The following is a 57671-nucleotide window of genomic DNA, read 5'->3' as shown; positions in this document are numbered from 1 at the left end:
CGCGCATCGCCTTCGTCATGGATAAATGGCTGCGCAAGATCGGCCTTTCGGGCCGCAGCATCGTGCCGCTACTCATCGGTTTCGGCTGCAGCGTGCCGGCCATCATGGCGACGCGCACGTTGCCGTCGGAGCGTGACCGCCGCATGACGATCCTGTTGACGCCTTTTATGAGCTGCTCGGCGAAACTGCCAATTTATGGCATGCTCATTGCAGCCTTCTTCGGCAATTACGGCGCGCTGCCGATGATCATCCTGTATTTTGGCGCGATGTTCGTGGGCATTCTCATCGCGCTTCTCGGCAAGAACAGTATCTTTAAGGGAGAGGCCGTGCCGTTTGTCATGGAGCTGCCGAATTACCGCATGCCGGGCTGGCGCAATGTGGGCCAGTTGCTCTGGGAGAAGTCGAAGGACTTCCTGGAGCGTGCGTTCTCCGTCATCTTCGTTGCGACCATTGTGATCTGGTTCCTCGAGACGTTCAATTTCCGCCTCGACATGGTGACGGACTCTTCGGAGAGCATCCTGGCTTCGGTGGCCGGTTTAATCGCGCCAATCTTTGCGCCGCTGGGCTTCGGTGACTGGCGCATTTCGACGGCGCTGATCTCGGGCTTCATGGCCAAGGAGAGCGTCGTTTCGACGCTGACGGTCCTTTTCGGCACGACATCGCTCAATACGGTGCTGACGCCACTGACGGCCGCGTCGCTCTTGGCGTTCTGCCTGCTCTACACGCCGTGTGTTGCGGCAATCGCCTCGGTCAAGCGGGAGCTTGGCACGGCCTGGGCCGTCTGGGTCGTCGTGTTCCAGTGTATCGTCGCCTGGATTGTTTCGTTTATCGTCCATACAGTTGGTTCGTTGCTTTGATTCCAGGGCAGTAAATATGACACAAAAAACGCGCCTGTGCCGCCTTTGCGGTCACAGGCGCGTTTTGCGCTTGCACGATCAATCTTCTACGTCACGTGTCTCCAGATAGAAGAAGAACGCGGTGACGAAGATGGCCAGAACGAGCCAGACATAAGACGGAATCATAAAACCTCCTGTCGATAAAGGCTGGGGGTAGAACGGTAGCGCCTGTTTAAAGATGTCTCTTTAATCATGCTGTAATTCTAAATTACGGGATGTATCTGAAAAATAGCTGAAAGAATCATGCTCTATAGCCGAGGAAAAATCTTTTTGTTATAATGAAGGGGAAGTATGATTTTTGCTGGAAAGGGTGGTCTTATGTATACGCTTGCAACGGATGAATTTCAGGGCAAGAAGCCGCAGATCCATGAGGAAGCTTTTGTCGCACCGCAGGTCTTCCTGGCCGGCGATGTGCGCGTCGGGCGCTTCTCGAGTCTCTGGCCCGGTGTCGTGGCGCGCGGCGATGTCAATTACATCGAGGTCGGTGAATGCTCGAACGTCCAGGATCTCGTCTGCCTGCATGTGGCTGATGAGAATCCCTGCATCATCGGGGATTATGTGACGATCGGCCACGGCGCCGTGGTGCATGGCTGTGAGATTGCGGATCACGTGCTCATCGGCATGAACGCGACGGTGCTGACGGGCGCGAAGATCGGCCGCGGGTCGATCATTGCGGCGGGGGCGCTGGTCCGCGAGAACCAGGTGATCCCCGAGAATTCGCTGGTCGTCGGCGTGCCGGGCAAGGTCGTGCGCACGCAGGACCGCATCGCGACGATCCATGCGCAGGCCATCAAGTATAAATGTGAGTGGGCCATCGCATACGGCGTGAAGCCCGATATTGAGGGTGAGCGCTATCACGGCGAAAAAATCATCTGACGATGACGGCACTCCAGGCTTCGAGCAGCATCGGCATGCGCCAGCGGGCGTTGGCCGGGCTCGTCGAGGGCATGGCGTGGAAGTCGATGTCCTCGCGCTTCAAGAGGTCTTTGTTGAAGCGCTTGAAGGCCTGGGCGGATTTGCCGCCGTTGAAACAGATGGTGTGAAGATTTGGATACGTTTGGAGCAGGGCAGTGAAATCATTGCCCTGCTCATTTTGTATGGCGGAGTCGAGGCTGCCGGCGCGCTCGCAGGTGCCGATGGAGTCCCAGAGGGCGATGTGGTGGCGCAGGAGCATCCGGAGCCTTTCGGGATAGGCGGCGGGCAGTGTTTCGCCGAGCAGTGTGGCCATCATGGGCCAGAAGCGGTTCTGGGGATGGGCGTAGTATTGCTGTTCCTGCAGCGATTTGACGCCGGGCATGGAGCCGAGGATCAGGGTGTGGCAGGCGTCGTCAATGCTAGGCGGAAAGCCGATACAGAGCATCGGGGTCAGTCCTTTCTTATCGATTGGCGAAGGCGGCCTTGAGGTGCTCGAGGCCGTTTTCGAGGGCCTGCCACGGGCAGGCGATGTTGATGCGCTGGAAGTTGGAGCCAGCGGGGCCGAAGATGTGGCCGCTGTCGAGCCAGAGGTTGGCCTTGTGGACAATGATGTCGTCGAGTTCTTCATCGCTGAGGCCGTAGGCGGAGAAGTCGAGCCAGAGGAGGTAGGTGCCTTCTGGTTCGATGAGCTTGACTTTCGGCATGTTTTCCGCGAGGAAGGCCTTCGTTTTCTGGTAGTTCGTCTCGATGTAAGTGAGGAGTTCTTTGAGCCATTCGCCGCCGTGTTCGTAGGCGGCCTGGGCGGCGAAGAGTCCGAGGGAGTTGGGCTGGCTGTAGCCGGCGGCGAGGACTTCAGCGCGGAATTTCCGGCGCAGCTTGTCGTTCTCGATGAAGATGTTCGAGACTTGCAGGCCCGCGAGGTTGAAGGTCTTGGACGGCGAGGTGCAGGTGATCGTGCGTGCGGCGATTTCCGGGGACAGGGAGGCGAGCACCGTGTGGCGGAAGCCCGGGCGCACGAATTCATGGTGGATCTCGTCGGCGACGATGAGGACGTCGTGGCGTGCGCAGATCTCAGCGATGCGCAGCAGCTCGTCCTTCGTCCAGACGCGGCCGGCCGGGTTGTGCGGGCTGCAGAGCAGGAAGAGCTTGACGTTGCCGCTCTTGATCTTCTGCTCGAAGTCCGCAAAGTCGATTTCGTAATGGCCATCCTTCAGGACGAGCGGGCTGTTGACGAGCTGGCGGCCGTTCTGCTCGATGACTTCTGTGAATGGATAGTAGACGGGCTGCTGCAGGAGCACGCCGTCGCCGGGCTTCGTGAAGCAGCGCACGGCAGCGGCCAGGGCGAAGACGACGCCCGGCGTCATGATGAGGGCGCGGGTGCTCGGCGTCCAGCCGTGATGCTCCGTCATCCAGTTCACGATGGTTTCCTTATAGGATTCCTTGGGATCGGTGTAGCCGAAGATGCCGTGCTGGACACGGCGCGTGAGTTCGTCGATGACGGGCTGCGGCGTGCGGAAGTCCATGTCAGCGACCCAGAACGGCAGGATGTCTTTGGGGTAGCCGCGCTCAACGGCAAAGTCGTATTTGAGGCAGGATGTGCCGCGGCGGTCGATGATTTCATCAAAATTTATGGTCATGAGGATTCCTCTCTTTCTTTTGGAGTTGGCTATCAGCCGTTCAGCGCCTGGCTGAGGTCAGCGATGAGGTCTTCGGCGTCTTCGATGCCGACGGAAAGGCGCAGCAGGCGGTCGTCAAGTCCCGTGCGCGCCAGGAGTTCCTGCGGCATCTCGGCATGGGTCTGGGCCAGCGGATACGTGAGCAGGCTCTCGACGCCGCCGAGGCTTTCGGCAAAGGCGATGAGGCGGATGCGCTCGAGCATGGCCTTGGCAAGTTCCGGCGTTTTGACCTTGAAGGAAATCATGCTGCCGTTGCCCGTGGCCTGACGCTGCTGGAGCTCGTGCCCCGGGTGCGAGGGCAGGCCGACGTAGTAGACGTCCGTGACGTTTTCCTGCGTGGTCAGCCATTCGGCGATCTTCTGGGCATTCTGTTCCTGACGCTCGACGCGGAGGCCGAGCGTCTTGATGCTGCGCAGCAGCAGCCACGAATCCATTGGCGAGAGGTTCGGTCCCTCGGATTTGATGAGGAGCTCGAGCTTCTGGCCGTAATCGGCGTTGCGGTCCGCGATGGCGATGACACCGGCGATGATGTCGTTGTGGCCGCAGAGGTATTTCGTCGCGCTGTGTACGACGATATCGGCGCCGAGCGTCAGGGGCTTCTGGAAATGCGGCGAGAGGAAGGTGTTGTCGACGGCGAGCAGGGCGTGGTGTGCATGGGCCAGCTTTGCGAGGGCCGCGATGTCGCTGATGCGCATCATCGGGTTCGACGGCGTCTCGATGAAGAGCAGGCGCGTCTTGTCCGTGATCTTTGCTTCCGTGGCGGCGAGGTCGGAGGTGTCGACGTAGTCATAGGTCAGGCCGTAGGCACTGTAGATGTCGTTGACGAGGCGTACAGTGCCGCCGTAGAGATCCTCGGAAAGCAGGATGTGGTCGCCGGGCTGCAGCAGGTGCAGGGCCATGTTGATGGCGGCCATGCCCGAGGAGAGTGCCCAGGCGCGTTCGCCGCGCTCGAGGCGGGCGAGCGTGAGCTCGAGTTCATGGCGCGTCGGGTTGTCCACGCGGCCGTAATCGTAGCCGGTGCTCTGCTTGAAGCCGGGATGGCGGTAGGTGGCCGAGAGGTAGATGGGGTCGCTGATGGCGCCAGTTGCATCATACTGATGACAGCCGTGTACTTCGAGGGAAAAATCTTTCATGACGTACTCCTTTTCGCTGTATATTCATTTACATATTAAACAAGTATGAAATATTAGCTATATTATAAGGGCTGGGAAAGGAGATGTCAATTGCGGTTTTGGCATTTCAGCAGGGCAGGGGCACGAGGGAGAGTGCGCCTTTTTCCGCCTGGAAATTCGCGCTCGTGAGATCGGTGAGCTCTGTCAGCCGCGCTTCGACGTCCTCGGGCGGCACCAGCAGATGCAGTGTGACAGCTTCACCGTAATCGCTCTCGCCGTGGCGAATCTCCTGCTGGCGCAGCCAGTGCTCGACCGTGGCGAGCAGGTCGTAGCCGACGGTGACGGCGATTTCCTGGAACGGCGTCATGGCGATGCGCGTCGCGGCCTCGATGCCGAGTACGGCTGCGTGGCCGTAGGCGCGGATGAGCCCGCCGGCGCCGAGTTTGATGCCGCCGAAATAGCGCGTGACGACGATGACGACGTCGGTCAGCTCGTTCTTCTTGATGGCTTCGAGGATGGGGTTGCCAGCCGTGCCGCCCGGCTCGCCGTCGTCGTTTGATTTCTGCTTGTCGCCGCGAGGCCCGAGTACCCAGGCTGAACAGTTGTGGCGCGCATCGAAATACTTCTTTTTCATGGCCTGCACGAATTCCCGTGCTTCTTCCTCTGTCTCGACGTGGCGCAGGTGCGTGATGAATTTGGATTTCTGGATTTCGTAATTCGTGACGAGCGAGTCGTCTGTTTCCTGTATGGTACGATATGCTTGCATACGGCACTTCCTTTCGTGGTCATTTTCTACATTATTATAATATGAAATGCCTCAAAATGTATAGAGCGGCCCATGGGAAGCGTTTTCTTAAAATTTAATTTCCTCAGCTATGGTAATTCGATTCGTTTTGTAGTATCCTTTAGTAGAAATAATGGAAGTGTCGCGGATGGCATTGCTATACAAATCACAAATCGAAGCGGCACTGGGAAGGTTGTGTTATTAAGGTCATGAACGAGTCGAAAATGAACAGAGGGCTGAAAAATCGTCATCTGCAGCTGATTTCCCTCGGCGGAGTCATCGGCAGTGGCTATTTTCTCGGTACGGGGTATGTCCTCGAAAAAGCAGGCCCAGCTGCGATACTTGCGTATCTTCTGGGTGGCGTCATCGTATTGTGCGTCATGCTTTGCCTGGCGGAACTGGCTGTCGATAAGCCGGTTTCGGGTTCTTTTGTCACGTACGCAAAGGAGCATATTTCCTCGACCTGGGCGTGTGGAGTGGGCTGGGCCTACTGGACGACCTGGGTGGCGTACGTTCCGTCGGAGATGATTGCCGCTGGCATCATCATGAATCATTTCTTGCCGGAAGTCAGTCAGCTCTGGTGGGCTGTCTTCTTCGGACTCCTGGTGACAATCCTGAATCTGTTTCATGTCGACAAGTTCGGCGAGAGCGAGTTTTGGTTATCCCTGATCAAGATCATAGCACTCGGTGCGTTCAGCATCGTAGCGGGCCTCATCTGTCTTGGCCTCATCGGTGATCAGGGGTACATCGGTACGAAAGTCCTGCTCGGAGGCGGCGGCTTTGCACCGAATGGCTACTGGTCCATCGTGCTGACCATGGTCATCATCCTCGTCAATTTCCAGGGAACGGAAATCATCGGCCTGGCAGCCGGGGAATGCGAGAAACCGGAAAAGAGCATCCCGATTGCTGTGCGCAATGTGACGTGGCGCATCATCGCGCTCTACATCATCCCGATTTCCCTCCTGATCTCGATTTTGCCATGGGATCAGGCTTCTCTGGAGGAAAGCGTCTTTGCAGCCGCTGTCTCGCAGTATGGCTTTACGCACTTCGGTGCATTCTTCGCGTTCGTCATCCTGACGGCCGCCATCTCGTGCTCGAATTCGGGCCTCTACGGTGCCGCACGGGCCCTGCATGCGCTGGCCCGCATGGATATGGCGCCGCACACGCTCGGCCACATCAACAAGAACGGCATGCCGTCGCGTTCCATCCTCGTTTCAATCTGTGCCTGCTGGGCCGTCATCCTGCTCTATTCGTTCAATCCGGATTCGGCGCTTTACACGTATCTGCTCGCGGTTTCGGGCTTTACGGGCGCCATTGCCTGGATCTCGATCTGCTGGAGCCAGTACCGCAGCCGCAAGCAGCGCATCGCTGCAGGAACGGTGGGCAAGCTTCGCTATAAGACGCCGTTCTTCCCGTACGTGACGCTCTTCGGCATCTGGGCGCAGGTATTCTGCCTCGTCGTCATGGTCTTTGATCCGGATCTCCGGGAATCGCTTTATGCCGGCCTGCCGATGCTCCTGATCCCGATGGCCTGCTACCGTCTGCGTCAGCGCCGTCGTGCGGCCAGTGCAGCCCGGGTATTCCACTGAAAACAGTTTACGCTTTCATGACAAGCGAGCAGCAGCTTGAATTCTTCTTGGATTCGGGCTGCTGTTTTTATTTTATGATTGTTATCTTTAGCTTTAAAAAGATATAACATTTATTTACATAAATAAGCTCTTTTTATATAATAAAAACAGTTTGAGGCTTAAAATGATCGGTTTTATTAATTGGTCAGTTGGGAATAGGGGATGACGGTTTTGTATCCAATGAAATTGCAGGCACCGCTCAAGGACTATATCTGGGGCGGCACGAAACTCAAGACGGATTATGGCAAGCAGACGGATCTCGACAAGGTGTCGGAATCGTGGGAGCTTGCCTGCCACAAGGACGGCATGAGCATCATCGCAAATGGTCCGGAGAAGGGCCGCACGCTCAAGTCGTATCTCGATGAGGCCGGTCCGGCGGTGCTCGGCGAGCGTGCAAAGAAGTTCCCGTATTTCCCGCTGCTCATCAAGCTCATCGATGCCAAGGACAATCTCTCGGTGCAGGTGCATCCGGACAACGCCTATGCGATGCGCGTCGAAGGCGAGTTTGGCAAGACCGAAACGTGGTACATCGTCGACTGTGAGCCGGGCGCGACGCTTATTTATGGCTTCAAGCACGAGATCTCGAAGGAAGAGTTTGAGCGCCGCATTGCCGATAATATGCTGCTGGAGGTTTGCAATCAGGTGCCGGTGCACAAGGGCGATGTCTTCTTCATTGCGTCGGGGACGCTGCATGCCATCGGCAAGGGTATCATCATCTGCGAGATTCAGCAGAATTCAAATACGACATACCGTGTCTACGATTACGGCCGTGTCGGCAAGGATGGCAGGCCGCGCGAGCTTCACGTCAGGAAGGCCATCGATGTCACGAGCCTTGAGCCTGTCAGGGAGCGGCCGCAGATAGAGGCTGTCATCGATATCTTTGCGGATACAAAAGCGCGCCTGCTGGCTTCGTGCGAGTATTTCACGGTGTACGAGCTCGAGGTGGACGGCACGAGCCATCTGACGGCAGGCAGGGATTCGTTCCAGAGCTTCACGGTGCTTGACGGCGAAGTGACACTCAAGGCCGGCGCGGCGGAGCTGAGCTTCAAAAAGGGCGAGTCGTCGTTCCTGCCCGCAGGTCTTGGCGACTACACGCTTTCCGGCAAGGCCAGCCTGATCCTGAGCAAGGTCTGAACCCTGGGGCTGATGGCCGTTGCTGTTTGCTGGACAGATGACAGAGAAAAGAAAAAGGCTGACTGCAGCTTCTGGCGCAGTCAGCCTTTTCAAACGTAGTAAAAAGGGATGAGGATATGATTAAATATCAGGAAATCGCAAAGGATTTGCGAAAAAAAATCCAGACGGGCATCTATAAATCCGGCGCGCAGCTCGCCTTGGAGCGGGAGATGTGCGAGCATTACGGTGTCAGCCGTATTACCATAAAGAAGGCGGTTGATGAGCTCGTCAAGGAAGGGCTTGTCGTGAAGAGACGCGGCGATGGCACTTTTGTCAAAGGCCTGGCACATGAGGATGTCTGTGAAATCAGCATGGCAGACCATTTTTCCGGGTTTTCCAAGAGTTTTGCCGGTCATGATGTCACGACAGAAATCGTGCGCTTTGATATCATTCATCCGGAGTCTGAGACTGCGTCAAAACTTTGTATTGCGACGGATGATTTTGTCTATGATATTGTGCGCTTGCGTCGGCTGGACGGACGCCCTGTCGTAGTTGAGTACACGCAGATGCCGATCGAGCTCATTCCTGGAATCAAGCGGGATATCCTCGCTCACTCGATCTATCAGTACATCGAGCAGCATCTTCATTTCCGGATTCAGTCAGCGCATCGCCTGATTCGTGCACTGCTGCCGACTGGGCAGGAGGAAGAACTGCTTGACATCGAGCATGGCAGCCTGCCCATCCTGGAGGTTGAGCAGATCGCATTCCTTGATGACGGCCGCGCTTTTGCCTACTCCCGGATTCACCATCGCGGTGACGAGCAGGCATTTCGTGTCATCAGCATTCGCTGAGCTGCAGCGGATGCGACGTCTTTGATCTCATGATGGATTTTCTTCCTGTGTGTGTGTTGCCCCTTCCTGCTCATCGGGCAGGGAGAGGTAGCTGCGGATGGCGGCAATCTCGTCGGCGATGAAGAGGCCGGCGGGGGATTCGCGGATCATGACGGCCTGGAGCTGGCGGCTCTGTTCTTCCTGGTCGTCGCTGCGCAGGTTCGCGGGGTCCGCGGCGGCCCGTGTCAGGGCGATGGCGCGGTGCTGGGCTTCGGCGTATTCATGGGTCTTGCGGACAACTTCGGTGACTTCATCGTAGCAGGAGTCGTTGAGCGAGAGCGGCGGCGTGTGTTTTTCAATGCGGTCTGCCAGCTGCTGGCTGTCCTGTTCGAGCTGGGAGAGGCGCAGGTAGGTCGTCTGGATGCTGATGTTGTCTTCCTTGAAGTTCTCGAGGATCTGATGGTACCACTGCCAGTTGTGGTCAAGGCTGTCGATGTCTTTCTGGTAGCTTTCGTACCAGTCGGCGAAGGTCTGCTGTTGTTCCATCAGGGCGTAGCGTTCCTCGGGGCTCATGGTGTTCTCGGCATGGTGCCGGGTGCTGGGCCAGGCGAAGAAGACGACGGCGCTCGCGAGGCAGAGCACGACGAAGAAGCAGAAGAATACCTTGCGGCTCGGGATGTAATGATAGAGCAGGGCCAGCAGGATGATGGCGACGACGGCGCCGATGAGCAGAAGCATGAAGTTTCCCTCCTAAATACATTTCATACATTGTACATGTTCCTATTCTATCATAAAGTATGCGGCAGGGACAGGGCAGCCCTTGCGGGATGGGGTGGAAAGGGATATACTGTTGTTCATCAAGGATGTGATAGATTGAAACGTAAATTTCTCAGCAATTTCTGGCAGTTGTTCCGCGGCTATTGGAGCTCGGAACAGAAGTGGAAGGCCCGTGGCCTCCTGGCCTTCGTCATCGTCTTGAATTTTGCTTCGGTGTATCTGCTCGTACGGCTCAACAGCTGGTATAATGTCTTTTACAATGCGCTGCAGCAGTATCAGTCGGAATCATTCTGGCCGCTCATCGGCGAGTTCACGGGGCTGGCTTTCCTGTATATCATCCTGGCTGTTTATGCCATTTACCTGCGGCAGATGCTGCAGATCAAATGGCGTACGTGGATGACGGACCGTTACATCGGCCGCTGGATGAAGAATCAGGTCTATTATCGCCTGCAGGTTTTAAAGAGCGATACGGATAACCCCGATCAGCGAATCAGCGAGGATATCAATCAGTTCGTCTCGCTGACGCTGCAGCTCCTGCTGGGCTTTCTCAAGCAGCTTACGACGCTCGGGGCTTTCGGCGTCGTGCTCTGGAATCTTTCCGGTGCCTTCACGGTGCCAATCGGCGGCCATGAGTTCGTGATCTATGGCTACATGTTCTGGTTCTCGCTGCTCTACGCCGTGCTCGGCACCGTGGGCGTGCACTTCGTCGGCCGCCGTCTCATCGGGCTCAATTTCGACCAGCAGCGCTTCGAGGCGGATTTCCGTTTTGACATGATGCGCGTGCGCGAGAACAGCGAGAGCATCGCGTTTTACCGCGGCGAGCAGCCGGAGTCCGTGGGCTTCGCGGAGCGCTTTGCGAGGGTCATCGAGAATTACTGGCACCTCATGCGTCAGACGAAGCTTCTGAATTTCTACGTCAACGGCTACGGCCAGCTGGCCATCATCGTGCCGCTCGTCATGGCCGCGCCGCAGTATTTTGCCGGCGTCATGACGCTCGGCGGCCTGATGCAGACGGCTTCGGCGTTCGGGCGCGTGCAGGATGCGCTCTCGTACTTCGTCACGGCATACGATACCATCGCTCAGCTCGCAGCCGTCATCCATCGTCTTTCGGGCTTTACGCATCATATGGATGAGGTCGCCTCGCTCAAGAGCGATATCGTTTATGCACAGGGGGAGGACCCAGAGCTCGTGCTGAAGGATCTGGCGGTTAGCCTGCCCGACGGGCGCACGCTCCTGCGCGACTGCAATGTGGAACTGCCGGCCGGCCGCCGCCTGCTCATCACGGGAGCTTCGGGCTGCGGCAAGAGCACGCTGCTGCGCACGATGGCCGGCATCTGGCCGTATGGCAGCGGTAAGCTTGCGGTCAAGAAAGGCAGCCGCGTCCTGTTCCTGCCGCAGCGTCCGTATCTGCCGCTCGGCAGCCTGCGCCGTGCGCTCTATTATCCCCTGAGCGCTTCGGGCCCGGAGAAACGTCTCCAGGAGGTCCTGCGCAAGGTCGAGCTCGCCCCGCTCATTGACCGGCTGGACGATGTCGATGACTGGAGCCGCATCCTGTCGCTCGGCGAACAGCAGCGTCTGGCCTTTGCGCGCGTGCTGCTCGTGCGTCCCGACTGGGTATTCCTCGACGAGGCGACCTCGGCCCTCGACGAGCCGCGCGAGCAGGAGATGTACGAGCTCCTGCGCCGTGAGCTCCCGCAGATGGGCATCGTCAGTGTCGGCCACCGCTCGACGCTCTTTGCCCAGCATCAGGAGGAGCTGCACCTTTCGGGGGATGGCAGCTGGCGCGTGGCACCGGTCGTCTGATTTTGTGGTCTTCTTATTCTCATAGATATGCACAACTTTGTCCACAGAGTTGTGCATATTTTTTATGTGTTTTTATAGGGAAAGAAGAAAAAAGATAAATTAAAGATAAATAAATAATAAAACAATAAAAATATCTTTACTTATGTGGATTATTGTGGTAATATAAAAGCATAGAAACAGACAAGAATAAAGGTTAATAAAGGAAAAGAAAGAAAAACCGGAAGGGCTGGGAAGTATGTCAGAACAAACGTGTTATCTGGCCATTGATATCGGGGCTTCAAGCGGCCGCCATATCCTCGGCTGGATGGATAAAGGGAAGATGCGGATCGAGGAGATTTACCGCTTCGAGAATAAGCTGGTCAAACAGAATGGCCACCTCTGCTGGGATCTGGATCACCTCTTTCATGAAGTGGTTGCCGGGCTCCGGAAATGCAAGGAACTCAACCGCGTGCCGGCAAGCGTCGGCATCGATACCTGGGGCGTCGATTTCGTCCTGCTCGACAGGAACGGCAACGTCATCGGCAATACCGTCGCATATCGAGACGGCCGCACGAAGGGCATGGATGAGGAGGTCTACAAGGTCATACCGGAGGCCAAGCTTTACAGCCGCAACGGCATCCAGAAACAGCTGTTCAATTCGATTTACCAGCTCATGGCCATCAAGCAGGAGACGCCGCAGGCACTCGAAAAGGCCGAACGCTTCCTGATGATCCCGGAATACCTCAATTACCGGCTGACGGGCGTGGCAATGAACGAGTACACGAATGCGACGACGTCGCAGCTCGTCAATGCCCAGACGCAGGATTGGGATTACGAACTGCTGGAGATGCTGGGTCTGCCGACAAAGATTTTTGGCAAGCTCAACATGCCGAAGGCGCTCGTCGGGCCGCTCTCGGGCGAGATGGCCGAGCGCGTTGGCTTCCAGACGAATGTGGTCCTGCCGGCCACGCATGATACGGGCTCTGCTGTCATGGCCGTGCCGACGAATTCCGATGACAGCATTTATCTGAGCTCCGGCACGTGGTCGCTGATGGGCATCGAGCGGCTGATCCCGGACTGCACGGAGACGAGCCGGCAGCACAATTTCACCAATGAAGGCGGCTATCATCACCGCTACCGCTACCTCAAGAACATCATGGGGATGTGGATGATGCAGAACCTGCGCCGTGAGTTCAAGCACAAGTACACTTTCGAGGAGCTTTACGAGCTGGCGCATATCGGACGCTATTTCACCTCGACGGTCAACGTCAACGATGAGAGCTTCCTGGCGCCGGAGAGCATGATCCGTGCCGTGCAGGCTTACTGCGAGAAGACCGGTCAGGAGAAGCCGGAAACGGAATGTGAACTGCTCTACTGCATCTACAAGAGCCTGGCCAACTGCTATGCCGAGACGGTATCGGAGATTCAGGAGGTCACGGGCCGCGTGTTCGATACGATTCATGTGGTCGGCGGCGGCTGCCAGGACAAATTCCTCAATCACCTGCTCGTGGAGACGACAGGGAAAGAGGTCTACGCCGGCCCGGTCGAAGCGACGGCCATCGGCAATCTCATGGCGCAGATGCTGCGGGACAAGGTGTTCAAGGACCTGCCGGCTGCGCGCCAGGTGGTCGCAAAATCGTTTGATGTCAAGCGCGTGGAATAAGATACCTTAAAAAATCAGAATCTTGTAAAGCAAATGAACTGACAGAATGAATGAAACAGAACAGGAATTATGGGAGGTTATCATTATGTCGAGATATGAAGAAGCAAAGGAAGCGTACGCAGCCATCGGCGTTGATGTGGAAGCGGCACTGAAAAAGCTGCAGGGTGTGCGCATCTCGATGCACTGCTGGCAGGGCGATGATGTGCTGGGCTTTGACTCGGATGCCCTGACGGGCGGCATTGCCACGACGGGCAATTATCCGGGCCGTGCGCGCAATCCGGAAGAGCTCATGGCGGACATCCGCAAGGCTTATTCACTAATCCCGGGCAAGCATAAGCTCAACCTGCACGCTTCGTACCGCATCACGGATGAGAAGGTCGACCGCGACAAGATCGAGCCGAAACATTTCAAGGCATGGGTCGACTTTGCAAAGGAAGAGGGCATCGGCCTCGACTTCAACCCGACGTTCTTCAGCCACAAGAATGTCAAGGACAATCTGACGCTCTCAAGCCCGGATAAGGACATCCGCGATTTCTGGATTGCCCATGGCAAGGCCTGCCGCAAGATCGCCAATTACTTCGGCGAGGAACTCGGCATCACGGCGCTCGACAACATCTGGATCCCCGATGGTATGAAGGATGTGCCGGCTGACCGCATCGGACCGCGTGCGCGCCTCAAGGAATCGCTTGATGAGATCCTGTCCGTCAAGTATGACCGCAAGAATATCGCGGATTCCGTCGAGGGTAAGGTCTTCGGCATCGGCGTTGAGTCCTACACGGTTGGTTCCCATGAATTCTACATGAATTACGCCGCGAAGAACGGACTCATGTGCCTGCTCGATACGGGCCATTATCATCCGACCGAGGTTGTCTCCGACAAGATTTCCTCGATGCTGCTCTTCAACGACAGCCTGGCCCTGCACGTCAGCCGTCCGGTGCGCTGGGACAGCGACCACGTCATCAAGCTCGACGACGAGCTCAAGGAACTGGCGACGGAGCTCGTGCGCTGCAATGCCCTCGACAAGGTCTTCATCGGCCTCGATTTCTTCGATGCCAGCATCAACCGCATCGCAGCCTGGGTCATCGGCATGCGCAACATGCAGAAGGCCCTGCTTTACGGCCTCTTGACGCCGAACAAGGAACTCAAGGCCGCACAGGATGCAGCTGACTTCACGAGAGTCCTGCAGGGCCTCGAGGAAATCAAGACGCTGCCGTTCGGCGATGTCTGGGCTGAGTTCTGCCAGCGCAACGATGTGCCGGCAGATGGCAAGTGGTACCCGATCGTCAAGGAATATGAGAAAGACGTTCTTTTCAAGAGATAAAGATCTTGGCAATCCTTAGCAATCACAAGTGAGGTAATCAACATGGACATTCTGGAATCAAATTTCATGGAGGGCTTCAAGCGCCTGACAGCTGATGCTTTTCAGAAGGGCTGGCATGAGCGCAATGGCGGCAACCTGACGTACCGCGTCAAACCCGAGGAAGTCGAAGCCGTCAGGGAGTCGCTGCATGAGGTCAGGGAATGGCAGCCCATCGGCAACACCGTGCCGGGGCTGGCCGGTGAATACTTCCTCGTCACGGGCAGCGGCAAGTACATGCGCAATGTCGCGCTGGCTCCCGAGGAGAATGTGGCACTCATCAAAATCGATGAAAAGGGCGAGAAGTACGGCATCGTCTGGGGCCTCGTCAACGGCGGACGCCCGACGAGCGAGCTGCCGACACATCTTGCGGCGCATGAGCTCAAGAAAAAGATGACGAACGGCCGGAACCGCATCATCTACCATGCGCACCCGACGAATCTCATCGCGCTGACCTTCGTGCTGCCGCTCAAGGACAAGGAGTTCACGCGTGAGCTCTGGGAGATGGCAACCGAAGACCCCGTCATCTTCCCGGAAGGCATCGGCGTCGTACCGTGGATGGTTCCGGGCGGCAAGGAGATTGCCGATGCTTCGGTCAAACTCATGGAAAAGTATCGCGTCATCGTCTGGGCTCATCACGGCCTGTTCGTCTGCGGCGATGACTTCGACGAGGCCTTCGGCCTCATGGATACCGTCGAGAAGGCTTCCGAAATCTGCGTGAAGGTGCTCTCGATGGGTGGCAAGAAACAGACCATCCCGCGCCAGGGCTTCTTGGATCTCGCACGGGACTTCAAGATTGATCTCAATACGGATCTCCTGGACTGACCCGTATATCCGACCGATATCAATCCGGGATTCATCGCATTTTAGGAGGGGATTTATCATGTTGGGAGTCAAGATTGATTACCATATGTCAGCATGGAAGAAAACCTTGATTGCCGGACTCATTAGTTACATCGATGCTGGTTCCATTGTGGCCGGTGCTTCCGGCCTTTCGATGTGGCAGGATTATCTGGGCATGAGCAGCGTGCAGATGGGCCTTCTGGCGGCCCTGTCGTCGAACACCGGCGGCGCGGCCATCGGTGCCCTGATCGGCGGCAAGATCTGCGATAAGTATGGCCGCAAGTTCGTTTACAATTACGCCCTGCTCTTTTACATGATCGGCGTGCTCATGATCTGCCTGGCTACGAACTATCCGATGTTCCTGCTCGGCTACGTCATCGTCGGCCTCATGGTCGGTGCCGATGTCGTCGCTTCCTGGACGTTCATCGCTGAGGAAGCACCATCGAAAGATCGCGCCAAGCACTGCGGTTCCGCACAGGTGGCCTGGATGCTCGGCCCTGTCGTCGTCTTCCTCGCATCCATCCCGCTCAACTCCATGTTCGGCCTGCTCGGCAACCGCATCATCTTCGCGCATCTGATTGTCGTGGCAGCCTGGATCTGGTATCAGCGCCTGAAGATGCCGGAGTCCTCGGAGTGGACGGAAGCGCATGAGCGCGAAAAGGCTCTTGAGGCACAGGGCGTCAAGGTCCGCAAGGTCCATTATGCCGATATCCTTCATGGTACCTGCCTCAAGACGGTTGTCATGCTCTGCGCTGTTTACACGCTCTGGAATCTGGCAGCCAGCACGAACGGTTTCTTCATGCCGTACGTCTACGAGCATGTCGGCAAGCTCTCCAACGCGATGTCCCTGTTCCTGACGGCACTGAACTTCGCCGTCTGCATCCTGACGACGTTCATCTTCATGTACACGGGCGATAAATTCAATCGCCGCAAGATTTTCGGTATTTTCTCCGGCCTCGGTGTCATCAGCTGGTTCGTATGGGCACTGCCGGCCGATATGCTGCAGATGTGGATGCTCTTCTTCTTCACGATTGTCTGGGGCTTCTCTATGCAGCAGCAGTTCTATCAGCTTTGGAGCTCGGAGCTCTTCCCGGTTCGCTATCGTGCGACGGCACAGGGCTTCACGTTCTTCGTGACGCGTTTCTCGGCCGCCATCTGGGGCTTCCTCGTCCCGATCCTCATGGAAACGGTTGGGTTCCAGATTGCAGCCATCATCATGATCGGTTTTGTCTTCGTCAGCTGGATTGCCGGCACGTTCTTCGGTTCGGATGCCCGCGGCCTGACGCTCGATGAAATCACGGAAAAACGCTATGGCAATGAGATCGATAAAGACGGCTGGTTCGTTGAGCCGAATGAACAGAATGCCACGAAACATACGGCCTGAGTTCAAGAGGGGACAAATACAATCTGCCTGCAGGAGAGGAGCCTTCGCGGCTCCTCTTTTCAGGGCAGAGACAGGCAGGGCCGGATACGGTCCATATAACAGGAGGTCTTTACAATGGAACGTTTTGCTTGGAAAGCCACGGTCAAGGATGGCAAACTCGAAGAGTACAAATATCGCCATGCACATATCTGGCCGGAGATGAAGCAGGTCCTGAAGGAAGCGGGTATCTCGAATTACACGATCTGGAATGTCGGCAATGAGCTCTTCGGCTATTTCGAATGCGAGAAGGGCGTGGCTTACGCGGAGAAATATCAGGCGGAGAGCCCCGTCGTCGACAAGTGGAATGAGTACATGAAGGATGTCATGGTCATGGAGATGGATCCAAAGACCGGCGCGCAGCCGAAGATGCAGCAGGTCTTTTTCCTGCCCTGACCCAGGGACTGCCATAAAAAAGATCGGTCATCAGCCAACGGAGCTTGTTGGTTGATGACCGATCTTCTTTTTGCGTTCAGTCAATCAGGCGGATATGGCGCTCGAGGAAGAAATCCTGCCATTCGCGCGAGGGTTCTTCGTCGGTGACGACACAGTGGATATGGGAGAAGTCATCGCATTTGACGAAAGCCGTCTTGTTGAATTTTGAGTGGTCGACGAGCAGGACGGTCTTGCGTGCCTGTTCCATCATGATTTCTTTGATCTTGCTCTCGCTCTCATTCGATTCCATGACGCCTTTGTCCATATCGATGCCCTTGCAGCTGATGAAGGCGTAGTCGACGAAGTAGTTGTGCAGCGTCTGATAGGCCGTGGAACCTGTCAGGGCACAGGAACTCTCGCGCATCTTGCCGCCCGTGCAGATCATCTGGAAGCCGCTGTTCATGAAATCGTTCATGAGGCGGATGGAGTTGGTGATGACGGTGATGCTGCGCTGCCCTTTGAGCTGCTGCAGCAGGGCCTGGCAGGTCGTGCTCGAATCCATCATGATGGTGTCGCCGTCATGGATGAGCTCGACGGCCTTGTCGGCGATGCACAGCTTGCTCTCGCTATTGATGGCGCTGCGGCGCGTGTAGGAGAGGTCTTCGCTGGTACTTTCCGAAAGGACGGCGCCGCCGTAACTGCGTCTCAGGAGATCCTGGTTTTCGAGTTTCTCGAGGTCACGCCGGATGGTTTCCTCCGTGACGTGAAAGAGTTTGGCGAGTTCTGCGACATAGACCTTGCGTTCGCGCCGCAGGAGCTCCATGATTTTTTGTCTGCGTTCCAAACCGAGCATGATGCTTCCGTCCGGGAAAACTTGTGACTGGCCGTTTGACTGCCAGCTGGCAAGGCTGCATGTTTTCCCGCGACGTCCTCCTTTTCTGTTATTCTCCCGCCGGGCGGGAGGGATGCGCTGCAACCGGCGCGTCATAGAGCATGTTCTACTTTTATTATAGGTCAGAACAGGCAGAAATACAATATGAACAAATCAAAAACAATCTTTTATCTTGTTTAGTTTTTGGTGAATCGACTTAATTCGACGTAATGCAGGATTTTTTCTCCTGATTTTCAGATAAACGCGATAAAATAAAACGGTTTTGTAAAAGAATGGGATGACTCGATGAAGCGCAGAGATTTTATCAAGAATATATGTTGTGTCGGGGCTGGGCTGGCCCTGGCACCGGGACTTTTCGGACGGGAACTGGCTGAGGCTGCCTGGCAGGATGGCAGCGGTGATCTGCCGGGCGTGACGGTGCGGCAGACTTACCTGAACTTCCGTTCGCTTTCCAACCGGCGGGTGACGGATGCCATCATCGTACACCATGTCGGCAACACGAATGCCGATGTTTCGGCTGAAACGATTCACAGATGGCATCTGCAGAATGGCTGGGCCGGCATCGGCTATCACTTCGTGATCCGCAAGGACGGCACGATTGAGGCAGGACGTCCCATGGATACGGTGGGGGCGCACTGCTATGGCGAGAATTCGCATACGGTCGGCGTCAATGTGGTCGGGAATTTTGAAGATTATATGCCTGAAGATGCACAGATTGCTTCAGCCAAACGCCTTCTGGCGGCGTTGTGCCGTTATTACGGACTGAATCCTGATAGCAGCACGATTTTCGGGCACCGCGATTTCAATGCGACAGCCTGTCCCGGACAGAATCTTTATGATATGCTGCCGGATCTCATCGCGGGAGCCGCACGCATTTACGCTCGTGGATGAGAAAAAAGCGAACATAACAAACATAACGATTCGTTATAATAAAATAATCAATTTTTATCGGATAATACAGAAATCGTATACTGTATAATTAAAATGGATATCCTCGGAGCTCTTGTCAGACAAGGAATAGACAGGAACTCCTATTTTTTTGTTCTTGAATGGCATAAGGAAGGATTTTGCAAAAAAAATAATAAAAAAATCAAATCCATGGAGGAGTTTCAGAATATTTATCGAATCCATGTATTATAAAATCCAGTACGCAGGATTTCAATCCGAACATAGATTTTGAAGTTCGTGAGGAATCGTGTTCGCAATGGTTCGTTGTGGTTATATCTTTGGTTTTCTTTTTATAAAGTTTGGTTTTATCCCGACAGCAACGGGCCGTTTCACTCAGCGAAGGAGCAGGAGCGGGCCTGGGGGAGCTGTATGCACGTAAATTAACAGAATGTTTTCTGTTATGATAAATATATCAGGCAGGACGTCATGTAAGGGGAAGACGCCACTGTCCAGAGATATCCAAGGGGGACTTTTTATGAGAAAGACAGAGTGCTTAGCAATGATACTCGCCGGCGGGCAGGGCAGCCGGCTCGGGGCTTTGACGAAGAAAATCGCCAAGCCGGCCGTGCCGTTCGGCGGCAAGTACCGCATCATCGACTTTCCACTGAGCAACTGTGCCAATTCCGGCATCGACAAGGTCGGTGTATTGACGCAGTACCGCCCGCTGGAACTCCACAATTATCTGGCATCGGGCAGCGCCTGGGACCTCGATAAGAAAGAGGGCGGCGTTTTCATCCTGCCGCCGTATGCACGCGAGAAGGGCGCTGACTGGTATCGCGGCACGGCAGATGCCATCTATCAGAACCTCAACTTCATCGATCTGGCTGACCCGGAGTACGTACTGATTCTTTCGGGCGACCATATCTACACGATGGACTATTCGTGGATGCTCGATGCACACAAGACGAACAAGGCAGAAGCGACGATTGGCGTCATCGAAGTTCCCTGGGAGGAGGCTTCGCGCTTCGGCATCATGAACACGGACAAGACGGGCCGCATCGTGGAATTCGAAGAGAAGCCGGCCAAGCCGAAGAGCAACCTGGCCTCGATGGGCATCTACATTTTCAACAAGGACTTCCTCAAGAAGTACCTCGAAGAGGATGCCAAGGACGAGACGTCGAGCCACGACTTCGGCAAGAACATCATCCCGAAGATGCTCGCCGACAAGGCACGCCTGTATTCTTACGCATTCGATGGTTATTGGAAGGATGTCGGCACAATCGAAAGCCTCTGGCAGGCCAACATGGACCTGCTGCAGGATGAGCCGCCGTTTGAACTCAATGGCGATTGGAAAATCTATTCATCGAATCCCTCGATGCCGCCGCATTATGTAGGCCCGAATGCCAGCATCAAGCGCTCGATGGTCAGCGAAGGTTCGATGGTGCTCGGCGATGTTGAGAATTCGGTCATTTTCCCGGGGGTGCGCATCGGCAAGGGTGCCAAGATTCGCAATTCGGTCATCATGCCGTCGACGGTCATCCGTGACAATGCTGTGGTCGATTATGCCATCGTCGCACAGAACTGCGAGATCGGAGAAGGTGCAAAAGTTACGGGCGAGAAGGGCGCGATTACGGTAGTCGCTTCGGGCGAGACTGTATTGGCAGAAGCTGGCAGCAAACAGGCCGGCTGATGCGGACTGATCCTTTAACGCAACCCTACAACACATCAATAGGATCGGAGTGAATAAAATTGAAAACAGTAATGGGAATCATCAATCTCCAGGAAGATAATGGTATGATCCGTGAGCTCACAGAGCGCCGCGCCGTTGAGTCCCTGCCTTTTGCCGGCCGCTATCGCCTGATGGACTTCACGCTGTCGAGCATGGTCAATTCGGGCATCCAGAATGTGGGCGTCATGCTGCCGGCCAAGCCGCGTTCCGTTCTCGATCACCTGCGTTCCGGTAAGGATTGGGATCTGGCACGCCGTCACGATGGCCTGTTTTATCTGCCGTCGCCGCAGAGCGAGGAGATGAAACGCCAGGGAGATCTCAAGAACTTCTACTACAATCTCGATTTCTTCGAGCACAGTTCCCAGAAATACGTCCTGCTGACGGGCGGCAGCTTCGTCTACAACATGGATTTCAATGAACTCCTGCGCTTCCATCAGAATACGAACGCAGATATCACGATGGTCTATTACACCGCATCGCAGGAGTCCACCGGTCACAATGTGGTTATCGAGACGGCGGAGAACGGACTCGTCGAGGATATTGCGGAGAAACCGGCCGTCTATGATGGTTCCAAGGTCGCGATGAATGTTTTCCTGATGGAGAAACGCATCTTCGTCGAGATGATCCGCTACACATACGAGCATGGCGGGCAGGACCTGCTGCTCGACGGCATCATCCGCCGGGCCAAGGAGTACAACATCTATGGCTACGAGCACGATGGCTATGTGGCACATGTCGATTCCACGGCCTCGTTCTACAAGGCGAATATGGATGTGCTGAATCCTTCCACCTGGGAGGAGCTCTTCATGGGCGATAATTCGATTTACACGAAGGTCAAGGATGAGGTCCCGGTCCAGTACAAGGATTCGGCCGTGGTCAAGAATTCCCTGATCGCCAATGGCTGCATCATTCGCGGCGAGGTCGAGAACAGCATCCTGTTCCGCGGCGTCACCGTCGAGAAAGGAGTCAAGATCAAGAATTCGATCATCATGCAGAAATGCGATATCAAGGAAGACTCTCTGCTGGAGAACGTCATCTGCGATAAGAACGTGGTGATCACCAAAGAGAAGTGGCTCAAGGGCGCTCAGAATTATCCGCTCATCGTAACAAAGAATGTGGTGATTTAAGTTTGGACAAGCCGTTGTAAAGAAGGAAATCCTGTGCATCTGCCAGGGGCTGATTTACAGCGGCTTTTCTTATAGGATACCATAGCCAAGGGAGTGTTTTATTTGGCAAGAGAGAACAAAGAACAGAAACAGAAGAACCGTGAGTTCGAGCAGTTCAAAGAGAATCTGAAGCTGCGTTTCGTCAATACGGCCCATGTCATGTGGGGACGCGACATCAAGGAACTCACGGAGAATGAAGTATACCAGACGGTGGCTGCGACGGCCAAGCAGTACATCACCGACAACTGGATCAAGACGAACAAGACGTATGCAGAACGCCAGGAGAAGCAGGTGTACTACTTCTCCATCGAGTTCCTGCTCGGCCGCCTGCTCAAGTCGAACCTCATGAATCTCGGCATCGAGGAAGCCGTCAAGGAAGTGCTCGAGGATTTCCACCTGAGCCTTTCGGAGACGTTTGAGGAAGAGCCGGATGTTGGTCTCGGCAACGGCGGCCTCGGCCGTCTCGCCGCCTGCTTCATCGATTCCATGGCTGCGCATCGCCTGCCGGGTCACGGCTGCAGCATCCGCTATCAGTACGGCCTGTTCGAGCAGAAGATCGTTGACGGCAATCAGGTCGAGATCCCGGATAACTGGCTCAAGAACGGCTTTGCCTGGGAGTACCGCAAGCCGGATAAGGCCATCGATGTCAAATTCAACGGCAATGCCTACATGAAGAAGATGGAGGATGGCAGCCTCAAGCTCGTCTACGAGAATCCGATGACGGTCATGGCTGTGCCGTACGATGTGCCGATTGTCGGTTATCACAACAACACGGTCAACACGCTGCGCCTCTGGAATGCCGAGGTCAACCGCGACTTTTCCGATTACGGCATGCTGACGCAGGAACAGCTGCGTCAGAAGCAGGAATACCGCAATTTCGTCGAGAGCATCACGCAGTTCCTCTATCCGGATGACAGCACGTACGATGGCCGTCGCATGCGCCTCATACAGGAATACTTCCTCGTTTCGGCCGGCGTCCAGAGCATCGTCCGCCACTACAAGAAGACGGGCATGGATATCCATGAGTTCGGCCAGAAGATTGCCATCCACATCAACGATACGCATCCGGCACTCTGCGTCGCAGAGCTCATGCGCATCCTCGTCGATGAAGAGGACCTCGAGTGGAATGAGGCCTGGGCCATCACGAAGAACACGATTGCCTACACGAATCATACGATCATGCCGGAGGCCCTTGAGAAATGGCCGGTCGACATGTTCAAGCCGCTGTTGCCGCGCATCTACATGATCGTCGACGAGATCAACCGCCGCTGGCTCATCGATGTGCGTGACCGCTATCCGAACAATGAGGACAAGGTGCATGCCCTGTCCATCATCCAGGACAACATGGTCCATATGGCACGCCTGGCCATCGTCGGCGGCCACAGCGTCAACGGCGTGGCGAAGATTCATACGCAGATCCTCAAGGATACGACGCTGCATGATTTCTACGAATACAATCCGCGCATGTTCAATAACAAGACGAACGGCATTACGCACCGCCGCTGGCTCATGGGCGCGAACCCGGAGCTCGCGGATCTCATCGATGCGACCATCGGCAGCCGTCGCTGGCACCGCCATCCGGAACAGCTCGATCTCCTCAACGATGCCGTCGAGGATAAGCCGTTCCTCGAGAAGCTCAATGCCATCAAGCATCTGCGCAAGGAAGCGCTCGCGGCCTATGTCAAGAAACACAACGGTCTCGAGGTCGACCCGGACAGCATCTTCGATATCCAGGTCAAGCGCATCCATTCCTACAAGCGCCAGCTCATGAACATCATGCACATCATGTATCAGTATCATAAGCTCAAGACGGACCCGTCCTTCGACATGCTGCCGACGACGTATTTCTTCGGCGGCAAGGCGGCGCCGGGCTATTACATCGCCAAGGAAACGATCCGTCTCATCAATGCCGTGGCGGAGAAGATCAACAACGATGCGTCGATCCATGGCAAGATCAAGGTCGTCTTCATCGAGAACTTCGGCGTATCCATCGGCGAGATCGTCTATCCGGCAGCCGATGTCAGCGAGCAGATCTCGACGGCATCCAAGGAAGCTTCGGGCACGGGCAACATGAAGTTCATGATGAACGGTGCCATCACCCTTGGCACGCTCGACGGCGCCAATGTCGAGATCCGTGATGCCGTGGGCGGCGACGCGAACTGCGTCATTTTCGGTCTCAAGGCGGATGAGGTTCTCAACTATTACGCAACGGGTACGTATTCTGCCTGGAACGAATACAATACGAACGAGAATGTCCGTACGGTCATGAATCAGTTCACGGATGGCACGTATGGCAACTTCCAGTCGCTTTACGACTATCTGCTCAAGGACAACGATGAATTCTTTATCCTGAAGGATTTCAACGCCTATGCAGATGCTCATGTCGAAATCATGAACCGTTATCAGAAACGCTTCCAGTGGTTGCGTTCTTCTGCCATGAATATTGCGAACTCGGGCGGCTTCTCGTCCGACCGCACCATCGATGAATACGCGAAGGAAATCTGGCAGATCAAGCCGGTCATGATCCCGTAAGCTGTGAATCGCTAGAGCAGGAACTTGCTTAGGATTCCAAGGGGATACACAGAAAGGGGATTATTGTGAAAACATCGGATTTAAGCGAATTTGACCTCTACCTGTTCCATCAGGGAACCAATTACCATGCCTATGAGATGCTCGGCGCTCATTTCGTCGAACAGGACGGGCGCAAGGGCGTGCGTTTTGCCGTCTGGGCTCCGCATGCGAAATCCGTCAGCGTGGTGGGCGATTTCAATAGCTGGGATACCCGGGTCAATCCCATGACGAAGGCCCATGACGGCGAGATCTGGCAGGTATTCATTGAAGGCGTCGAGGAAGGCGCCGTCTACAAGTACGCCATCGAGCCGCAGTGGGGCGGCCCGCGCATCATGAAGGCCGACCCGTATGGCTTCTATGCGGAGAAGAAGCCGGAGACGGCTTCGCGCGTCTACGACCTCAGCCACTATACGTGGCATGATGCCGACTGGATTGAGCGCAAGAAAGGTGAATCGTCCTACGGCCGTCCGATGCTGACGTACGAGGTGCATGCGGGCTCCTGGCGCCGCACGGCCGATGGCGAATATCTCTCGTACCGCGATCTTGCCGATCAGCTCATCGATTACGTCAAGAAGATGAACTACACGCACATCGAGTTCATGCCGCTTTGTGAGCATCCGTTCGATGGTTCGTGGGGCTATCAGATCACGGGGTACTATGCCGTGACGAGCCGCTTCGGCACGCCGGATGATTTCCGTTATCTCGTCGACAAGGCCCATGAGAACGGCATCGCCATCATCATGGACTGGGTGCCGGGCCATTTCTGCAAGGATGAACAGGGCCTGCGCCACTTCGACGGCCAGACGCTCTATGAATCGGACAACGAGCAGCTCGCCGAAAACTGGGAGTGGGGCACGACGAATTTCGACTACGGCCGCACCGAGGTCCAGAGCTTCCTGATTTCCAATGCGATGTTCTGGTTTGAGGAGTACCATATCGACGGCCTGCGCATCGATGCCGTCGCCAACATGCTTTACCTCAACTACGGCCGCAAGGATGGCGAGTGGACGCCGAATAAATACGGCGATACGGGCAATCTCGAGGCCATGGATTTCCTCAAGAAGCTCAATGAGAACATCTTTAAGTACCATCCGCAGGCCCTGATGATCGCTGAGGAATCGACGGCCTGGCCGCTGATCTCGAAGCCGGTGTACATGGGCGGCATGGGCTTCAACTACAAGTGGAACATGGGCTGGATGAACGATATGCTGCGCTACATGTCGCTCGACCCGATTTACCGCAAGTGGAACCACGACAAGGTTACGTTCTCGTTCATGTATGCCTTCAGCGAGAATTTCGTGCTGCCGCTTTCGCATGATGAGGTCGTGCACGGCAAGTGCTCGCTGATCAGCAAGATGCCGGGCGACTACTGGCAGAAGTTTGCGGGACTGCGCACATTCTTCGCGTACTGGATCGCGCATCCCGGCAAGAAGCTGCTCTTCATGGGCGGCGAGTTCGGCCAGTTCATCGAGTGGAATTACGATGACAGCCTCGACTGGCATCTGCCGCAGCAGTACCCGATGCACAAGAAGATGCTTGAGTACAGCCGCGCGCTCAACAAATTCTACTGCGATCACAAGGCTCTCTGGGAAGTCGACTTCGACTGGAACGGCTTCCAGTGGATTGACTGCAACGACAGTGAGAACAGCATCGTATCCTTTATCCGCAAGGCGGATGATCCGTCGGATTACATCGTTGCCATCTGCAACTTCACGCCGGAGGTCCGCCATGGTTACCGCGTGGGCATGCCCGAAAAAGGCGCGTACCTGGAAGTCTTCAATTCGGATGACGAGGCCTTTGGCGGCAGCGGCGTGAAGAATGAGGGCGAGATCCTTACGGAAGATGTCAAGTGGCACGACCGCGACCAGTCTGTCGTGCTGACAATCCCGCCAATGGCCACCATCTATCTGCGTCATAAGGGACAGCTTGAGGGCAAGCGGTCTTTTGACGATGCTGCGGCGGTAAAGACGGAAGCCATCGGCCATGAAGAACAGGATTCCGCCGCTGGGGCGGAAGCCGCCGCAGTCCGCAAGACCACGCGCCGCAAGAGCACGGCCAAGAAGGCTGAGGAGACGACGGAGGCACCGAAGCGCCGCCGCGGCCGTCCGCGCATGACCGACGAGGAAAAGGCCGCAGCCAAGGCCAAGCGCGAGGCAGCCAAGGCTGCCAAGAAGGCCGCAGAAGGCGAGACGGAGGAGAAGCCGAAGGCGCGTCGCAAGCGCACGACGGCTGCCTCTTCCTCCGCGTCCACGACGCGGAAAACGACGGCGCGGAAGACGACGAAGTCGGCAAAATCCACGAAATCTGCCAAATCCACAACAGCAAAAAAGACGACCACCAGAAAGAAAACAGCCGCAACCAAAACCGCATCCAAGGAAGCTGCCGCTGGTGAAGCCTGATTAACAGCAATACAAGGAGGAACAATCGCATGAAAGTACTTTATGTTGCTTCAGAAGCGGTGCCATTTGTCAAGACGGGCGGCCTGGCTGATGTAGCCGGCTCTCTGCCGCAGGCATTGCGCGGCGAGGATGTCGATGTAAGGGTCATCCTGCCGAAATACGGCCAGATCCCGGAGAAATTCCGTCAGGAGATGAAACACATCTATGATGGAGAACTGCCGGTTTCCTGGCGCACGAAATACGTCGGACTCGACATGCTCGAATACAACGGCGTCACGTATTACTTTGTCGACAATGAAGAATATTTCAAGCGCGATGGCTTCTACGGTTACGGTGACGATGCCGAGCGCTTCTCGTTCTTCTGCCGCGCCGTGCTGAACCTGCTGCCGGCCATGGATTTTTGGCCGGATGTCATCCATACGAATGACTGGCACACGGGTCTTGTCAATGTCTTCCTGAAGCTTGAGCATCAGGGCGACGAGCGTTACGAGAAGATCCGCACGCTCTACACGATCCACAATCTCAAATACCAGGGCATCTTCCCGAAAGATGTCATGAGCGATGTTCTCGGACTCGACTGGAAGTATTTCAACAACGGCGACCTTGAGTTCTACGATGCCGTCAATTTCATGAAGGGTGGGCTCATCTACGCGGACTTCATCTCGACGGTCAGCAAGACGTATGCCAAGGAAATCCAGTATGAGTATTTTGGCGAGCATCTTGACGGCCTGCTGCGCAGCCGCAGTGATACGCTGTTCGGCATCACGAACGGCATCGACTACAATGTCTACAATCCCGCCACGGACACGAATCTCTTCGAGACGTATGATGTGGACACGCTTGACCGCAAGGCCGACAACAAGACGGAGCTCCAGAAGATGCTGGGCCTGCCGACGGGCCGCCGCATCCCGATGGTGGCCGTTGTTTCCCGCCTGGTCGCAGCCAAGGGCCTCGACCTCATCGTGCGCATGATGGACGAGATCCTGCAGCATGAGGATATCCAGTTCGTCGTGCTCGGCACGGGCGACAAGCCGTATGAAGACTGGTTCAAGGGCCTGGCATGGCGCTTCCCGAAGAAGGTCTCGGCCAACATCCGCTTCTCGAATCAGCTGGCACAGCGCATCTACGCGGCAGCGGACATCTTCCTGATGCCGTCGAACTATGAGCCGTGCGGCATCGGCCAGCTCATTGCACTGCGCTACGGCGCCGTACCGCTTGTCCGTGAGACGGGCGGCCTCAAGGATACGGTCATCCCGTACGACAAGTACACGAAGAAGGGCAATGGCTTCGTGTTCTCCGACTACAATGCTCATGAGATGATGTATGCCCTCAAGCGCGCCCTGAGTGCTTACGAGAATTACGGCGAGTGGGAGCAGATCGTGGAAAATGCGATGCACTCGGACTACAGCTGGAAAGAGTCGGCAAAGGAATACAAGCAGCTTTATGCAAAGCTGATAGAAAAATAAGCAAGGCAAGGGGAGGGGCGGCAGATTCTGCCGCCTTTCTTTCCGCAAGAAACAAAGGAAGGAAGGGAATATGAATGCTGGAGCAAAATCAAGTCCGACATGATTCCCAGAACATCGCCTATCGTTCACCAGTCGGTGCTGCGGAGGCGGGCAGCAAGGTCCGCATGGGAATCAGGCTGTGGACGAAGGAAGGGATCCGTCAGGTACTCCTGCGCTGCTGGCACGACCAGACCGGCGAAAAGCTAATCCCGATGACGACGAATGATGATCCGAATGCCGAACAGCATGATTATACGGGTACCTGCGTCATGCCGGAAAAGGGCGGCCTCATCTGGTATTATTTCATCATCGTCATGGAGGATGGAACCTGGTTCTATGGCAACAACCCCGAGCAGCTCGGCGGCGTCGGCATGGTCTACGACCACGTGCCGCCGTCGTTCCAGATCACGGTTTACAACAAGGGCGCGAAGACGCCGGACTGGTTCAAGCATGCCGTTATGTATCAGATTTTCCCCGACCGGTTCTGCCGCGAGGGCAATGAGATCATTGAGAAGAAGGGCGGCGTCATCCATACCTGCTGGCAGGATGATCCATGTTACTACAAGGATCCCGATACAAAGGAAATTGTCGCCTATGATTTCTTTGGCGGCAATCTCAAGGGCATTGAAAAGAAGCTCGATTACCTCAAGGATCTCGGCATTTCGGTTATTTACCTCAACCCGGTCTTTGAATCGGAGAGCAATCATCACTACGATACGGGCGATTATCATAAGATCGATCCCATCCTCGGCACGAATGAGGATTTCCATCATCTCGTGGCCGAGGCGAAGAAAAAAGGCATCCGCATCATCCTCGATGGTGTGTTCAGTCATACGGGCAGCAACAGCCGTTACTTCAACCGCAGTGGACAGTACAATACGATCGGTGCATTCCAGTCCCCGGATTCACCGTATTACGAATGGTACAATTTCCGCAATTTCCCCTATGAATACGACTGCTGGTGGAATTTTTCCACGCTGCCGAATGTGACAGAGACGACGCCGTCCTATATGGACTTCATCATCTACAAGCCGGACAGCGTCCTGCATCATTGGATGGGTGAGGGCATATCCGGCTGGCGCCTCGATGTCATCGATGAACTGCCGGCTGCCTTCTCGCAGGCCTTCTACGCTGAGCTCAAGAAAACGGACCCTGAGGCCGTGATGATCGGCGAGGTCTGGGAGGATGCTTCGCACAAGGTCGCCTACGGCGTGCCGCGCGAATATCTCTGCGGCCAGGAAATGGACTCGGCGATGAACTATCCGTTCCGCAAGATCCTCTTTGATTTCCTGCTCGGCCATGCCGACGGCATTGCCTGCCGTCGCCGCTTCGAAAGCCTGCGTGAGAATTACCCCAAAGAGAATTTCTACGCGATGATGAACCTCATCGGCAGCCACGATGTCGAGCGCGCGATGACGATCCTCGGCGAAGCGCCGTATTACGACAGCATGCCGGCCATCGAGCAGTCGCGCTTCCGCATGGACAGCGACCAGTACAATCTGGGACTGGCTCGTCTCCTGATGGCGGCACTCTGGCAGATGACGTATCCGGGCGTGCCCTGTGTCTACTACGGCGATGAGATTGCCATGCAGGGCTTCAAGGATCCGTATAACCGCCGTCCCTATGACTGGGAGCATGGCGATACGTATGTGCGCAGCTGGTACGAGCGCCTCATCCGCATGCGCAATGAACATGTAGCCCTGCAGACGGGCGAGCTTCTGCCTCTCTATGCGGATACTGATGTCATGGCATATGCCCGCCTGATCCGCGGCGGCCAGGATGTCTTCGGTGCGGAGGCCCCCAATGAAATCTTCATCGTGCTCTTCAACCGCAGCCGCAATGAGGAGAAGACCGTCACAATCAACGTGCAGGATTTTGCGAGCGGCACGTTTGCCGATGCCTTCCAGGAAAGCACGAAGTACGAGATCCAGGATGGCAAGCTCACGGTGAAGCTGCCGCCGCTCAAAGGCCAGCTGCTGTACCATGAGAAGCCAGTGCGTCATTACCCGCGCAAGGCCGGCGTCCTGCTGCATCCGAGTTCCCTGCCATCGAAGTACGGCATCGGTGACTTCGGCAAGGAAGCATATCGCTTTGTCGACTTCCTCAGGGCTGCCGGACAGAAGGTCTGGCAGGTTCTGCCGCTCGGACCGGTGGACTACGGTTATTCCCCTTACCAGTCCCCGTCCGCATTTGCCGGCAATCCGCTGCTCATCGATATCGATGAACTCGTCGAAGCCGGCTGGCTGACGCGCAAGGATGTCAAGCTCCCGTTTGTTGAAAAGGACGATACCGTTGAATTCGAGGCAGTCAAGACCTTCAAGACCCGCTGCTTCAAGCGTGCCCATGTGGAATTCCAGAAGGATGCGCATGCGCAGGCGGATTATCAGGCCTTCTGTGCAAAGGAAGCCTACTGGCTTGATGATTACGCGCTGTTCCAGGCTGCCAAGAAGGAATACCGCGGCGCCAGCTGGACGTCCTGGCCAGAGCCTGTCAAGCTGCGCAAGCCCGATGCCCTGAAGAATCTGCGCGACCGTCTGGCAGAAAATATTTCGCTGGAAAAATTCGTGCAGTACCTCTTTTATCGTCAGTGGCAGCGCCTGCATGAATACGCCAATGCTGCGGGCATCCAGATCATGGGTGATATGCCGATTTTCCTGTCGCAGGACAGTGCGGATGTCTGGGCCAACCAGTGCCTCTTTGATCTCAACTCCGACGGCACGCCGCATACGGTTGCCGGCGTACCGCCTGACTACTTCAGCGCGACCGGCCAGCTCTGGGGCAATCCGCAATATGACTGGCAGGCCATGAAGGCTGAGGATTACGCCTGGTGGAAGCGCCGCTTCCATAAGCTCTACGAACTCGTGGACATCGCGCGCATCGACCATTTCCGCGGCTTTGAATCGTATTGGGAAATCGACGGCAAGGCTAAGACGGCTATTAACGGCTGCTGGAAGCCGGGGCCGGGCAAGCCGTTCTTCGATACAATCATGAAGGAACTCGGCAACCTGCCCATCGTGGCGGAGGACCTCGGCATCATTACGCCGGAGGTTGAGAAGCTCCGCGACGACTGCAAGTTCCCGGGCATGAAGGTCCTGCAGTTCACGCTCCAGTTCAATGAATGCGGACGCCTCGGGACTGTGGCGCCGGAGAACAGCGTCGTCTATACGGGCACGCACGACAACAACACGATGCTCGGCTGGCTCAAGCACGATATCCCTGCTTCGCAGCGCGACGCCGTGGCTCATCTCGTGCACGCGGATGGCAAGCCGCTGCCAGAAGTCGTCCAGCAGCTCATCGCGTATGCCTATGCGTCGGATGCGCGTCTGGCCATCGTCCCGATGCAGGATATCCTGGCACTCGACAGCAACGCGCGCATGAATACGCCGGGCACGGCAGAAGGCAACTGGAAGTGGTGCCTGAAGCCCGATTACCTCATGGAGGTCGATGCCTCGCATCTGGCCAAACTCTGTCAAACATACAACCGCTGACCCCTTGAGCGTTTGTCTTTCTCTGAAGCTGCAGCATATATGTGCTGTGGCTTCTTTTTATTTTGAAATTGATTGACAGATGTTTAATGATGTAGTATGGTAAAGGCGTGATATTCTAAATAATATTTATGATAAGATATATTAACAAGAAAAATTATTAGCAGATAGATGCATTTATGGCTATGAGGTAGAAGCATGCAATATCATTATGAATTTGTCTGGGCGACGCTGGCCGTACTCGGAATCTTGTTTTTATTTTCATTTTTCAAGACTGTTCTGCCGATTCGCCGCAACGTGATGTTCCGCCGGCTGCTGGTGGCGGAGTTTTTTACGGTGGTATTCAACGTGCTTTCTTGTCAGCTCAATACGGCTTATGAGGGCATTCCCCTATGGCTGCTCAACACCTGTGATCTTGCGTTCTTTGTGGGATTCGTATGTCGGGATTTTGTTTTCTATTGTTACGTCGAGTCACTTGTGCAGGAGCGGTCACCGTCCATACGCATGCCGCGTTTCCTTGTCTGGACGGTCGTTGAGATCTCGCTGCTGCTTATTCTGACGTCGCCCTGGTCGGGGCTCGTTTATTCCATCAATGACAGCGGCTATCATATCGGGCGCTTTTACCGCCTCGTCCTCTACGCGAATTCTTATTCGTATCTGCTCTTTTCCATCTGTCTCATCCTGGCCGCCGTGGGACGCAAGGTACTGGGCAACACGGAGAAGCTGGCTCTGCTCGGCGGCTGTCTCATCCTGATCGTCGGGGATGTCGCGCGCATGGTGTATCCAATGTATCTCATCATGGATTCCTTCTACATGCTTTCGATTCTTGTCATGTATCTGGCCTTCCAGAACCCGGATCTTTATACGGAGCGCAAGACGGGCCTCCTGAATCAGTCAGCAGTGCTTTCGCTGTTGCAGGAATTCGGAAAGCACGGCGATTTTTCCGTGTTCGCGCTGGTCCTGGATGATTTTTCGGAGAACCGCAGGCTGTATGGCGTCCGCCAGATGGATGCGGGCCTGCGCATCATTGCGGAGTACCTGCGGACACGCCATCCGGATTGCTTTGTTGCCTATCTGGAGGAAGGCCGCTTCATCCTGATTGCCCGGCAGGTGCTGCCGTTTGACCAGATGTGCCGCGATTTCGACCAGCGGCTGCAGGAGCCCTGGCATGATCAGCATGTCAGCCTTTACCTCACGGCAAGCTATGTGGCTTTCCGCGGTCCGTTGATGGTCAGACGTCCGGAAAGCTTCCTGAACTACGTGGCGACGGCGCTGCAGATGGCCGAGCAGCAGAACCAGCTCGTCATCATCGATGAGCGCGAGCGTCAGAAGGCCGAGCATGATGCGAAAATCCGCGCTGCCGTGGACCGGGCGGTCAAGAACAATACGGTGGAGGTGTATTACCAGCCGTTATATGGCACGAAGGAGCAGCGCATCATCGGCGCGGAGGCGCTTTCCCGCATCGTCGACCCCGAGCTCGGCATGATTTCGCCCGGCGAATTCATCCAGGTCGCGGAGCGCAGCGGCAGCATCACGCAGCTTGGTGAGCAGGTCTTCGAGAAGGTCTGTGCATTCCTCGAGCAGCAAGATACGAAGGCACTTGGCATCGACAGGATCAATGTCAATCTTTCGCCTATCCAGTGCCGCGATGAACGCATGCCGGAACGTCTGGTCGCCATTGCCAGGCGCCATCATGTAGACTTCAGCCAGCTCAAGCTCGAAATCACGGAGTCGGCTCTGGCGGATCGTAATGTCCTGCAGGCTAACATGAAGCGGCTCGAGACTCATCATGCCGTCTTCTCACTCGATGATTTCGGCACGGGATATTCCAATCTCATGCGTGTCCTGCGCTTCCCGTTCAGCGATGTCAAGCTCGATATGACGTTCGTGCAGGCGTATTTCAGCCGCCATAACCGGCTGCTGCCGGCCATCATCGACGGGTTCCAGTCCTTCGGTGTCCAGATTACGGCCGAAGGCGTTGAGACGCAGGAGATGGCACGCGAGCTCACGCGGCTTGGCTGCGGCATCCTGCAGGGATATTACTTCTCAAAACCGCTTTCTGAAGCGGATTTCGTGGCCTATGTCGCACGTACGCGGCAGGATCCGGAACATACCATCCGCTTCTGAGCATGACTGCCTGATTTTTACATTATATTTCCATGAGAGAGGAACCGATGCGCGCTGCACGGTTCCTTTTTGTGTGATTCTGTGGTATGCTAGAAGTGTTGTTTTTTGACAAGAATTTTCGAGAACGAACATAGAAGGTGCTTTTTATGATTGACATGCCAGCGAACTGGATGGAGAAAATCCAGCATGTTGATTGGTCGAAAGTCAAGGCGGCGGTGGCCGATTACGGCCCGGTGCTTTCCGTGCTGCGCCAGACCTGGTCGAAGGAGTCCCTGCTCGAGATCAGTCAGGGCAAGCTCTTCGTGCCGGATGATGTCATCAATGACGCCATTGCGAAGCAGATGACGGATGATGGCGCGGTGACGGAAGTCACGATCAAGTCCCATGAGAACGGGCGCCTCGATATCACGGCCAACACGAAAAAAGTCGGTCCCGTCGAAGTGTCGGGGGAGATTAAGGAATTCGTGCATCAGGGTGACAGCTCGTATGCTGTTTACCGGGTACGCAGCAAGAATATCCCGAATCACGGGCTGATGTCCTGGGTGTTCTCGCGCATCTCCCTTTCCATGGCGGAGCGACTCGTCGGCCATATGGAGATGCCCGATAATCTGCCGGTCACCGTTCATCACAATACGGTCCGCGTGGATTACAGCAAGGCCCTGGCAGCCTCGGACTTCGGCAAGACGGAGTATCAGGGGCACCGGCTGATCGATATGATCGAGATCGAGGGAGCCACGCCGAAAGAGGGCGGCGTGGAATTCGATACGAAACTCAATGTGCCCGATGATGTCAAGCAGGCGCTGCTTGCCGTGCTGACTTCGGATACCAGCACGTCTGGTGAGGATGGGGCTGACAGCACGTCAGAAACGGATGCATCTGCCCAGTGAGGCGGATGAAGAAAGATGAGTTTCGCAAGATAGAGATATGCAGAGAGAAAAAGAGAAGGGAGCGATTCTTTGAGCAAGCGCATCATCATGCTCATGGCTGTCCTGTGCACACTGCTGATGGCCGTGCCAACGGTTTCGGCGCACCACAAGACAGAGAATAAAGTAGAGAAGATCCTTTATATTCCGCACGACAACCGGCCAATCTCGGATAAGCAGACGGCGGAGGTCGTCGAGAAGTTGGGCTATGAGGTGGTCGTGCCGCCCGATGATATGCTCGGCAGCCGTGATGATCTCGGCAAGCCGGATGAGCTCTGGAACTGGCTGCAGCAAAATGCCCAGGATGCCGATGCCGCAGTCATTTCGTCGGACTCCATGCTGTACGGCAGCCTCGTGGGCTCGCGCAAGCATGAGTATTCCAAGAATGAGGTGCTGGCGCGCGCCGACCGCTTCAAGTCGTTCCGCAAGGAACATCCGAAGATGCAGCTCTACGTGTTCGGTTCCATCATGCGCACGCCGCGCACGGGCGAGGCTTCGGGTCATGAAGAACCGGGCTATTACCGCAACTACGGCTCCGATATTTTCCGCTACACGGTCCTCAAGGACAAAGAGGAGATGGAGGGGCTGACGCGCCGCGAAAAGAAGGAATATGAGTTCCTCGGACGACTGATTCCCAAGAAATCCCTGGCCGACTGGATGGGACGCCGCGAGAAGAATTTCGCCGCCAATGAGAAGATGATTCAGCTTACGCGCGACAATGCCTTCAATTATTTTGTGCTCGGACGCGATGACAATGCGCCGTATTCCCAAACGCATCTTGAGAGCCGCCATCTGTCGGCTGAGGGCAAGGATCTCGGCAAGACGCGTTTCCAGGCCATGGCTGGCATCGATGAGATCGGCATGCTGATGCTGACGCGTGCCGTCAACGATATCCGCCGTGACGTGCCGTTCGTTTTTGTCCGCTATAACTGGGGCCGCGGCGAATTCACCGTGCCGTCGTATTCCGACGAGAAGATTGGTGACTCCATCGCTTCGGCCATCACGGCCGCCGGCGGCATGCAGGTCAAATCGCCGGAGAAGGCCGATCTCGTCCTCACGGTCAACACGAATCCGAATGGCAGGACTGGTGAGGCCAATGACCGCGACAACGACGGTACGCCGCGCGAGGGCACGAAGTATTTTGCTGATATCGTCAGCGATTACGTCGCGAAGGGGTATCCGGTCGGCGTGGCCGATATCGCCTATGCGAACGGTTCGGACAATGCCCTGATGAATGAGCTGCGCGACCGCGGCCTGCTCTTCAAGATCCGCGCCTATGCCGGCTGGAATACGCCGACGAACAGCACGGGCTTCGTCATCGGCGAGGGCATGCTCACGCGTCACATGAAGGACGATGCCGTCGATCAGCTGCTCATTACGCGCTATCTGGACGACTGGGCGTATCAGGCCAATGTCCGCAACATCATTGCCCGTCAGCTGACGTGGCTGCGCGGCGACGGTGTTTACGGCAGCCTGGATTCCAAGGTGGACGCCGTTTCGCGCCGCTCTTCGCGCATGATGACGCGCTTTGTCGAAGACAATCTGCCGCCGTTTGATTCGCTGGCCGAGATTGACGTGCGTTTCCCCTGGAACCGCATGTTTGAGGCGGATATCCAGCATTCTGCGAAGCAGGAAGTCAATTATTTCGCGCGTTGAGCCACTTTCTTGCATGATCAAAAGCAGTCAGAGATTTGTCTCTGGCTGTTTTTTCATGGAATGACGATAAATTTTTTGTCAAGACAGGAAAATGCCTTCATGCATTCGAATTAAAAAATAGTATTTTCCATATCCATATCATCGCAATCGTCGCATCAACCTCAGCGATTTTGTCCATAGAGAAGGAGTTGTGCTCAGGATGGACACAGAACCGTTACAGAAAAAACTGCATCAGTATTATGACCAGCTGGCCGGAGGGCTCTGTCTCCTGCGTCAGGACCGCGATGAGCAGATTCTCTTTGTCAACTCGGAGATTCTCGCCCTTTATCAGTGTGCGAATGAAGAGGAATTTTATTACATGACGGGCGGCAAATTCTCGGGCATGATGGAGCGCGAGGATTATGTGCCGCTGCGCACGAGAATGAACAGCCGCCACGGCGACCAGTCATCTTCCTATGCGTATCTGACCTTCCGCTATTATACACTCAAGGGACAAAGCCGCTATGTGGAAGGCTGCTGCCGGGAAGCGGAATTCCCGGAAATCGGCAAGGTCTGGCTCGTAAACATCCTCAATCGCGAGGGCAGGGAGCTCGATGGCGAGCTTGATTCGGTGACGGGGCTCCTCAACATGCATGCTTTTTATCAGCGGATACAGGAATTGGCCGGAAGCAGTGCGGGGCCGTATCCTGCTTATGCTTCTGTCTACCTGAATCTGACGAATTTCAAGCTTTTCAATGAGATGCATGGCATTTATGAAGGCGATCGTCTGCTCAAATCCATTGCAGGACTGCTCAGGACGGAGTTCGCTTCATCCTGCCTGAGCCGTCTTTCCGGGGATAATTTTGCCCTGTTTGCACCGCAGGAAGGACTCGAAAAAAAGATAGAAGATCTTTGTCATAAGGCGGATCATCTGATTCATAATCCGAGCATTGTGATGAAGGCAGGGATCTGTCTGTTCATGGGAGAGGAGGCCCTGCCGTCACTGGCCAGCACGTCCTTCGACATGGCCAAGCTGGCCTGTGACAGCATCAAGCGGGATGCGACGCGCTGCTGTGCCGTCTACCATGAGGACATGCGCCGGGAGGTCATGGACCGGGCCTATATCATCGATAATCTCGACCGGGCAATACGGGACGGCCATATCAAGGTTTATCTGCAGCCCGTCGTGCGCGCGCTGACGGGCGAGCTGTGCGGCTATGAGGCACTCGCGCGCTGGGAGTCGCCGGGCCGGGGCGTGTTCTCGCCGGGCTTGTTCATCCCCGTACTCGAGGATACGCGTCTCATCTACAAGCTCGATACGTATATGCTGCAGGAGGTGGGGCGCCTGCTGCGCTATCAGCTTCAGAACAATCTGCCCATGGTACCGGTTTCCGTCAATTTGTCGCGCTATGATTTTCTCTTGATGGATCCGCTGTCTGTCGTGGAGGAGGTCGTCGCTCGCTTCCACATCCCGCGGTATTATCTCAGGCTGGAGGTCACGGAATCAGCCCTTGTCCAGGAACACGATGTTCTCGTGAAGAAACTCCGTCAGTTCCGGGAAGCGGGCTATCAGGTCTGGCTCGATGATTTCGGCAGTGCGTATTCTTCGCTCAATGTTCTGCAGAAGTATCATTTCGATGAACTCAAGATCGATCAGGGACTGCTGCGCGATTTCACTGAGGAGAGCCGGAAAATCATCCGTTCCATTGTGCTGATGGCCAAGACGCTCGGCATCCATGTGCTGGCGGAAGGGGCAGAAACCAGGGAACAGGTCGAATTCCTGCGGGAAATTGGCTGTGAGAAAATCCAGGGCTTCTATTACGGGCGCCCGCTGCCCTATGAAGCCTGCGCCGAGCATTGCCGCCGCTTCCCGCTCAAGGCAGAAACCATTGAGGAGGAGCGGGCCTACGATGTACTGGGCATGGTCAACCTCATCACGGATATGCCCGTGGCACTCTTCTGCTACGATGGCAGGCAGGTTGTCGTCCTGAGCGAGAACGAGGCATACCGGAACGTCGTCCGGGCGACCATGGGCAAAGGGGAACACGATGCACATGAGCGGCTGACGGTGGGCAGTCCGTTCTGGAAGAAGTATCAGGCATTTCTGAGCAAGGTTGCGGCCAGCGGGAAGGAAGAGAACATGACGTACGTGGATAACGGCCAGTATTTCAAGATCCGCGTCCGGAAGGTCGCATCCCTTGGCGATACGATCCTCTGCCGCGCGCATATCTACAACATCACGTACGATCAGGATATGACGTCGTTCCGCCAGTACGATGACATTTTCCGGAATCTGATGCTCATTTACGATGGCGTTTATTTCTTTGATATGGCCCGCGGTGAGCTGCAGGTAATCGAGAGCATGAATTCCCTGATGCATGCGGGCCAGCGCATCAAGGCCATCCCGAGAATCGTGCAGCGCTATGCGAATTATTACGTGCATCCGGAGGACCGCGCCCGGTTCCTGGACTTCCTGGAGCCGCATTCCCTTTTGCGGCGGGCCAGCCATTCGGGACGCTCGGAGGTCATCGGGATGTTCCGGATCCGCGAAGCCGATGGCAGCTACAAGTGGATGGTCTTTGACGCCGTGGCCGTTCATCTGCGGGGGACGCACGATATCCTGCTCTGTGTGCGGGATGACATCTGGGGACGCCAGGAGGATCTTCGTGATCTGCTGCCGAAGTTCGTGCATTCTCAGGGGCTGACGGTGTGTGAGGAACAGCCGGCACCGGCAGAGCTGCCGGCCCTCTGGCAGTCTGTCATGGATTTTGCACCGGACCCCATTTTCTGGAAGGATGAGCAGCGCCGTTACCTTGGCGTCAATCAGGCATTTCTTTCGTATTTCGGACTTCGGGATGCGGCGGAAATCATCGGCAGGAGGGATGAGGATTTTGGCTGGGATATGCGGCCCGATGAGATCGTGGCGGCTGACTGCAGGATTCTGCAGCAGGGTGCCTCCTATCACCGCCTGCTGACGACTTCGCTTTTCAAGGGAGTGCCGCGCCGCATTGCCGTGACGGGGTTTCCGCTTTACACCGGGCGGAAGATCACCGGCATCATCGGCTATTTCACGGATTGCAGCAATTCCAGCCGCGACCAGGAGGAGAAGAAGCTGGGCATCCTGGACCGCGATACTGGTCTCTTCGGTTTTCGCGGCATGCTGATGACCGGACTGGAATACGAGGACCGCTATCGCCAGTTCGGCGCGGAGTACACGGCCTGCCTGCTGCATGTGCCTGAGATGAACTGGATTGTCAAGCACTACGGGCATGCTGTCCGGCGCAAGGCCCTGCAGGCTGTGCGCGACTGCATCCTGCGCTGCAATCCGCTGTCGGGCATCGTCACGCATGTGGGCAACGGTTTTTTCTGCTGCTTTGGGCGGTCGCTGTACGTCAAGAATCTCGAACAGCGCATGGAGAAGCTGGCACAAAGCATTCATGCGCTTACGACCCTGGATGGCCACAGCTGCACGCTTTCGCTGTGCTGGTCACAGGTGCGGTCGGCGGAGACACAGGATTTTGATGAACTTTTGATGCTGCTCTCCGATCGCCTGCACGATCAGGAGCAGCAATGCCGGGGCGGTGGCACTGGCATGAAGAATCCAGTCGTCTTTGAACGGGAGAAGTTTGATGATTGGCAGGAGCGCGTCTTCATGGCGGACATCGAGACGTATGACCTGCTCTACATCAATCAGGCCATGCGCAAGGCACTCGATCTGCCGGACGACTATCCGCTTGACGGTAAGAAGTGCTATGAGGTGATGATGGGCAGCAATGCACCATGTCACGCCTGTACGAATCACCTGCTCTGCCGGCAGAAGATCTACACATGGACGCATTCCTTCAGCCATAGGGGCAGCATGGTCCTGCAGCACGATACCCTCGTGCCCTGGCAGGGGCGCAATGTGCGCTTCTCAGCATCGGCGGATCTCCATCAGTACCTGGATTACGAAACGGAGAAGAAAAACATGCTGCTGCGCGAGGAGGTCATCAATGACATCATTGCTCTCGGCATGAAGGAACGCAATCCCGAGGAGGGCATCCGCAAGATGCTGGCCAAGATCGGCGAGACGCTGCAGGCGGAGCGCGTGCTGATCTTTGAGGAACACGACGGTGCCACGGTCAGCGGGACGTACGAATGGCGCCGGGATGCGCTGCCATCCCTGCTCGCCAACCTCCAAGATATTCCGCGCGCTCAGCTGCGGCCGCTGTATGAGCATTTTGAGCATAACCACATGCTGATCCTCAACGATACGGCTCCGTTCCTGCAGCGCCATCCGGGACTCCACCCGATGCTGCACAGTGTCCGCAGCCTTGTTTCCGGCCATCTGATTCAGTCGGGCCGTTCCCTGGGCTTTACCGAGGTGGTCAATCCGGCTTCAGCATCCTTTTCTTCTGCGACGTTCCTGCTGAGTTCGTTGACGAGCTTCCTCGCCATCATGCTGCGCAACCGCGATACGATCAAGCGACTCGAAGAGCTTGGCACTGTCGATCAGCTGACTGGTGTGCGCAACCGCCGGGCGCTGCTTTCGTACATCCATGGTCTGCCGGCGGGCTTCCAGTTCGCGTTTATCTTCGGCGATATCAACGGTCTCAAGGAAGAAAATGATACGAAGGGGCATGAAGCAGGGGACCGCCTGATCCGCCGGTCAGCAGCGGTGCTCGCGGAGGTGTCCGGCGCAGACCACGTATTCCGCATGGGCGGAGATGAGTTCCTGCTCATCGTCCCTCATGTCAGTGAAAAACAGGCCTCGTGCATCCTGCGCGACATCCGCCGCCGGTATGATGCGGAAGGTATCAGCATTGCGCTGGGCTGCGTCGTCCGTACCTCGCCCTTTGACGATATCGACAGCATCATCTCGGAGACGGACCGCAGGATGTATCAGAACAAAACCATCATGCACAGCCAGCGCGGCATGCCCGCGCGCGTCAGCACATGATGGTTTTCGATTGATGTTCAGTTGTTGTACGGATTGCCGCGCATTCCCTGTTCAGCGGCAGTGTGCCAGGGTGAGCGGGACATTTCGCTCGCGCATTTCCTCCTGCTCGCCGGAGCTGAGTCCGTCATCGGTGTAGACCATGGCGATGTCCGTGTACGATACGAGCGGGATGCGGCCTGTCTGATGGAATTTTGCTGCTTCCGTCAGGATGATGATGTTTCGGGCGTGGGCGGCCATGGCCTGCGTCGCTTCGGCACGGGCCGCGTCGTTTGTCATGAATCCCGTGTCGTCACGTCCGTCCGTGCCGATGAAGATCTTGTCGACCTTGAGCCCTTCGACGCAGCGCCGGAGCATGGGGCCGACGACGACCTGGGAATCGTGCTGGTATTCGCCGCCGAGCAGGATGATGTGAGCGTTGTTCTGACGCCGGATATAAGCGGCGATGAAGGCGGAATTGGTGATGATCGTGATGTGCCGGTGCGTCTTGACGAGCTCTTCGGCGAGCAGGGAGCAGCAGCCGCCCGATTCGATCATGACGGTTTCGCCGTCGCAGACGGAGGCAGCTGCCAGGCGGGCTATGGCAGCCTTGTGCTCGTGGTTGAAGGACAGGTGATTGGCGACATCGGCGCTTTCGAGCAGGACGGCATAGCCGTGTTCGCGCCGCAGGTATCCCTGATGTGCAAGGCGGTTGAGATCCTTGCGGATCGTGACTTCTGAGACGGCGAGCGCCTCGGAGAGTTCGGTGACCGTGATGCGTTTTTTCTGGCCGATGAGATTTAAGAGTTCCTTGTGACGTGCGAATAAATCCATATGCCCCATCCTTTCCATCCGTAGTTCTGTCTTTATTATACCATGCCGGCCGCTCTGACAGGAAAAGCCGTTGTCCCAGCATGATGATGCTGCGACAACGGCTTTTTGATGCATGAATCCAGGATGATCAGGCATTTTCCTTGCGGAACTTGTCCATGAACTCGGCAAGGGCGACGGCACCCTCATACGGCATCGCGTTGTAGATGGAGGCGCGCATGCCGCCGACGCTGCGGTGGCCCTTGACGCCGCTGAGCTTGTGTGTCAGCGCCTCGGCGACGAATTTCTTCTCGAGTTCTTCGCTCGGCAGACGGAACGTGACGTTCATAAAGGAACGGCTTTCCTTCTCGGCATGGCCACGGTAGAAGCCGTTGGAATTATCGATGGCATCATAGACGACCTTGGCCTTGCGCTCGTTGCGGCGTGCCATCTCTTCGAGGCCGCCCTGTGCCTTGATCCAGGCAGCGACCTTGCCGACCATGTAGATGCAGAAAGCCGGCGGCGTGTTATAGAGGGAGTCCTTCTTGTAGAACGTGTCATAGCGGAACATCGTCGGCAGGGCCTCCGGACTCTTCTCGAGCAGGCTCTTCCTGGCGACGACGAGCACAACACCAGCCGGGCCGAGGTTCTTCTGGACGCCGGCATAGATGAAATCGAACTTGTGGAAGTCCATCGGGCGCGAGAGCATATCCGAGGACATGTCGGCAAAGAGCGGTACACCGTTTGTCTCCGGGACGTAGTGGTACTCCGTGCCGTAGATGGTGTTGTTGTAGCAGAGGTGGACGTAGGCAGCCTGTGGATCGATCTTGAGCTCTTCCTGCGTCGGGATGTGCTTGTAACCGCCTTCCTTGCTGGAAGCTGCAATCGTGCCGATGCCGAGGTGCTCTGCTTCTTTATAGGCCTTTTCGGCGAAGCTGCCGGAGAGGACGTAGGCACCCGGGTGTTCCTTCGTGGCGTAGTTCAGCGGGATCATGGCAAACTGCTGGCTGGCACCGCCCTGACAGAACAGGACCTCGTAATCATCGCCGAGCCCCATGAGTTCCTTGATGTCCTGTTTGGCCTTTTCGTGTACGGCTGCGTACTGCGGGGCACGATGGCTGATCTCGAGGATCGACATGCCGCTGTGGTTGAAGTTCAGGAATTCCGCCTGTGCTTCCTTGAGGACTTCGAGCGGCAGGGTAGCCGGGCCGGGGTTAAAATTGTAAACGCGATCTGCTTCCATGGGATAACCTCCTGTTCGTACTGTTGACATGAAAAACATGCCATTATGTGACTTGTTTCACTTGTGTCCGAGTGGATGTCCGTATGATGTGGACACGCGGCGTTTTGTTATATTCTAACGCGAAAAAAACAGAAAAGCAAGCGGAAAAATTAAACATGTTTTTTGTGAGAACACACTTGACGGCTGAAAATGGATGATTTATAATACACGTATGCACATAAATAGGCAACGCGAGGAAGAGGAAGCCGAAGGGTGATTCCTGAAAGAGAGCCGGCGGCTGGTGTGAGCTGGCAGGGATTCCGGAGGTTCCGCCTTGGAGCGGCTGATGAAAGTCAGACGGTTGCGCCCGATATCGCGCCGAGAGAGATGCCTCTGGCATCACTTGGGTGGCACCACGGAACAGAGCGTTTCGTCCCAATTGCGGGACGAAGCGTTTTTTTGTTGGCTCAGTTCCAGGCGGTGCCGCGTGCAGCGTAGAATGCGCAGGATCTGTTTGTGGAATAGGATAAAGAGGAGCGAGCAAGATGAAGGTTTTAGCAGCAGATGGTATTTCGCCGAAAGGCATTGAGCTTTTGCAGAAGGAATTTGAGGTTGTCGTCAAGGATAAACTGCCGGCAGAGGAGCTCCTGGAGATCATCCCGGATTTTGATGCACTCATCGTGCGTTCGGCATCGAAGGTTACGGCTGAGGTCATCGCCCGTGCAACGAAGCTCAAGATCATCGGCCGTGCCGGCGTCGGCGTCGACAACATCGATATCCCGGCCGCCACGGCCAAGGGCATTATCGTCATCAATTCTCCGGGCGGCAACACCATCGCTGCCACGGAGCACACGATGGCCATGATGCTCGCGATGTCCCGCAACATCCCGATTGCCAACGAGACGATGCACAAGGGCGAGTGGAACCGCAAGAAATACGTCGGCGTCGAACTGCGCGGCAAGACGCTCGGTGTCATCGGCATGGGCCGCATCGGTTCCGGCGTGGCCAAGCGCGCGATGGCCTTTGATATGAACGTCATCGCCTACGATCCTTATATTAATGAAGAGCGTGCGCAGGCCCTCGGCGTCAAAGTCGCGACGTTCGATGAGGTCATCGAGAACGCGGACTTCATCACGGTGCATATGCCGCTGACGAAGGACACGAAGGGCATGATCGCCATGGATCAGATGAAGAAGATGAAGAAGGGCGTGCGCCTCATCAACTGTGCACGCGGCGGTATCATCGACGAGGCTGATCTCGCGGAGGCGCTCAAGCAGGGCATCGTCACGGCTGCGGCCATCGATGTTTACACGAGTGAGCCGCCGGCTGAGAAGGGCAATCCGCTGCTCACGGCTCCGAATATCGTATTGACACCGCATCTCGGCGCTTCGACGGTTGAGGCACAGATCGGCGTCTCGGTCGATGTGGCCAAGGGCATCATCGCCGCGCTTCACGGTGAGCCGGTGGCGACGGCTGTCAACATGGCGCCGGTTTCCCCGCAGGTCATGCGCGTCATCGCGCCGTATCTCACGCTGGCAGAGCGCCTCGGCGGTACCGTGGTTGGCCTGGCGGAAGGCCCCATCGAGAAGGTCGAAGTCACGTACAATGGTGAGATCACGGAAGTCAACACGGGCCTCCTGACGACGGCCGTCATCAAGGGCATCCTGAATCCGGTCATGGAGAACGAGGTCAATTACGTCAATGCACCGGGCCTTGCCAAGGAACGCGGCATCAAGGTTTCCGAGCGCAAGGAGAAGGAAGCCGAGGCCGATAACTTCACGAATCTCATCACGGTCACGGTGCAGGCCGGCGGCCGCGAGCTTTCCGTACAGGGCACGCTGTTTGGCAAGAAGGGCCGCATCGTCCGCATCAACAATTTCCGCGTCGATGTCGATCCGCATGCTCGCATCCTCGTCTGCCCGCACATCAACCGCCCGGGCGTCATCGGCACGGTCGGCACGCTGCTCGGCGGCAATGGCGTCAATATCTCGGCCATGCAGGTCGGCACGACAGAGGAAGAGGGCAAGAACCTCATGGTGCTCACGGTCGACAACGATATCCCGCCCGCACTCCTCGAGACGGTCAAGGCACTAGACGGGATCTTCGATGCCAAACTCGTCAATTTCTATGCCATCTGACGTCGCACGATACTGCGCGTAATATTATTGGAAAGAAACAATCATTTTGGGGACAGGCAGCGTTCTTCTGCCTGTCCCCTTTTTGACTGCCTGTACGTATTTTGTATACAGGTTATAAAAAATCGCGCAATTCAATAAACATAGTTACAAGTATACATGCATACAACTTGCTTTACATGTAAACATGTGCTACTATATATCCATGGATGGAGGAATGACGTATGTATACAAAAGATATGCTTGTAACAAAAATTAAAATGATTGCACTCAGCAAGATTCGCGGAATCGAGGATTCCGTCATGAGCAATCCCATGGTTTACCGTCGGGATACGCGTGCGTACTGCGAAGCGATGTACGATGTGATCAGCAACATGTCTTTTGCCCAGCTCAAACGCATCGTCATCCCGATTTATGAGAATTATGCCGAGATGGGCATGGCTGACGACGGCTATGTGGCCGATTCGCTCATGATGATTGCCCTGGCACTCTATCAGAATGAGATTGGTGAAGAAAACATCTACGACCAAGGGTGGACGAGCTATGTCGAGGACTTTTTCCGCCTCGCAACTGCCTGATGGTCGGATACACATTCATACCTTTGAAAATCTCCCGCGAGGGAGATTTTTTTGTTGGCTGGAATGACGCTTTCTATAACAAAAATAAAATAATCTTGCGATAAATCGACAGTCAAGGTATAGTAGTGGTATACACGCAAATGGAAAGGGATGATTTTTCGGTTAGGAGGCGATCTTGTGCCGATGTATCGGAAATCCATGCTGGTGCTGCTGGTGCTCGCAGCAGCTGTGATCGGCGGTATCTTTTACGGTCTGCATGCACAGGAGCAGGCGGTGCCGCTCGATGCGGCCGGTGAGCAGCAGGCATCGCCCGCTGCCAGCAGGGCAGAGACAGCGGAGGTCACCGTCTATGTGACGGGGGCCGTGCAAAAACCGGGCCTTGTGACGGTCCCTGAAGGAACGCGCATCGCAGCAGCCGTTGAGGCCTGCGGCGGCCTGCTGCCCACGGCAGCCAGTGAGAGTATCAATCTCGCGCAGGTGCTGAAGGATGGTCAGCAGATCACGGTGCCGGAACGTCAGCAGCTGGCGGCACAGGCTGTTTCAGGAGCCGCTTCGGGAGCTGCACCGGGGGCTGCCCAGGCGAAGGCTGCAGCTGCGGGCGGAGCCGCTTCGTCCGGACTCGTCAATATCAATACGGCGGACGAGAAGCTTCTCGACACACTGCCTGGCATCGGCCCGGCCATGGCGAAGCGGATCATCGAGTACCGTGAGACACAGGGCCCGTTTACGGCCATCGAAGAGCTGAAGCGGGTGAAGGGCATCGGCGAGGCAAAGTTTGCCAAGCTCAAGGATAAGGTCTGCATTTAAGGAACATTCCTTGCGTTTCAATACGGAGGCTGCTATGCGTTATGGACAACATCCGGAACGGTTCTTTGTTTCCCTGCTTTTTGCGCTGGCGCTCGGCATCCTGGCAGGACTTGCCTTCCTGCCGGAACTGCAGGGATGGCCGGGGTCCCTCTGGTTCATGGTCCTGCTCGGCAGTCTGCTGCTGACTGCTCTTGCCGTCTGGCGGCAGCCGGCGCTTGCCTGGCCCTGCTTTGTGCTGCTTTTTTTCCTGCTCGGTGCAGGGCGGCTGCAGCAGGCTGTGAGCCTGCATGCGGATGATATTTCCCGCTTTGCCGGCAGTACGGTAAGCGTAGCGGGACGACTGACCGGCGAGATGCAGGCCGTGCAGGACACGACGGGCTTTCGCGTCTCGTATCCGCTCGCTGTCACAGGGGTGCGTCATGGCCGTGGCAAGTGGGAACAGGCGTCCGGCGGCGTCGTGCTTTACGGCCATACAGCCACGCGTGAGGAGGCGGAGGCGCGCATCGGCGATCTCGTGCAGTCCGCCGGAGAACTGCGGCTCATACACGGCTATCAGAATCCGGGTCAGATCGATACGGCTCTGCTGCGCCGGGAGGAGGGCATCACGGCCAATGTCTTTGCCGGCAAGAACAAGATCGTGGTCAAGGCTGAGGAGGCCGCGCCTCTGCTGCGCCTTGCCGCCGGGGTGCGGCAGCATTACCGTGAGGCGATGCAGCAGGTCATGCCGCCGCAGGATGCAGCGGCCATCTTTGCCCTGCTGTTCGGCGGCTATGACGGGCTTGACCCGGAGCTCGTGGAATCGTTTACGATAACGGGGCTCATCCACATCCTGTCTGTTTCGGGGTCTCACATCAGCCTCGTGGCTGCGGCCATTGCCGGCATCTGCCTGCTGCTGCGCCTGCCGATGGCATGTTCTGCCGTCCTCGTCACGGCGGCCATTGCTTTTTATCCACTGCTGGCTGGCTTTGTGCCGCCCGTCGTGCGTGCGGCGGTCATGGGCGGGCTGACTTTTCTGGCCCTGGCGCTGGGGCGTGAGCGGGATTCCCGTCACATTCTCCTCCTGACGGGCATGGCCATGCTGCTGTATTCGCCGCTGCTGCTTTTTCACATTAGCTTTGAATTGTCGTTCCTGGCGACAGCCGGGCTTTTGTACCTGGCTCCCGTTTTCCACCGGTGGCTGCGGGCCCGCCGGGTACCTGCGGCCATCTCGCTTGGTCTTTCCATCACGCTGGCTGCGCAGCTGGCGACGCTGCCCGTACTGGCCTGGTATTTCCAGCGCGTGTCCATCGTGGCACTGCTGGCCAATCTTGTGGTCACACCGCTGCTCGACGTGCTGATCCTCCTGGGGCTGTTGTCCGGGTTCGTGGCCCTGCTGCTGCCGACTGCCGGCGGGATGCTTTTCGGCGGCTGCAGCTTGCTGCTGGGCCTTGCTTCTGAGATGACGCGCTGGCTGGCTGCGCTGCCCTTCAGCGTGGCGGTGGTCCCGGCCTTTCCCTTCTGGGCCGTCCTGCTTTTTTATCTGCTCCTGTTTTTGCCGGCCCTGCCAGCTGAATGGCGGGGGCAGCTGGCGGCGTTTCTGCGCCGTGAGTCCCTGGCTGCAGGCCTTTTCCTGCTGGGGCTTGGCACTTTCCTGGCAATCGGTCATTGTATGGCATCCAGGGAGCTTACGGTGCATTTCATCGATGCCGGACAGGGCGATGCTGCACTTGTCATGACGCCTTCTGGAAAGGCTGTCCTCTTTGATGCCGGCGGCAGGCGTACGGGAAATTTCGACATCGGCGAGCGTGTCACGCTGCCTTATCTGCGTCACTATGGCGTGCGCCGCCTTGAGGCTGTGTTCCTGACGCACGCTCATGAGGACCACGCACAGGGCTGCGGAGCCATCCTGCAAAGTCTGCCCGTCGGCATGGTCTACACGGCTGGCGAGGGGCGGGAGGTCTATGCGAGGAGCATGCGGCTGGGCGACAACGATTCCGTGCTCGGCAAACTGAAGCCAGTAACAAGTGGGCAGAGCTTTGAGGTCGACGGGCTCACAATCGAGGTACTGCATGCGCCTCAGGCCGCGGAGGAAGGGGATAAGCGCGGCAATGAAGCCTCGAATGTCTACCGCCTGCGCTATGGCGATGCGAGTTTCCTGATTACGGGCGATTTGACGGCAGAAGGCGAGGCCGGTCTCCTCGCGTGCGGTGCCGATGTACGGGCGACCGTGCTGAAGGTCGCCCATCACGGCTCGCGGACCTCTACCTCAGAGGCATTCCTGCAGGCGGCGCATCCTGCTTATGGCGTCATCTGCGCCGGGCGCGACAACAGTTTCGGCCATCCGCATGCGGAGGTCGTGGCACGCCTGCAGCAGCACGAGGTCAAAATCCTGCGGACGGACCGCGACGGTGCGGTCGTCTTTGCCACAGATGGACGCAGGCTGCGCATCTCGACGTACCGTGAACAAAGCCTGACGGCAAGACTTGAGCAGGCCGTCCTTTATCAGCAGGCAGGTCCGGTTTCATGATGAAGAAAGGGGGGCCGGTATGGAACTCAATGAACAGCAGAAGCAGGTCGCGGCAGACCTCGAGCACAATATCTTAATGCTGGCGCCGGCCGGTACCGGCAAGACGAATACGCTGGCCTGCCGCATCGAGAACATCCTGGCAGAGAACCGGGCCATGCCGGAGGAGATCCTCTGCCTGACGTTCACGAACAAGGCCTGCCGTGAGATGCAGGAACGCATCAAGAAACAGGCGGGCGATGCGGGGGCACGCGTCCTCATCAAGACGTTTCACAGCTTCTGTTACGATATCATAAAGACCGAAGCCAAGCGCCACTCGGATCTCTTTGCTGATTTCACGATCTTTGACGAGGCGGACTGTCAGGCCCTGCTGCGGGACATCGCGGGGGATTATCCGCTGCGGGCTCTGCAGCAGCTGGCCTCTCAGCTCAAGGAGTGGCGGGCACGCTATAAGCTGTACACGGATGATGCTGAAGAGGACTACCGTCAGACTCTGCGGCGCCTGACCGGGGAGCAGCCGAAGACGGTGCAGGCCCTGGCCGTCGATGGGCGCTACCAGTTTGACCGGACGTTCTACGATGCCTGGCAGGAAGAGGGGCCTTGCTGGACGGCATCTTACGACCGGCGGCTGCACGATGTCCACGGCCTCGATTTCACGGATCTCATCGTGCAGGCCAAGGTCCTCCTGGAGCAGCCGTCGATTGCCATCAAGTGGACCCGGCGCTTTGCCTACATCCATATCGATGAAGTGCAGGATACGAGCGAGCTTGAATACGATATCCTGTCGCATATCTTCGGTAGCAGCAGGCTGCTGCTCTGCGGCGATTACTTCCAGACCATCTACGAATGGCGAGGCTCGCATCCTGAGGTGGTGCTGAGCCGCTTCATAGAGAATTGGCATCCGCGGCGCATCAGCCTGCGCGAGAATTACCGCAGCACACAGGTTCTGCTCAATGCGTCTTTTGCCTGGCTGCAGCACCTCTTTCCCGAGCGCGTGGCGGCCTTTTATCCGCAGGGACTCGAGGCCGTGAGCCGCGAACACGGGGCTGCCATTGTGCTCAAGGGGGCCATGGACTTTACCGACGAAGCCCAGTGGATCTACTATACCATCCAGCAGCTGCCTTCCGAAGCATACGACAAGGTGTGCATCCTGACGCGCAGCAATTCATACAACAAGGCCCTTTCCGGACAGTTCCTGAGTCTCGGGCGTCAGCTGCCGCCCGGGGAACGGCTGCCGTTCATGCTCATCGACGAGATGAAATTCTTCCGGCGTCAGGAAGTCAAGGATGTGCTGGCTTTCCTGAAACTCATCGTGAACCCGCATGATATCGCGAGTTTTGTGCGCCTGCTGAACCGCTTCGGCCGCGGCATCGGCCCGGCTGCCATCCGGGAGATCTCCTCGCAGCGCTATCGCGAGGCCGGCCTGCGCCTGACGGATTTCCTCGATGAGGATGCGCGCCGCACGGGAGATTTTTTTGCCGTTTTGGGCAGGGCCATGGCGGAGGAGAATGTCGTCGTCTTTGATGTTGAGGCCACAGGTGTCGATGTGACACGCGACGAGATCATTGAGATTGCCGGCCTGCGCCTGGGGCGCGACGGTTCTGTCAAAGAGACGTTCAAGCGCTTCCTGCTGCCGACGCGTTCCGTCGGGGAAAGCGAGGCGGTTCACGGGATCTCAGACGAGTGGCTGCAGCAGCATGGAAGCCGGCCTGAGGATGTGCTGAAGGATTTCTGCGCGTTTGCCGAAGGCTCGGTCATCGTCGGTCACAATGTGACGTATGACCTCCGCATCCTCGGCAGCCATCTGAGCCGTTTGCAGCTGCCGCCGCTTTCTTATCGCCGCTATTACGATACGCTCGATATCTTCCGGCGCTTTTATCCCGGCCTTCCGAATCACAAGCTGGATTTTCTGAGCGAATACTGCGGTGTGGCCCATAAGCCGAGTCACGATGCCCTGGCCGATGTGGAGGCCACGGCGGATATCCTTCTGTATGCCTGGCACAAGGCCATTGCGCCGCGTGAATGGGATCGCCGGCAGTACATGGCCAGATGGCAGGAGAAGTTCGATACGCTGGCTGCCAAGCTGGAAACCTTTCGCCGGTCTTCCGGGGAGCTGCGTCCGTACCAGCTCATCGGCAAGATCGTGGTGGAGATGGGCATGGATCTTTACTACCGTGAGCGCGGTGAGCTGCTGCGTCTCGAGAATCTGCGGGAGCTCTACCGCCGCGCACGCGATGCCGACGATGAAGAGGTGCGCCCGCTCGATGCACTTCTTCGCTTCTTGAGTGAGGCGAGCCTCACGACGACGGATCTCGATTTGCGCTCGAAAAAGGTGGAGATCCCCATCATCACCGTTCATCAGGCCAAGGGTACGGAATTTGATTACGTCTTCCTGGCCGGGCTGCAGGAGGGCACGTTCCCGGGGCTGCAGGCCGAGCGCACGGGCAGGCTCGCGGAGGAAGCACGCCTTTTTTACGTGGCCATCACGCGCCCGCGCAAGCGGCTGTTCCTCTCCTGGTGCCAGCATCAGTACGGGCATGAGCGTCAGATGAGCCGCTTCGTGCGGGCTTTGCCGCGTCACGATGTGCAGAATGTTTGAGTGCTTGTTTGGTATGGTATAATTTTTTTAGCAAATGTGCTGTACGGATAACGAGAAAGGAAAATATGCAGCGATGAAATACGGTGAATTCATGGTGCGCCTCAGAAAAGATGGCCTGCGCCACATCTACCTCCTGGCCGGAGAGGAACACTATTATATCGAAAAAGCCCTGGAAGCTCTGCTCGGCGGCCTGTTCCAGACGGTGCAGGAACGGCAGGACGGTTTGCAGAAATTCCAGGGTGATGTGGATCCGGCTGTTTTGGCTGGCAGTATTGAACAGGCGCCGTTTTTTGCACCGCAGAACGTCATCCTCGTGCAGGATGTTCCATGGTTTCGCAGCGGCAGAAAAGGCTCTGAAGGGAAGGAAAAGGAGGACAAGGACAAGCGACTGTCGGGCATCATGCAGGTCCTGGCGGACATGCCTCCTTACAGCTATGTCATCTTCGTGGTGAATTACAATGTGGACAAGCGGCGCAAGCTGACCAAGCTCGTGGAAAAGAACGGTCAGCTCCTCGAGGCCGAGCCCCTGCGACCCTGGACCATCAACGAATGGCTGCAGGGCAAACTGCAGGCGCTCAACAAGGAACTCGACCGCGACGCCTATGCCTATTTTTCGGGTGCCGTCAGCATGATGCAGCAGATCTCCCTGTCGTATCTCGACAAGGAGTTTGACAAGCTGGCCATGTTCAGCCGGGACCGCCGCATTACGAAGGCTGAGCTCGTGGAGGTGTTCGCGGGCGTTCCCGAGGTGTCAGTCTTTGCGCTGCTCGATGCCATCAGTGCGCGCGATGCGAAGAAAGCATTGCTGATCCTGCACCGCCAGCTGGCAGACGGCATTTATTTCACGGTCATCCTCAGCCTTCTGACGCGTCATGTGCGCCAGCTCTGGCAGGCTCGCATCCTGCAGCAGCAGGGCGTGCGAGGCAAGGCACTGGCAAAGCCACTGGAACTCAATCCGTTCATCGCCGAGCGCCTCGGACGCGCCGCCATGCAGTTCCCGGAGACCGTCCTGAAGAAGGCCATGCTGCAGCTCATCGATGCCGATTACTATCTCAAGACGGGGCAGGCCGGTGAAGAGGTACTTGAAGAAGCCGTCATCGGACTCTGCTGCAATCAGGCAGACTGAGCAAAGGCATTACGCTTTTTCTTCCGGGAAGGGTGCGAAGACTGCGCAGATGGCAGCCAGCGGCAGGGTCAGCGAGGAAAGCAGCAGGGCGCTCGAAAGTCCAATCTGGTCGCCGAGTGCAGCCACGAGTGCCGTGCCGAAGCTGCCGAGGCCGAAGGAGAGGCCGAGCATCATGCCCGAGGCCATGCCTTCGCTGCCGGGCATGGCGCGCTGAGCCCAGACGAGGGAACTCGGCTGGGAGGCGAGCAGCAGGGCGCCCGACAGGAAGAGCGCGATAAGTGACAATGGCTCTGTGCCCGGATGCAGGTAGAAATAAGCCGTGGGGAAGATGGCAAGTGCGAGCGCAGCGATGATGATGCGCTTGTGTGCGAAGCGGTCGCCGAGATAGCCGCCTGTGAGTCCGCCAACCGTGCAGCCCACGAGGAACAGGGTCAGCAGGGAACCCGATAGGATTCCCGAATAGCCGCTCGTCACGAGCAGCAGCGGCAGGAACGTCGACATCGAGACATGTGTGATGCAGCGCAGGCCCATGGCGATATTGAGCCGCAGGATGGACGCGTTGTGCAGGATCTCCCCCAGGTGAAATGTCTTGGTTTTTGCAAGATCGGTCACCGTGGAAAAATGCGTGAGCCCGCTGCGCAGGCAGATGAGTGCGAACAAGAAGCCGGGAATCATGAGCAACGGCAGGTCGCTCATGGAAAAGGCGTTGAGGTAGGCGACGATGATGATGGGCGCGAGTGCGTAGCCGAGATTGCCGCCTGCGATGTAATACGACATCGAGCGTCCCTGGCGCGCGGCCTCTGCTGTCCTGGCCACGAGCGTCGAGCCGAGCGGATGGAAGGCGGATACGGAAAGACCGGTCAGCGCGATGATGATAAAGAGCATGACCTTCGTCGTAATGAGCCCGATGGAGCAGATGCAGACGGCGCCAAAAGGGATCACGGGAATCAGCAGGCGGCTGAGGTTGTGACGGTCCATGACGTAGCCGAAGACCGGCTGCAGCATGTTGCTCGTGATGCTAAGCACCATGACGAGCAGGCCGCTGAGCGTCAGGGAAAGGCCGAGCTGCGGCATGATGATGGGCAGCAGGATCGGCAGGAAATTGCAGTAGAAGTCATTGAGGAAATGGCCGCAGCTCAAAAGCCAGGTGCCATCCTTCTTGGGCGCGCCCGTCTGGGCGGCCGGGGCAGTCGTGGAATACATGAAAGCTTCCTTTCGCTTGTGAATGAAACGGATGAGCAGAACGGGAAATCAGCGTTCTCCCGCCATGGCTGCAAGGATGCGCCGCAGCGGCAGAACCTTCAGTAGCAGGCAGCAGATGATGAATTCGGGCAGCAGGTAGCTGGCGTTGAAGACCAGCGAATAGAGCGCCGGATTCATGCCCTCCGGCGCATAGGAGGCGAAGAACACGACGCCTGAGATAAAGTGGCAGGCGAAGCGGCCGGCGAATGCCAGAGCCGTGCCGAGATAGAGGTGCTTCTGCCAGAGCCCTGCGAGGCCCATGGCCATATAGGGCAGCGGATAGTCAAACAGGACCTGGACGGGATGGACGATGAAGGGATCCTGCATCATGTTGACCATGCCGTAGAGAAAGCCCGTGAGCGCGCCGATGCCGGGGCCGTAGCGATAGGAGATGAGGAGCAGCGGCACCATGGCGCCGGCCGTCACGCTGCCGCCCTGCGGCATATGGAACAGGCGGAACTGGTGCAGGATGATGGTCAGCGCCAGCATCAGGGCAATATTGATGATCGTGCGCGTCGTCAGCTTGATGTGACGGAGATAGAGCCCGCCGAGAATCAGCAGCACGCCGAGCAGGGCGAACCCTGCGGTGGGATGTGTCAGGATTTCAGACATGCAAACACTTCTTTCTATAACATTAAATAACCATTGTCGTTTGAACGATTTCATTGTAACAAAGGTTACGGCGAAACACAAGGCGGCTGTGATAAGCTGAAAATAAGAGAAAATGGGCGGCCTGTTTGTGTGCCGCCATTACTGCAGGAGGAATCACGATGGGAAAATGGGCAGTCATTTATTCGTCAGTCACGGGCAATACGAGAACGATTGCGGAGGCAATCGCAGAGCAGGCGGGAGAAGCCGATGTCTTTCGCGTACAGGATGCGCCGGAAGATCTTTCCGGGTATGAAGTAGTAGCGCTGGGCTACTGGCTGCGTCTCGGACAGCCGGATCCCCTGATGCTCAAGTATCTGCCGAAAGTCCACGATGCCCAGGTCGTATTCTTCCAGACACATGGCACGGCACCGACGAGTGAGCACGCCATCACGAGCTTTGCACGCGCCGGCTACAACCTCGGAGCAGGCTGCACGATTCTCGGCACCTTCGGCTGCCGCGGCAAAATCAATCCCGCAATGCTTGAAAAGCGCAAGAACGCCGGTCCGGACGACCCGCACGGCGGCGCCAAGAGCATGGAGCGCTGGAAGCTCGCCTCGACGCATCCGGATGCTCAGGACATCGCAGATGCCAAAGATCTCGTCGACCGCATGAAGCACAAGATGGTCTTGCGTGAGCGCTTCCTGGCGAAGAAAGCTGCTAAAATCGCAGCCCTGGCAAAGAAAAACAGATAAGCTTGCTATAAGGATATAAGGCACAGGAACTTTGAGCAGAAAGAAAGCCTCCCATCCATTGCTTCATGGATGGGAGGCTTTTTTCTGCTGGTCTTATTTTGCTGCTTCGCGCTTTTTCGTCAGGTATTCGTCGATACTGTTTGCCACATGCTTGGCATCCTTGACGACCTGTACGACGTTGCAGGGGCCGAGAACGACATCGCCTGCCGAGAAGACGCCGTCGCGTGTCGTGGCGCCGTTCTCATCAACCTCGACGAGGCCGCGATCGTTGACCTCAAGGCCCGTCGTCGAGCGCACGATCTTGTCCTTCGGGCCCTGGCTGACGGCGATGATCGTGCTGTCGGCCGGGTAGAGCTGGGCTTCGTCTTCGCCGATGAGCTTGCCGTCTTCATCGAAGTGGCGTTCCTTCAACATCGGGCCCTCGCGCGTGATGGATTCGACGCCCTTGTTGAATTCGAATTCGACGCCGTCGGCCTGTGCGTATTCGTATTCGCGGATGCTGGCGCGCACTTCATTGCGGCGCGCGTAGACCGTGACGTAGCGGCTGCCCTTGCGGATGGCCGTGCGTGCCGCGTCCATCGCGGAGTTGCCGGAACCGATGATGGCGACGCGGTCACCGAGATTGTAGACATCCGGGTTCTGCAGGTAGTCGACGGCATAGTGGCAGCAGCCGAGGCTCTCACCCTTGACGCCGAGGCCGCGCGCACGCCAGACACCGGAGCCGATGAAGACGGCGTCGTAGCCGTCACGGAAAAGCGTGTCGAGCGTGAGGACGCCGCCAATCGTTGTATTGGGGCGGATGTGGATGCCGAGCTCCACGAGCTTCTTCTGATAGCGGTCGAGAATGGAAAGCGGCAGGCGGAAGGAAGGGATGCCGTAGCGCATCATGCCGCCGAGCTTGCTCTTGCGCTCAAAAATCGTGACATCGTAGCCGCGCTGGGCGAGTTTGACGCTGACGGTAATGCCGGCAGGACCGGAACCGATTACAGCGATGTTCTGGCCTTTGGGCGGCTCGTGTTCCATGATGACCTTGTCGAGGTAGATATCGGAGATGTAGTGTTCGATACTGGAGATCTGCACGGGAGCACCCTTGTGTCCCTGGATGCAGTTGCCCTCGCACTGCTTCTCATGGTCGCAGACGAGCGAGCAGACGACGCTCATGGGGTTGTTGGCAAAAAGCATTTCGCCGGCTTCGTTGATGTTGCCGTCGAGAAAGAGACGGATCATCTCTGGTATGTTGGTCTGTGCCGGGCAGCCTTTGAGACGGCATAACGGTTTCTTGCACTGGAGACAGCGGCGTGCCTCATTGATGACATGGATGGCCATCGGATAATCACCTGTTCCTTCGCTTTACTGTTGAAATAGACGTGTTTCTTCCTTATCTATCCATTTTACCCGAAAGTCCGTGTGGATACAAGTTTAGGATATTTTTTCAATTAAAATGCGGCCAGGAATCTTCCCACTTCAGTCAGGAGAGGAATGGCCGCAACGGTAGTCACTTGGAATACTGATTCTGGATGTATTTTGCGACTACATCCTTGCTCATGTTGCCAAGTGTGCTCATATAGTAGCTGCGTGGCCAGATATGACCGCCCCAGAATTTATCATGCTTGATCTCGGGATGGTTTTTGAGGAACAGTCTGGCACTGCCGCCTTTGGGTGCCTTGACGATGTTTGTCGGCGTATACTTTGGCTTGAAGCTGATGAGCATGTGCGCATGCTCTGGCATGACTTCCAGTTCTTCGACGGTCACATCGTTCAGCTGCGCGATGCGCAGCAAGATGTCTTTCATCTCCTGCACGAGCTCCGGTGTCGTAAAGGCTGGGTTCCGATACTTCGTCACCCAGATCAGATGAAAATGGAAATTGTAGACGTATCCACGCTCATAGATTGCATCTGG

The 57671-nt window shown here is 56.5% G+C and carries 41 protein-coding genes (1 of these 41 running past the window's edge); 29 read left to right on the top strand and 12 right to left on the bottom strand.

The annotated features are described in order from the left end of the window. Both feoB and DWX75_RS07015 read left to right on the top strand, forming a co-directional pair. Positions 1-857 carry the end of a ferrous iron transport protein B gene (feoB, locus tag DWX75_RS07020; protein WP_118015627.1) on the top strand. The gene continues 1489 nt to the left of window position 1, outside the view, so only the last 857 of its 2346 coding nucleotides appear in the window; its start codon lies beyond the left edge, outside the window; it ends in the stop codon at positions 855-857. A gap of 357 nt (positions 858-1214) precedes the next feature. Continuing rightward, a complete protein-coding gene (locus DWX75_RS07015; protein ID WP_118015626.1) occupies positions 1215-1772 on the top strand; it encodes a gamma carbonic anhydrase family protein in 558 nt (185 codons plus the stop codon). Here the strand turns inward: DWX75_RS07015 and DWX75_RS07010 are convergent. The 4 genes from DWX75_RS07010 to DWX75_RS06995 form a co-directional block, all read right to left on the bottom strand. After that, on the bottom strand, positions 1765-2256 hold the full coding sequence (locus DWX75_RS07010) for a DNA-deoxyinosine glycosylase (RefSeq protein WP_118015625.1): 492 nt from the start codon (positions 2254-2256) through the stop codon (positions 1765-1767). The two genes, DWX75_RS07015 and DWX75_RS07010, sit on opposite strands and share 8 nt — an antisense overlap. Before the next feature lie 16 nt (positions 2257-2272). After that, positions 2273-3448 carry a MalY/PatB family protein gene (locus DWX75_RS07005; protein WP_118015624.1) on the bottom strand — a complete coding sequence of 392 codons (1176 nt, stop codon included), beginning with the start codon at positions 3446-3448 and terminating at the stop codon, positions 2273-2275. A 32-nt stretch (positions 3449-3480) separates the two neighbouring features. Continuing rightward, positions 3481-4620 carry a PLP-dependent aspartate aminotransferase family protein gene (locus DWX75_RS07000; RefSeq protein WP_118015623.1) on the bottom strand — a complete coding sequence of 380 codons (1140 nt, stop codon included), beginning with the start codon at positions 4618-4620 and terminating at the stop codon, positions 3481-3483. 106 nt (positions 4621-4726) lie between these two features. Further along, complete coding sequence (locus tag DWX75_RS06995) at positions 4727-5365, bottom strand: YigZ family protein (RefSeq protein WP_118015622.1); 639 nt, start codon at positions 5363-5365, stop codon at positions 4727-4729. A 227-nt stretch (positions 5366-5592) separates the two neighbouring features. Between DWX75_RS06995 and DWX75_RS06990 the strand changes: the two genes are divergently transcribed. From DWX75_RS06990 to DWX75_RS06980, 3 genes are all read left to right on the top strand, one after another. Beyond that, positions 5593-6972, top strand: coding sequence for an amino acid permease (locus DWX75_RS06990; protein WP_118015621.1), 1380 nt, complete (start codon positions 5593-5595; stop codon positions 6970-6972). Between the two features lie 219 nt (positions 6973-7191). After that, the gene (locus DWX75_RS06985; protein ID WP_199497543.1) at positions 7192-8145 is read left to right on the top strand and encodes a type I phosphomannose isomerase catalytic subunit; all 954 of its coding nucleotides are present in this window, start codon (positions 7192-7194) and stop codon (positions 8143-8145) included. Between the two features lie 116 nt (positions 8146-8261). Further along, positions 8262-8975, top strand: coding sequence for a GntR family transcriptional regulator (locus DWX75_RS06980; protein WP_118015619.1), 714 nt, complete (start codon positions 8262-8264; stop codon positions 8973-8975). A 27-nt stretch (positions 8976-9002) separates the two neighbouring features. Here the strand turns inward: DWX75_RS06980 and DWX75_RS06975 are convergent, their stop codons facing one another. Further along, positions 9003-9692 carry a hypothetical protein gene (locus DWX75_RS06975; RefSeq protein ID WP_118015618.1) on the bottom strand — a complete coding sequence of 230 codons (690 nt, stop codon included), beginning with the start codon at positions 9690-9692 and terminating at the stop codon, positions 9003-9005. A gap of 135 nt (positions 9693-9827) precedes the next feature. Between DWX75_RS06975 and DWX75_RS06970 the strand changes: the two genes are divergently transcribed. The 6 genes from DWX75_RS06970 (at position 9828) to DWX75_RS06945 (ending at position 17192) form a co-directional block, all read left to right on the top strand. After that, complete coding sequence (locus DWX75_RS06970; RefSeq protein ID WP_233519509.1) at positions 9828-11534, top strand: ABC transporter ATP-binding protein/permease; 1707 nt, start codon at positions 9828-9830, stop codon at positions 11532-11534. 235 nt (positions 11535-11769) lie between these two features. After that, positions 11770-13176 (top strand): rhamnulokinase, encoded by a 1407-nt coding sequence (gene rhaB / locus DWX75_RS06965; protein WP_118015616.1) that lies wholly within the window; start codon positions 11770-11772, stop codon positions 13174-13176. Positions 13177-13261: 85 nt separating this feature from the next. After that, on the top strand, positions 13262-14497 hold the full coding sequence (locus DWX75_RS06960) for an L-rhamnose isomerase (RefSeq protein ID WP_199497542.1): 1236 nt from the start codon (positions 13262-13264) through the stop codon (positions 14495-14497). A 42-nt stretch (positions 14498-14539) separates the two neighbouring features. Next, a complete protein-coding gene (rhaD, locus tag DWX75_RS06955) occupies positions 14540-15358 on the top strand; it encodes a rhamnulose-1-phosphate aldolase (protein ID WP_118015614.1) in 819 nt (272 codons plus the stop codon). A 58-nt stretch (positions 15359-15416) separates the two neighbouring features. Continuing rightward, positions 15417-16760 carry an MFS transporter gene (locus tag DWX75_RS06950; RefSeq protein ID WP_118015613.1) on the top strand — a complete coding sequence of 448 codons (1344 nt, stop codon included), beginning with the start codon at positions 15417-15419 and terminating at the stop codon, positions 16758-16760. Positions 16761-16874: 114 nt separating this feature from the next. Next, complete coding sequence (locus DWX75_RS06945) at positions 16875-17192, top strand: L-rhamnose mutarotase (protein ID WP_118015612.1); 318 nt, start codon at positions 16875-16877, stop codon at positions 17190-17192. A 76-nt stretch (positions 17193-17268) separates the two neighbouring features. Here the strand turns inward: DWX75_RS06945 and DWX75_RS06940 are convergent, their stop codons facing one another. Further along, on the bottom strand, positions 17269-18024 hold the full coding sequence (locus tag DWX75_RS06940; RefSeq protein ID WP_118015611.1) for a DeoR/GlpR family DNA-binding transcription regulator: 756 nt from the start codon (positions 18022-18024) through the stop codon (positions 17269-17271). Positions 18025-18348: 324 nt separating this feature from the next. On the opposite strand from DWX75_RS06940, the gene DWX75_RS06935 reads away from it, so the two are divergent. From DWX75_RS06935 to DWX75_RS06885, 11 genes are all read left to right on the top strand, one after another. After that, on the top strand, positions 18349-18954 hold the full coding sequence (locus tag DWX75_RS06935) for an N-acetylmuramoyl-L-alanine amidase (RefSeq protein WP_118015610.1): 606 nt from the start codon (positions 18349-18351) through the stop codon (positions 18952-18954). 532 nt (positions 18955-19486) lie between these two features. Then, positions 19487-20641, top strand: a complete 1155-nt coding sequence (locus DWX75_RS06930; RefSeq protein WP_118015609.1) for a glucose-1-phosphate adenylyltransferase — start codon at positions 19487-19489, stop codon at positions 20639-20641. 59 nt (positions 20642-20700) lie between these two features. Continuing rightward, the gene (gene glgD, locus DWX75_RS06925) at positions 20701-21807 is read left to right on the top strand and encodes a glucose-1-phosphate adenylyltransferase subunit GlgD (RefSeq protein ID WP_118015608.1); all 1107 of its coding nucleotides are present in this window, start codon (positions 20701-20703) and stop codon (positions 21805-21807) included. Between the two features lie 102 nt (positions 21808-21909). Continuing rightward, complete coding sequence (locus DWX75_RS06920) at positions 21910-24378, top strand: glycogen/starch/alpha-glucan phosphorylase (protein ID WP_118015607.1); 2469 nt, start codon at positions 21910-21912, stop codon at positions 24376-24378. A 65-nt stretch (positions 24379-24443) separates the two neighbouring features. Then, positions 24444-26816, top strand: coding sequence for a 1,4-alpha-glucan branching protein GlgB (glgB, locus tag DWX75_RS06915; RefSeq protein WP_118015606.1), 2373 nt, complete (start codon positions 24444-24446; stop codon positions 26814-26816). A 29-nt stretch (positions 26817-26845) separates the two neighbouring features. Continuing rightward, entirely contained in the window at positions 26846-28282 is a 1437-nt protein-coding gene (gene glgA, locus DWX75_RS06910) for a glycogen synthase GlgA (RefSeq protein ID WP_118015605.1), read from the top strand. A gap of 74 nt (positions 28283-28356) precedes the next feature. Then, complete coding sequence (gene malQ, locus DWX75_RS06905) at positions 28357-31809, top strand: 4-alpha-glucanotransferase (protein ID WP_118015604.1); 3453 nt, start codon at positions 28357-28359, stop codon at positions 31807-31809. A gap of 195 nt (positions 31810-32004) precedes the next feature. Next, positions 32005-33933: an EAL domain-containing protein gene (locus tag DWX75_RS06900; RefSeq protein WP_118015603.1), complete on the top strand. Its 1929-nt coding sequence runs from the start codon at positions 32005-32007 to the stop codon at positions 33931-33933. A gap of 146 nt (positions 33934-34079) precedes the next feature. Further along, entirely contained in the window at positions 34080-34820 is a 741-nt protein-coding gene (locus DWX75_RS06895; protein ID WP_233519508.1) for a hypothetical protein, read from the top strand. An 87-nt stretch (positions 34821-34907) separates the two neighbouring features. Then, entirely contained in the window at positions 34908-36512 is a 1605-nt protein-coding gene (locus tag DWX75_RS06890; RefSeq protein WP_118015630.1) for a DUF4127 family protein, read from the top strand. A gap of 199 nt (positions 36513-36711) precedes the next feature. Next, on the top strand, positions 36712-41430 hold the full coding sequence (locus tag DWX75_RS06885) for an EAL domain-containing protein (protein WP_118015602.1): 4719 nt from the start codon (positions 36712-36714) through the stop codon (positions 41428-41430). A gap of 51 nt (positions 41431-41481) precedes the next feature. On the opposite strand, the gene DWX75_RS06880 is transcribed toward DWX75_RS06885, so the two are convergent. Both DWX75_RS06880 and serC read right to left on the bottom strand, forming a co-directional pair. After that, a complete protein-coding gene (locus DWX75_RS06880; protein ID WP_118015601.1) occupies positions 41482-42240 on the bottom strand; it encodes a DeoR/GlpR family DNA-binding transcription regulator in 759 nt (252 codons plus the stop codon). Positions 42241-42367: 127 nt separating this feature from the next. Next, the gene (serC, locus tag DWX75_RS06875; protein ID WP_118015600.1) at positions 42368-43459 is read right to left on the bottom strand and encodes a 3-phosphoserine/phosphohydroxythreonine transaminase; all 1092 of its coding nucleotides are present in this window, start codon (positions 43457-43459) and stop codon (positions 42368-42370) included. Between the two features lie 524 nt (positions 43460-43983). Between serC and serA the strand changes: the two genes are divergently transcribed. The 6 genes from serA (at position 43984) to holA (ending at position 53186) form a co-directional block, all read left to right on the top strand. Beyond that, a complete protein-coding gene (gene serA, locus DWX75_RS06865) occupies positions 43984-45576 on the top strand; it encodes a phosphoglycerate dehydrogenase (RefSeq protein ID WP_118015598.1) in 1593 nt (530 codons plus the stop codon). 221 nt (positions 45577-45797) lie between these two features. Further along, positions 45798-46151 carry a hypothetical protein gene (locus DWX75_RS06860; RefSeq protein WP_118015597.1) on the top strand — a complete coding sequence of 118 codons (354 nt, stop codon included), beginning with the start codon at positions 45798-45800 and terminating at the stop codon, positions 46149-46151. A gap of 177 nt (positions 46152-46328) precedes the next feature. After that, positions 46329-46958, top strand: coding sequence for a ComEA family DNA-binding protein (locus DWX75_RS06855; RefSeq protein WP_118015596.1), 630 nt, complete (start codon positions 46329-46331; stop codon positions 46956-46958). Positions 46959-46992: 34 nt separating this feature from the next. Next, positions 46993-49464 carry a DNA internalization-related competence protein ComEC/Rec2 gene (locus tag DWX75_RS06850; protein ID WP_118015629.1) on the top strand — a complete coding sequence of 824 codons (2472 nt, stop codon included), beginning with the start codon at positions 46993-46995 and terminating at the stop codon, positions 49462-49464. 19 nt (positions 49465-49483) lie between these two features. After that, positions 49484-52060, top strand: a complete 2577-nt coding sequence (locus DWX75_RS06845) for an ATP-dependent helicase (protein WP_118015595.1) — start codon at positions 49484-49486, stop codon at positions 52058-52060. A gap of 73 nt (positions 52061-52133) precedes the next feature. Beyond that, on the top strand, positions 52134-53186 hold the full coding sequence (gene holA, locus DWX75_RS06840; RefSeq protein ID WP_118015594.1) for a DNA polymerase III subunit delta: 1053 nt from the start codon (positions 52134-52136) through the stop codon (positions 53184-53186). A 9-nt stretch (positions 53187-53195) separates the two neighbouring features. On the opposite strand, the gene DWX75_RS06835 is transcribed toward holA, so the two are convergent. Beyond that, the gene (locus DWX75_RS06835; RefSeq protein WP_118015593.1) at positions 53196-54389 is read right to left on the bottom strand and encodes an MFS transporter; all 1194 of its coding nucleotides are present in this window, start codon (positions 54387-54389) and stop codon (positions 53196-53198) included. 48 nt (positions 54390-54437) lie between these two features. Then, the gene (gene thiT, locus DWX75_RS06830; protein WP_233519507.1) at positions 54438-55040 is read right to left on the bottom strand and encodes an energy-coupled thiamine transporter ThiT; all 603 of its coding nucleotides are present in this window, start codon (positions 55038-55040) and stop codon (positions 54438-54440) included. A 158-nt stretch (positions 55041-55198) separates the two neighbouring features. On the opposite strand from thiT, the gene DWX75_RS06825 reads away from it, so the two are divergent. After that, positions 55199-55771 carry a flavodoxin family protein gene (locus tag DWX75_RS06825; protein ID WP_118015591.1) on the top strand — a complete coding sequence of 191 codons (573 nt, stop codon included), beginning with the start codon at positions 55199-55201 and terminating at the stop codon, positions 55769-55771. Between the two features lie 93 nt (positions 55772-55864). Here DWX75_RS06825 and DWX75_RS06820 read toward each other — a convergent pair whose 3' ends face one another. Next, complete coding sequence (locus DWX75_RS06820; RefSeq protein WP_118015590.1) at positions 55865-57097, bottom strand: NAD(P)-dependent oxidoreductase; 1233 nt, start codon at positions 57095-57097, stop codon at positions 55865-55867. Positions 57098-57266: 169 nt separating this feature from the next. Beyond that, positions 57267-57671: IS200/IS605 family transposase (gene tnpA, locus DWX75_RS06815; RefSeq protein WP_118015589.1), on the bottom strand; the 405-nt coding region annotated here is incomplete at its 5' end.

The organism is Mitsuokella sp. AF21-1AC (assembly GCF_003458855.1).
GTDB lineage: Bacteria > Bacillota > Negativicutes > Selenomonadales > Selenomonadaceae > Mitsuokella.
This window is presented reverse-complemented; position numbering and strand designations above follow the sequence as displayed.

Excerpts from the sequence above, each read along its gene's own strand:
- holA (WP_118015594.1), top strand. The coding sequence starts at position 52,134 with ATGAAATACGGTGAATTCATGGTGCGCCTCAGAAAAGATGGCCTGCGC.
- DWX75_RS06945 (WP_118015612.1), top strand. The coding sequence starts at position 16,875 with ATGGAACGTTTTGCTTGGAAAGCCACGGTCAAGGATGGCAAACTCGAA.
- serA (WP_118015598.1), top strand. The coding sequence starts at position 43,984 with ATGAAGGTTTTAGCAGCAGATGGTATTTCGCCGAAAGGCATTGAGCTT.
- DWX75_RS06980 (WP_118015619.1), top strand. The coding sequence starts at position 8,262 with ATGATTAAATATCAGGAAATCGCAAAGGATTTGCGAAAAAAAATCCAG.
- DWX75_RS06985 (WP_199497543.1), top strand. The coding sequence starts at position 7,192 with ATGAAATTGCAGGCACCGCTCAAGGACTATATCTGGGGCGGCACGAAA.
- DWX75_RS07000 (WP_118015623.1), bottom strand. The coding sequence starts at position 4,620 with ATGAAAGATTTTTCCCTCGAAGTACACGGCTGTCATCAGTATGATGCA.
- DWX75_RS07015 (WP_118015626.1), top strand. The coding sequence starts at position 1,215 with ATGTATACGCTTGCAACGGATGAATTTCAGGGCAAGAAGCCGCAGATC.
- DWX75_RS06880 (WP_118015601.1), bottom strand. The coding sequence starts at position 42,240 with ATGGATTTATTCGCACGTCACAAGGAACTCTTAAATCTCATCGGCCAG.
- DWX75_RS06930 (WP_118015609.1), top strand. The coding sequence starts at position 19,487 with ATGAGAAAGACAGAGTGCTTAGCAATGATACTCGCCGGCGGGCAGGGC.
- DWX75_RS06825 (WP_118015591.1), top strand. The coding sequence starts at position 55,199 with ATGGGAAAATGGGCAGTCATTTATTCGTCAGTCACGGGCAATACGAGA.
- DWX75_RS06935 (WP_118015610.1), top strand. The coding sequence starts at position 18,349 with ATGAAGCGCAGAGATTTTATCAAGAATATATGTTGTGTCGGGGCTGGG.
- malQ (WP_118015604.1), top strand. The coding sequence starts at position 28,357 with ATGCTGGAGCAAAATCAAGTCCGACATGATTCCCAGAACATCGCCTAT.
- DWX75_RS06975 (WP_118015618.1), bottom strand. The coding sequence starts at position 9,692 with ATGCTTCTGCTCATCGGCGCCGTCGTCGCCATCATCCTGCTGGCCCTG.
- DWX75_RS06850 (WP_118015629.1), top strand. The coding sequence starts at position 46,993 with ATGCGTTATGGACAACATCCGGAACGGTTCTTTGTTTCCCTGCTTTTT.
- DWX75_RS06885 (WP_118015602.1), top strand. The coding sequence starts at position 36,712 with ATGGACACAGAACCGTTACAGAAAAAACTGCATCAGTATTATGACCAG.
- DWX75_RS06890 (WP_118015630.1), top strand. The coding sequence starts at position 34,908 with ATGCTCATGGCTGTCCTGTGCACACTGCTGATGGCCGTGCCAACGGTT.
- DWX75_RS06940 (WP_118015611.1), bottom strand. The coding sequence starts at position 18,024 with ATGCTCGGTTTGGAACGCAGACAAAAAATCATGGAGCTCCTGCGGCGC.
- rhaD (WP_118015614.1), top strand. The coding sequence starts at position 14,540 with ATGGACATTCTGGAATCAAATTTCATGGAGGGCTTCAAGCGCCTGACA.
- DWX75_RS07005 (WP_118015624.1), bottom strand. The coding sequence starts at position 3,448 with ATGACCATAAATTTTGATGAAATCATCGACCGCCGCGGCACATCCTGC.
- DWX75_RS06820 (WP_118015590.1), bottom strand. The coding sequence starts at position 57,097 with ATGGCCATCCATGTCATCAATGAGGCACGCCGCTGTCTCCAGTGCAAG.
- DWX75_RS07010 (WP_118015625.1), bottom strand. The coding sequence starts at position 2,256 with ATGCTCTGTATCGGCTTTCCGCCTAGCATTGACGACGCCTGCCACACC.
- DWX75_RS06960 (WP_199497542.1), top strand. The coding sequence starts at position 13,262 with ATGTCGAGATATGAAGAAGCAAAGGAAGCGTACGCAGCCATCGGCGTT.
- rhaB (WP_118015616.1), top strand. The coding sequence starts at position 11,770 with ATGTCAGAACAAACGTGTTATCTGGCCATTGATATCGGGGCTTCAAGC.
- DWX75_RS06950 (WP_118015613.1), top strand. The coding sequence starts at position 15,417 with ATGTTGGGAGTCAAGATTGATTACCATATGTCAGCATGGAAGAAAACC.
- DWX75_RS06900 (WP_118015603.1), top strand. The coding sequence starts at position 32,005 with ATGCAATATCATTATGAATTTGTCTGGGCGACGCTGGCCGTACTCGGA.
- DWX75_RS06835 (WP_118015593.1), bottom strand. The coding sequence starts at position 54,389 with ATGTATTCCACGACTGCCCCGGCCGCCCAGACGGGCGCGCCCAAGAAG.
- DWX75_RS06995 (WP_118015622.1), bottom strand. The coding sequence starts at position 5,365 with ATGCAAGCATATCGTACCATACAGGAAACAGACGACTCGCTCGTCACG.
- glgA (WP_118015605.1), top strand. The coding sequence starts at position 26,846 with ATGAAAGTACTTTATGTTGCTTCAGAAGCGGTGCCATTTGTCAAGACG.
- DWX75_RS06845 (WP_118015595.1), top strand. The coding sequence starts at position 49,484 with ATGGAACTCAATGAACAGCAGAAGCAGGTCGCGGCAGACCTCGAGCAC.
- DWX75_RS06990 (WP_118015621.1), top strand. The coding sequence starts at position 5,593 with ATGAACGAGTCGAAAATGAACAGAGGGCTGAAAAATCGTCATCTGCAG.
- thiT (WP_233519507.1), bottom strand. The coding sequence starts at position 55,040 with ATGTCTGAAATCCTGACACATCCCACCGCAGGGTTCGCCCTGCTCGGC.
- serC (WP_118015600.1), bottom strand. The coding sequence starts at position 43,459 with ATGGAAGCAGATCGCGTTTACAATTTTAACCCCGGCCCGGCTACCCTG.
- DWX75_RS06895 (WP_233519508.1), top strand. The coding sequence starts at position 34,080 with ATGATTGACATGCCAGCGAACTGGATGGAGAAAATCCAGCATGTTGAT.
- DWX75_RS06860 (WP_118015597.1), top strand. The coding sequence starts at position 45,798 with ATGTATACAAAAGATATGCTTGTAACAAAAATTAAAATGATTGCACTC.